The organism is Micromonospora sp. NPDC023869, from assembly GCF_055559695.1.
This window is the reverse complement of the sequence record NZ_JBVHKD010000007.1, coordinates 1-57,671: the sequence shown is the minus strand read 5'-3', so window position 1 is coordinate 57,671 and position 57,671 is coordinate 1. Positions and strand designations below refer to the sequence as shown.

Annotated in this window: 43 protein-coding genes and 2 tRNA genes (1 of these 45 running past the window's edge); 13 read left to right on the top strand and 32 right to left on the bottom strand. The window is 71.9% G+C overall.

The window, feature by feature from the left end:
• Together ACZ31C_RS19975 and ACZ31C_RS19970 are read left to right on the top strand one after the other, a co-directional pair.
• A protein-coding gene (locus ACZ31C_RS19975; RefSeq protein ID WP_465796580.1) for a dihydrofolate reductase family protein crosses the window boundary here: on the top strand, nt 1-225 show its 3' end. It extends 471 nt beyond the left edge of the window; only the last 225 of its 696 coding nucleotides appear in the window; its start codon lies beyond the left edge, outside the window; the stop codon is at nt 223-225.
• A gap of 99 nt (nt 226-324) precedes the next feature.
• Nucleotides 325-2,391: a DUF4153 domain-containing protein gene (locus ACZ31C_RS19970; protein WP_465796579.1), complete on the top strand. Its 2,067-nt coding sequence runs from the start codon at nt 325-327 to the stop codon at nt 2,389-2,391.
• Between the two features lie 70 nt (nt 2,392-2,461).
• On the opposite strand, the gene ACZ31C_RS19965 is transcribed toward ACZ31C_RS19970, so the two are convergent.
• Nucleotides 2,462-3,268, bottom strand: a complete 807-nt coding sequence (locus tag ACZ31C_RS19965) for a hypothetical protein (RefSeq protein WP_465796578.1) — start codon at nt 3,266-3,268, stop codon at nt 2,462-2,464.
• Between the two features lie 274 nt (nt 3,269-3,542).
• Here ACZ31C_RS19965 and ACZ31C_RS19960 point away from each other — a divergent pair, with 274 nt between their 5' ends.
• Nucleotides 3,543-5,612 carry a GmrSD restriction endonuclease domain-containing protein gene (locus ACZ31C_RS19960; protein ID WP_465796577.1) on the top strand — a complete coding sequence of 690 codons (2,070 nt, stop codon included), beginning with the start codon at nt 3,543-3,545 and terminating at the stop codon, nt 5,610-5,612.
• A gap of 133 nt (nt 5,613-5,745) precedes the next feature.
• Here ACZ31C_RS19960 and ACZ31C_RS19955 read toward each other — a convergent pair.
• The 4 genes from ACZ31C_RS19955 to ACZ31C_RS19940 all read right to left on the bottom strand — a co-directional run bounded on the left by ACZ31C_RS19955 (nt 5,746) and on the right by ACZ31C_RS19940 (nt 8,828).
• Nucleotides 5,746-5,822: transfer RNA gene (locus ACZ31C_RS19955), tRNA-Ile, on the bottom strand.
• 59 nt (nt 5,823-5,881) lie between these two features.
• On the bottom strand, nt 5,882-7,576 hold the full coding sequence (locus tag ACZ31C_RS19950; RefSeq protein WP_465796576.1) for a M16 family metallopeptidase: 1,695 nt from the start codon (nt 7,574-7,576) through the stop codon (nt 5,882-5,884).
• Nucleotides 7,573-8,523: a hypothetical protein gene (locus ACZ31C_RS19945; protein WP_465796575.1), complete on the bottom strand. Its 951-nt coding sequence runs from the start codon at nt 8,521-8,523 to the stop codon at nt 7,573-7,575. Before ACZ31C_RS19945 ends, ACZ31C_RS19950 begins: the two co-directional genes overlap by 4 nt.
• A 232-nt stretch (nt 8,524-8,755) precedes the next feature.
• Nucleotides 8,756-8,828, bottom strand: a tRNA-Asn gene (locus ACZ31C_RS19940).
• Between the two features lie 273 nt (nt 8,829-9,101).
• Here ACZ31C_RS19940 and ACZ31C_RS19935 point away from each other — a divergent pair.
• Together ACZ31C_RS19935 and ACZ31C_RS19930 are read left to right on the top strand one after the other, a co-directional pair.
• Nucleotides 9,102-9,473 (top strand): hypothetical protein, encoded by a 372-nt coding sequence (locus ACZ31C_RS19935; protein ID WP_396750480.1) that lies wholly within the window; start codon nt 9,102-9,104, stop codon nt 9,471-9,473.
• Between the two features lie 493 nt (nt 9,474-9,966).
• Entirely contained in the window at nt 9,967-11,145 is a 1,179-nt protein-coding gene (locus ACZ31C_RS19930) for an ROK family transcriptional regulator (RefSeq protein WP_465796574.1), read from the top strand.
• A 73-nt stretch (nt 11,146-11,218) separates the two neighbouring features.
• Here ACZ31C_RS19930 and ACZ31C_RS19925 read toward each other — a convergent pair whose 3' ends face one another.
• From ACZ31C_RS19925 to ACZ31C_RS19845, 17 genes are all read right to left on the bottom strand, one after another.
• Nucleotides 11,219-12,226 (bottom strand): sugar phosphate isomerase/epimerase family protein, encoded by a 1,008-nt coding sequence (locus tag ACZ31C_RS19925; RefSeq protein ID WP_350698333.1) that lies wholly within the window; start codon nt 12,224-12,226, stop codon nt 11,219-11,221.
• 299 nt (nt 12,227-12,525) lie between these two features.
• Complete coding sequence (locus ACZ31C_RS19920) at nt 12,526-14,241, bottom strand: ThuA domain-containing protein (protein ID WP_465796573.1); 1,716 nt, start codon at nt 14,239-14,241, stop codon at nt 12,526-12,528.
• A gap of 79 nt (nt 14,242-14,320) precedes the next feature.
• A complete protein-coding gene (locus ACZ31C_RS19915) occupies nt 14,321-17,188 on the bottom strand; it encodes a PQQ-dependent sugar dehydrogenase (RefSeq protein ID WP_465796572.1) in 2,868 nt (955 codons plus the stop codon).
• Nucleotides 17,189-17,426: 238 nt separating this feature from the next.
• Complete coding sequence (locus tag ACZ31C_RS19910; protein WP_396750490.1) at nt 17,427-18,494, bottom strand: polyprenyl synthetase family protein; 1,068 nt, start codon at nt 18,492-18,494, stop codon at nt 17,427-17,429.
• Nucleotides 18,491-19,879: an alkaline phosphatase family protein gene (locus tag ACZ31C_RS19905; protein ID WP_465796571.1), complete on the bottom strand. Its 1,389-nt coding sequence runs from the start codon at nt 19,877-19,879 to the stop codon at nt 18,491-18,493. The genes ACZ31C_RS19910 and ACZ31C_RS19905 overlap by 4 nt, the downstream gene beginning before the upstream one ends.
• A 19-nt stretch (nt 19,880-19,898) precedes the next feature.
• A complete protein-coding gene (gene eboE, locus ACZ31C_RS19900) occupies nt 19,899-21,131 on the bottom strand; it encodes a metabolite traffic protein EboE (protein WP_465796570.1) in 1,233 nt (410 codons plus the stop codon).
• Nucleotides 21,131-21,979 carry a TatD family hydrolase gene (locus ACZ31C_RS19895; RefSeq protein ID WP_465796569.1) on the bottom strand — a complete coding sequence of 283 codons (849 nt, stop codon included), beginning with the start codon at nt 21,977-21,979 and terminating at the stop codon, nt 21,131-21,133. Before ACZ31C_RS19895 ends, eboE begins: the two co-directional genes overlap by 1 nt.
• The gene (locus ACZ31C_RS19890; RefSeq protein WP_465796568.1) at nt 21,979-22,593 is read right to left on the bottom strand and encodes an EboA domain-containing protein; all 615 of its coding nucleotides are present in this window, start codon (nt 22,591-22,593) and stop codon (nt 21,979-21,981) included. Before ACZ31C_RS19890 ends, ACZ31C_RS19895 begins: the two co-directional genes overlap by 1 nt.
• A gap of 257 nt (nt 22,594-22,850) precedes the next feature.
• Complete coding sequence (locus ACZ31C_RS19885; protein ID WP_465796567.1) at nt 22,851-24,074, bottom strand: sugar phosphate isomerase/epimerase family protein; 1,224 nt, start codon at nt 24,072-24,074, stop codon at nt 22,851-22,853.
• Nucleotides 24,071-24,949 carry an SCO3242 family prenyltransferase gene (locus tag ACZ31C_RS19880; protein WP_465796566.1) on the bottom strand — a complete coding sequence of 293 codons (879 nt, stop codon included), beginning with the start codon at nt 24,947-24,949 and terminating at the stop codon, nt 24,071-24,073. The genes ACZ31C_RS19885 and ACZ31C_RS19880 overlap by 4 nt, the downstream gene beginning before the upstream one ends.
• Nucleotides 24,933-26,093, bottom strand: a complete 1,161-nt coding sequence (locus tag ACZ31C_RS19875) for an inositol-3-phosphate synthase (RefSeq protein ID WP_465796565.1) — start codon at nt 26,091-26,093, stop codon at nt 24,933-24,935. Before ACZ31C_RS19875 ends, ACZ31C_RS19880 begins: the two co-directional genes overlap by 17 nt.
• Nucleotides 26,094-26,562: 469 nt before the next feature.
• Nucleotides 26,563-27,735, bottom strand: coding sequence for a Gfo/Idh/MocA family protein (locus ACZ31C_RS19870; RefSeq protein WP_465796767.1), 1,173 nt, complete (start codon nt 27,733-27,735; stop codon nt 26,563-26,565).
• Between the two features lie 54 nt (nt 27,736-27,789).
• Nucleotides 27,790-28,845 carry a substrate-binding domain-containing protein gene (locus ACZ31C_RS19865; protein ID WP_465796564.1) on the bottom strand — a complete coding sequence of 352 codons (1,056 nt, stop codon included), beginning with the start codon at nt 28,843-28,845 and terminating at the stop codon, nt 27,790-27,792.
• Between the two features lie 102 nt (nt 28,846-28,947).
• Entirely contained in the window at nt 28,948-30,063 is a 1,116-nt protein-coding gene (locus ACZ31C_RS19860; RefSeq protein WP_465796563.1) for an ABC transporter permease, read from the bottom strand.
• Nucleotides 30,060-31,640 carry a sugar ABC transporter ATP-binding protein gene (locus tag ACZ31C_RS19855; RefSeq protein WP_465796562.1) on the bottom strand — a complete coding sequence of 527 codons (1,581 nt, stop codon included), beginning with the start codon at nt 31,638-31,640 and terminating at the stop codon, nt 30,060-30,062. Before ACZ31C_RS19855 ends, ACZ31C_RS19860 begins: the two co-directional genes overlap by 4 nt.
• Nucleotides 31,637-32,815, bottom strand: coding sequence for an ROK family protein (locus ACZ31C_RS19850; protein ID WP_449954721.1), 1,179 nt, complete (start codon nt 32,813-32,815; stop codon nt 31,637-31,639). Before ACZ31C_RS19850 ends, ACZ31C_RS19855 begins: the two co-directional genes overlap by 4 nt.
• A 319-nt stretch (nt 32,816-33,134) precedes the next feature.
• On the bottom strand, nt 33,135-34,190 hold the full coding sequence (locus ACZ31C_RS19845; protein WP_465796561.1) for a YihY/virulence factor BrkB family protein: 1,056 nt from the start codon (nt 34,188-34,190) through the stop codon (nt 33,135-33,137).
• Nucleotides 34,191-34,860: 670 nt separating this feature from the next.
• Between ACZ31C_RS19845 and ACZ31C_RS19840 the strand changes: the two genes are divergently transcribed.
• The 5 genes from ACZ31C_RS19840 to ACZ31C_RS19820 all read left to right on the top strand — a co-directional run bounded on the left by ACZ31C_RS19840 (nt 34,861) and on the right by ACZ31C_RS19820 (nt 42,138).
• A complete protein-coding gene (locus ACZ31C_RS19840) occupies nt 34,861-37,083 on the top strand; it encodes a TRAP transporter permease (protein WP_465796560.1) in 2,223 nt (740 codons plus the stop codon).
• Nucleotides 37,084-37,100: 17 nt separating this feature from the next.
• A complete protein-coding gene (locus ACZ31C_RS19835; RefSeq protein ID WP_465796559.1) occupies nt 37,101-38,120 on the top strand; it encodes a TAXI family TRAP transporter solute-binding subunit in 1,020 nt (339 codons plus the stop codon).
• Nucleotides 38,121-38,258: 138 nt separating this feature from the next.
• Nucleotides 38,259-40,691, top strand: coding sequence for a sensor histidine kinase (locus ACZ31C_RS19830; protein ID WP_465796558.1), 2,433 nt, complete (start codon nt 38,259-38,261; stop codon nt 40,689-40,691).
• Complete coding sequence (locus ACZ31C_RS19825) at nt 40,688-41,107, top strand: roadblock/LC7 domain-containing protein (RefSeq protein ID WP_117231037.1); 420 nt, start codon at nt 40,688-40,690, stop codon at nt 41,105-41,107. The genes ACZ31C_RS19830 and ACZ31C_RS19825 overlap by 4 nt, the downstream gene beginning before the upstream one ends.
• Before the next feature lie 83 nt (nt 41,108-41,190).
• The gene (locus ACZ31C_RS19820; RefSeq protein ID WP_465796557.1) at nt 41,191-42,138 is read left to right on the top strand and encodes a TAXI family TRAP transporter solute-binding subunit; all 948 of its coding nucleotides are present in this window, start codon (nt 41,191-41,193) and stop codon (nt 42,136-42,138) included.
• A gap of 113 nt (nt 42,139-42,251) precedes the next feature.
• Here the strand turns inward: ACZ31C_RS19820 and ACZ31C_RS19815 are convergent, their stop codons facing one another.
• From ACZ31C_RS19815 to ACZ31C_RS19805, 3 genes are all read right to left on the bottom strand, one after another.
• Entirely contained in the window at nt 42,252-42,443 is a 192-nt protein-coding gene (locus ACZ31C_RS19815; RefSeq protein ID WP_465796556.1) for a DUF397 domain-containing protein, read from the bottom strand.
• 134 nt (nt 42,444-42,577) lie between these two features.
• Entirely contained in the window at nt 42,578-42,769 is a 192-nt protein-coding gene (locus ACZ31C_RS19810) for a DUF397 domain-containing protein (RefSeq protein ID WP_465796555.1), read from the bottom strand.
• A complete protein-coding gene (locus ACZ31C_RS19805; protein ID WP_465796554.1) occupies nt 42,760-43,563 on the bottom strand; it encodes a helix-turn-helix domain-containing protein in 804 nt (267 codons plus the stop codon). Before ACZ31C_RS19805 ends, ACZ31C_RS19810 begins: the two co-directional genes overlap by 10 nt.
• Before the next feature lie 573 nt (nt 43,564-44,136).
• On the opposite strand from ACZ31C_RS19805, the gene ACZ31C_RS19800 reads away from it, so the two are divergent.
• Entirely contained in the window at nt 44,137-44,409 is a 273-nt protein-coding gene (locus ACZ31C_RS19800; RefSeq protein ID WP_465796553.1) for a flavin reductase, read from the top strand.
• A gap of 266 nt (nt 44,410-44,675) precedes the next feature.
• Here the strand turns inward: ACZ31C_RS19800 and ACZ31C_RS19795 are convergent, their stop codons facing one another.
• The 6 genes from ACZ31C_RS19795 to ACZ31C_RS19770 form a co-directional block, all read right to left on the bottom strand.
• Entirely contained in the window at nt 44,676-45,212 is a 537-nt protein-coding gene (locus ACZ31C_RS19795) for a hypothetical protein (RefSeq protein WP_396753063.1), read from the bottom strand.
• A 2-nt stretch (nt 45,213-45,214) separates the two neighbouring features.
• Nucleotides 45,215-47,074: a DNA primase gene (dnaG, locus tag ACZ31C_RS19790; protein WP_465796552.1), complete on the bottom strand. Its 1,860-nt coding sequence runs from the start codon at nt 47,072-47,074 to the stop codon at nt 45,215-45,217.
• Between the two features lie 112 nt (nt 47,075-47,186).
• Nucleotides 47,187-48,827, bottom strand: a complete 1,641-nt coding sequence (locus ACZ31C_RS19785; RefSeq protein ID WP_465796551.1) for a BCCT family transporter — start codon at nt 48,825-48,827, stop codon at nt 47,187-47,189.
• A gap of 200 nt (nt 48,828-49,027) precedes the next feature.
• Nucleotides 49,028-49,873: a siderophore-interacting protein gene (locus ACZ31C_RS19780; RefSeq protein ID WP_465796550.1), complete on the bottom strand. Its 846-nt coding sequence runs from the start codon at nt 49,871-49,873 to the stop codon at nt 49,028-49,030.
• A gap of 168 nt (nt 49,874-50,041) precedes the next feature.
• Complete coding sequence (locus tag ACZ31C_RS19775; RefSeq protein WP_465796549.1) at nt 50,042-51,283, bottom strand: deoxyguanosinetriphosphate triphosphohydrolase; 1,242 nt, start codon at nt 51,281-51,283, stop codon at nt 50,042-50,044.
• Nucleotides 51,280-51,633: a VOC family protein gene (locus ACZ31C_RS19770; RefSeq protein WP_449954688.1), complete on the bottom strand. Its 354-nt coding sequence runs from the start codon at nt 51,631-51,633 to the stop codon at nt 51,280-51,282. The genes ACZ31C_RS19775 and ACZ31C_RS19770 overlap by 4 nt, the downstream gene beginning before the upstream one ends.
• Nucleotides 51,634-51,924: 291 nt before the next feature.
• Here ACZ31C_RS19770 and ACZ31C_RS19765 point away from each other — a divergent pair, with 291 nt between their 5' ends.
• Entirely contained in the window at nt 51,925-52,425 is a 501-nt protein-coding gene (locus ACZ31C_RS19765; protein ID WP_465796548.1) for a roadblock/LC7 domain-containing protein, read from the top strand.
• Between the two features lie 60 nt (nt 52,426-52,485).
• On the opposite strand, the gene ppdK is transcribed toward ACZ31C_RS19765, so the two are convergent.
• Nucleotides 52,486-55,275 carry a pyruvate, phosphate dikinase gene (gene ppdK / locus ACZ31C_RS19760; protein WP_465796547.1) on the bottom strand — a complete coding sequence of 930 codons (2,790 nt, stop codon included), beginning with the start codon at nt 55,273-55,275 and terminating at the stop codon, nt 52,486-52,488.
• Between the two features lie 308 nt (nt 55,276-55,583).
• On the opposite strand from ppdK, the gene ACZ31C_RS19755 reads away from it, so the two are divergent.
• Nucleotides 55,584-57,374 carry a beta-N-acetylhexosaminidase gene (locus tag ACZ31C_RS19755; RefSeq protein ID WP_465796546.1) on the top strand — a complete coding sequence of 597 codons (1,791 nt, stop codon included), beginning with the start codon at nt 55,584-55,586 and terminating at the stop codon, nt 57,372-57,374.
• The last annotated feature ends 297 nt before the right edge of the window (nt 57,375-57,671 follow it).

The following is a 57,671-nucleotide window of genomic DNA, read 5'->3' as shown; positions in this document are numbered from 1 at the left end:
GCCGGTCTGCTGGACGAGTTGGAACTGCACGTGGTGCCGGTGGTGCTCGGCGACGGCCTGCGCCTGTTCGACCCCGACCTGGGCCTGGACGACTTCGAGGCGATCGAGATGTCCCCCACCCGGGTGGTGCCCACCCCCGAGGTCACCCACATCCGGTACGCCGTACGCGGCCGTGCTCCGCTGGTCCTGGACGACCGGGGCCGGGGCACCGGCACGCCCGAATGAGCGTGACCCACCGGGTCGCCGCATCCCGGGCAGAGGGGGCAACGCGCAGAGGTGTACCGCCCTTAGAGTGACGGCAATTCGTCCATCGAGGAGGGCGCGGTGTCCGAGCCGCCACCCGCCGAGCGTTTCCCGACCGAGGAACCCGGCGACATCCCTGTGCCACCCGACGCCGGTCCCACCGGGACGCCGCCCCGGCTGCTGGTCCTGCCGCCCACCGACGGGTTGTCGCCCATCGTCTGGCCCGGTGCCGCCGACCAGCCCGCCTGGGCCATCCCGGTGACCGTGCCGCCGGGCACCCGGGGGTACGCGATATTCCTCCCGCTGGTGGCGGCCGACGACGACCCGGCCGCCACCGCCCCGGGCACCTCGACGGTGGCCGCTTCGGCGACCCCGCCCCCGGCCGCCGCGACGGTCTCCACCCCGGTCGGCTCCACTCCCCCGCCCGGGACTCCCCCGGACTCCCCGGCTCCGGCGGTGACCGCGCCCGCCCAACGGAGGGCGGAGGCGGCATCACCACCAGCACAACGGATTCCGGAGACGGTAGCGGCGGGCCAGCGGGTTCCCGGTGCGGCACCAGCGGCGGCGCTGCCCGGCGTTCCCGTGCCGCCCGCGCCCGGCTACCGGATGCCCGGCTCGCCGTACGACTTCCGGTCCCGGCCACTGCAACCGTCGTTCCTGGACCGGGCGTGGCCCGGCCCGGCCCCGGCCCGGGATCGGGCCACCCCGCTGGCGGTCCTGGCCGGGGCACTGGGGGTGGCCGCGTTCGTGCCGTTGGGGCGTACCGGCGTCGGTTGGTTCCTCGGTTGGCTGGTGCTGACCGCCGGGGTGCTGGTCGCCGTCCGCCGACACACCGCCGACCTGCCCAGGGCCGAGCGGTGGGTCCGGGCCGGCTGGGCCGGTGCCGCCCTGGCGCTGCTCGCGGTGCTGGCCTTCCGCAACGCCTGGTGGCTGGTGACGTTCTGCGTGCTCGCGGCGCTGTGCTGCGCGGCCCTGGCGATCGTCGGCGGACGGCGGATGCGCTCGATCCTGTTCAGCCTGGGAGCCGCCCCGCTCGCCGCGCTGCGCGGACTACCGTGGGTGCGCGCCCACGTCCGAGCGCCCGGCGGCGACGGCACCACCCGCCGCGTCGTCGGTTCGGTCACCGCCACCGTGGCCGTCCTGGTCGTCTTCGGCGCGCTGCTCTCCTCCGCCGACGCCGCCTTCTCCCAGGCGCTCGGCGTCCTCATTCCCGAGGTCAGCGGCGGTGGGGTGGTCCGGTGGCTGTTCCTGGCCGCCGTCGGTGGCCTGATCGCGGTGGCCGCGCTCTACACGCTCGCGGCGCCGCCGGACCTGTCCCTGGTGGACCGGCCCACCGCCCGGCGGCTCAGCCTGGTCGAGTGGGCCCCGCCGATCGCCGCCCTGACCGCTCTCTTCGGCGGCTTCGTGCTGGTGCAGTTCACCGTCCTGTTCGGCGGGCAACGGCACGTGCTGTCGACCACCGGCCTCAGCTACGCCGAGTACGCCCGCAGCGGCTTCTGGCAGTTGGTCGCGGTGACCGTGCTGACGTTGGCGGTCCTCGGCGGGGTGACCCGCTGGGCCCGCCGGGACACCCCGCGCGACCGGCTGCTGCTGCGCATCCTGCTCGGCCTGCTCAGCGCGTTGAGCGTGGTGATCGTGGTGTCGGCACTGTCGCGGATGTGGACCTACCAGAAGGTCTACAGCTTCACCGGCGAGCGCGTCTTCGTGATGGCGTTCGAGCTGCTGCTCGGAGCAGTCTTCCTGATGGTCCTGGTGGCCGGCGTCCGGTGGCGCGGCGGCTGGATCCCCCGGCTCACCACGGCGCTCGCGGTGGTGATGCTGCTGGGGCTGGCGGCGCTCAACCCCGAGGACTACGTGGCCCGCCGCAACATCGACCGCTACCAGCAGACCGGCCGGATCGACGCCTGGTATCTGCGGGCGCTCTCGGCCGACGCCACGCCCGCGCTGGCCGCCCTGCCCGACCCGGTACGCCGGTGCACCCTGAGCTGGATCGCCGACGACCTGGCCGAGCCGGACCCGTGGTACGCCTGGAACCGGGGTCGCGACCGGGCACGGGCGGTACTCGACCGGTTGGGTCCCGAGTCGATCGGCAACCAGCGGGATTGCCGCCGCGCCGACCAGTTCGACCTGCCGAAGACCCGCCGCTGACCCCGTCGACCGGGCCGGGCCGAGTCGGCCCGGCCCGGTCGAGGCGATGTCAATGGCGGGACGGCCGGTGTCACCAGGGCTCGGGGATGTTCACCGCCAAGCAGCGCTGGGTGCCGGCGGTGGGCTGGTAGCAGGCGGACGCCTCCAGGTTGTAGCTGTGGTCGAACCGGTGGAACGAGGCCGTACCGCCGTTGACGCAGGTGCTGCCGCTGACCGTCGTACCGCCGGTGACCTTGCCGGAGGCGCAGCCCGCCGTGCCGGCGGTCTTCTCCACGGTGCTCAGCGAGGAGCGCAGGTCACCGGACTGGTGGGCGCCGTAGCCCACCGAGCTGACGCCGTCGCGGGTGATCGCGTACTGGAAGGCGGTCGAGGTGTAATACGACCAGCTCGCGCCGGTGCCGACCGTCCGCAGCCCGGAGTCCGAGGCCGAGGCCGGGATGAACAGATGGAACCCCTTGTCGTACGTGGTGGTGCCGTCGATCATCCGATAGACGACCACCAGCAGACCCTGGCTGTAGGTGCCGGTGTTGTAGGTCAGGTAGGTGCCGTTGCCGCAGGCCGTGCGGTCGGCGATGTAGCCGACGCCGGCGGCGTAGAGCAGCACCCGGGCACAACGCCCGTCCGCCGCGATGTCCTCGATGGTGCCGACGGTGGACGAGATGCCGGCGTTGTCGGTGGCGTACCCGGTCAGGCGCACCCCGGGCAGCGTGCCGGAATACTGGTAGGCGGTGGGATGGTAGTAGTTCCACGACGCCGACCAGCCGGTGCCCGAGGGCAGCGCGAGAGCCGGCGCGGCCGGCAGCAGGGCGGCGGTGAGCGTGGCGACCAGGGCGGCGGCCAGTGTGGCGATCGACCGCAGTCGGGCGTGCGTCCGCATCGTTTCTCCGTTCAGACGCGAGTCGTGCGAGGGGTAGATATCGACGATGATGACGGCATCGTCGGCCGCCCAGACGCGCTCTGTCCCGACCCGGACAGCCGCCCGGTCCTCAATTGAGACGAGTACCTCCAATGAGCTGGTCCCCTATGCAGCGCTATACGGGAGGGCTCAGGACCGCACTCTGCTCCCCATCAGTCGCTTTCGCGACACAATGCTGTCCGGCTAATGGGATCTTGAGAAGATCGCGTCTTCGCACGATGACTGGGGAGACGCGGTGAAGGCTGGCGAGACGACGCTAAAAGGGCTGCTGCAGGGTGAGCGACAGTACCTCGTGCCCCTCTATCAGCGCCGCTACAGCTGGAAGCGCAGGCACCTGGAGCAGCTTTGGACTGACCTGCTCGGTCTCGTGGACGCCGACTTGCCCGTGACGCACTTTCTCGGCTCGGTGGTACTCGCACCCAACCCCGCCAACACGCCTGCCAGCGTGCAGAGCTGGCTGGTGGTGGACGGCCAGCAGCGGCTGACGTCTCTCAGCATCCTGCTGTGCGCGATCCGGGACCACGTCCGGGAGACCGATCCGGAGGCGGCCACCCGGATCGACGACCTATACCTGCTCAACAAATGGGCCAAGGGCCTGTCGAAATACACCCTGCTCCCCACGCAAGCCGACCGTGAAGCGTGGATCTCACTGGTGGAACACAAAGCGGATGCCGGAGGAGACGACGCCGTCGGCGTCGCCTACCGCTACTTCCTCGGTGCGCTTGCCTCTGGTGACGACGGCCAGCCCTTCGATCTGGAGCGGCTGGAGCAGGCCATCGTGGCACGCCTCAGCATCGTAGAGATCGCAGCGCACGCCGACGACAACGTCTACCGCATCTTCGAGTCACTCAACCACACCGGTCGGCGGCTCACGCAGGCCGATCTACTGCGCAACTACCTGTTCATGCGGTTACCCAGTCGTGATGAACACGTCTACCAGCACCAGTGGGTGCCGCTCCAGGAGTTGCTCAACGACGATGAGCTCACCCAGCTGGTATGGCTGGACCTGGTGCTGCGCGGCGACGACCGAGCCACGCAGGAGTCGACCTACCAGGCGCAGCAGCAGCGACTGGCGAAAGTCGCCGACGAGGCTGGCATCGAGCAATGGGTGGAGGAGCTGCACCGCCGAGCCCGCCTTTACGCACGCATCCTGCGGCCAGAGCTTGAGAAGGACCCGGTGCTTCGCCACGCCCTGGACCGGCTCAAACGCTGGGGTGCCGCCGTCGTCGAGCCGATCGCGTTGCTCGTCCTGGTGGCACACGAACACGGCCGGCTGACCGTCGCGGAGGCAGCCGCATCGTTGCGGGTCGTGGAGAGCTACCTGGTTCGGCGCATGATCGCCGGTATTCCGACCAACAACACGAACCGGTTGCTGATGTCCATCGTTAAGGAACTCGGCGACGCGGCACCGACCGCGGCGGAGATCACTCGGTTGCTGTCAGGGCCGCGGCGGCGCTTTCCCACTAACCAGCTCATCCGAGAGGCAGTCCTGGCCAACCCGTTCTACTGGAACGGCCGCGGCCCGCAGCGGACATACGTGCTGCGATGCATCGAAGAGGCGTACGAGCACGGCGAGCCGCTCGATTTCGCCAAGTCGAAGTTGACCATCGAACATGTTCTACCACAGTCCGCCACGCCTGAGTGGCTGGAGATGCTCGCGGCGGATGCGCCTGGCGAATCGCCCGAGGAGTTGCACGGCTCGCTGGTGCACACCCTGGGGAATCTTAGCCTCACCGCGTACAACGGCAAGCTGGCGAACGACTCGTTCGGAGTGAAGAAGAAGATCCTCGCCGATAGTGGGCTGGCGATGAACCGGGCGATCGCAGACGCGGGACAGTGGGCGCGCTCAGAGATCCACCAGCGGGGTCGCGAGATGGCAGACAAGATTGTTGAAATCTGGCCCGGCCCCGATCACAGCGCCGTAGTCGAGCCGGCTAAGCCCCAATGGGCTTTGATGACCAGCGTGCTGGCCTCCATCCCAGCGGGGCGCTGGACGAGCTACAGCGACGTGGCCGCGGTGATCGGCTCGCACCAGGTTCCAGTTGGCACGCGCCTGGCGACAGTATCGGTGCCCAACGCCCACCGAGTGCTGAAACTGAACGGTACTGTCTCAGCCGATTTCCGTTGGCCGGACCCGCAACGTACAGACAATCCAAGATCGGTACTCGAATCGGAAGGCGTGGTCTTCGACGCACAGGGGCGAGCAGCGAAGTCACTACGTATGACCGCGAGTGACCTCGCGAAAGCAATCGGAATCGGGCTCGACAGCGACGGCTCGACGAGTCCCTCCGACGACACAGAGTGATCGGGACGCAAGAGCCGCGCCTGCAAGCGCTGAGTTTCCGGGTCGGCTGCTGTCACCACTGGCGAGCATGAATGGCTGGACCTTGACGCGATGGGACTGGGTCGTCGGCAGCAGGACCGACCAAGGTGTTTCGTGGTGGGGCGGACGGGACTCGAACCCGTGACCGAGGGATTATGAGTCCCCTGCTCTAACCGGCTGAGCTACCGCCCCGGCACCGCGCGGATCTTATCCCGCCCAGTCGATCACCGGCCAGCGTCGGCGGCCGCTTCTCACCGGCGTCGCCCCTTCGACAACAGCACGATGGGCAACGCGAGGATAACAGTGAGCAGCCAGCCCACGACGACCGCACCCCACAGCCAACCGTCGCCCTCTTCGCTGGGTTCCATGAACATGCCGATGGTGAGCAACAGGGTCAGCCCGCCGATTCCGGCGGTGGCCAGGGCACTGAGCACCATGAGCAGGGTCTCCCACCAGGCGCGCCGGGGGCGGGCCAGGTGGTCGCGGTAGTCGCGTACGGCGCGGGGTTGTGGGATCTGCTGGGGGTCGCGGGGCGGCATGGCGACCTGGCGGTCGGCGGGTACGGCGGTGTCGAGCACGGCCAGTCCGGGCGGGCGCAGTTCGAACAGGGTCGGCTCGACGTGCAGCACGATCGCGTCGTGACCGATGAGTTGGCGGGCGCCGTCGGGCCAGGCGAGCATGGCGGCGCAGTCGGCGTACCGGACGGTCAGCGGGCCGCCGTCACCGAGGTAGCTGATGCCGTCGGGGCCGACGCGGAGTTGGCCGTCGTCGTCGCGGGAGCGGTGGGCGGTGCCGGCGGGGATCGCCTCGGAGGTGGTGGGGGCGGCGACGAAACCGGCCCAGTCGGCACGGGTGCCCTCGGGCACCATCAGCAGGGCCGAGGCGTGTACCTCCTGGGCGACCTGGTGCAGGTCGGCCACGGTGACTGCGGTCAGCGCGGCGCGGTGCTCGTCGAGGCTGAGGTTGGGCTCGCCGGTGAGCAGGTTGAACGCGTACCCGGTCAGTCTGGCGGCATCGGCCTCGGCGGTGGCCAGCAGGTCGATGCGCTTGGCCACGGCGGCGTCGAGGTCGGTCTGTTCGATCCGGCCGACCCGCAGCTTGGCCAGCACGTCGACGAAGCCACCGAGGACGGCGTCCTGTTTCTCCGCCAGCGCGTCGGCGAGGGCGCGCAGGATGGCGTGGCCGTCGCCGCGCGGCTCGTAGCCGCCCGCGATCGTGTAGGAGAGGCCGGCGTCCTGGCGCAGCGCGCGGAACAGTTCGCGTTCCAGCACGTCGGCGAAGAGACCGGCGGCGGGCCCGCGCCGCACCACCGCGTCGAGCACCACGGCCTGGTTGCCGCGCACGAAGTACGCCGGGGTGGCGGGCAGCGCCGACGACGCGGCCGGTACGGGCTGCCGGGTGCCGCTGGGCAGCGTGAGCGTCAGCCCGTCGGGGACCCGGTCACCGGCGATCCAGAGCACCGCGTTCTCGCGGGTGAACCAGCGCGCCGCCCACTGGCGCAGGTCGTCGGCGGTGAGCGCGGCGAGTCCCCACTCGGGGTAGCTGCTCAGCCCGAAGTCACGGGCGCCGTGCCGCCACAGCGGGATGTCGTCGATCGCGGCGCTGCCCCGGCTGCTCCACTCGGTCCGCAGGATGTCCTTCTCCACCTCCAGCCGCCCGGTGGGCAGGTCGGTGAGGTGGGCGCAGACGGCGGTGAGGAAGGTGGCGATGTCCTGCTCGGAGCCCTGCATGTGGAAGGTGGTGAAGACCGGTCCGGTAGCGCCGTTGAAGTGGTAGTCGGCGCGGCCGAGCGGGGCGAGGGCGAGGTGTTCGAGCAGGTGGGTGATGCCGTGCCGGGCCAGGGTCTCGTCGGCGGTGCCGACCCGGAAGGTCAGCCCGGCCCGCATCGGCCCGCCGGTGGGCGCGAGCAGCGTGGGGACCCCGTCGGTGTCCAGGTGCGCGATCACGGGCGGCCGGCCTTCGCGTACGCCTTCGCGCGCAGCCGCTGGAACTCGGTCGCCCCGTCGCCGAGGTAGCCGAACATCGACTCGTCGCCGAAGCCGCCGAGGGCGGCGAACTCGCGCGCCGCCGGGTGCCACTCCTGCATCAGGCAGAACGCGAGGGCGAAGGTGCTGCGTACCCACACCCAACCCCAGCCGTCGCGGTAGTCGGGGTGCCAGATGGAGCGTTCCGCCGCCGCGCGGATCCCGGCGGCCACCGCCGGGTCGCGCAGGAACTCGCTCGCGGCGGAGACCCGGTCATGGTCCAGGGCCTGTTCCAGGTACGCCTCGACGACGAGTACCGCATTGGCGGCGCCGGGTGGCGCGGCCTCGGCGCACTCGTGGGCGAACGCGTGCGTCCTCTCCCAGGTGCCGCTCCACTTGGGGCAGAACTGCTGGAGCAGCGACGCCTGCGCGGGCAGGTGGTGTGGATGGTGGGCGGCCAACCGGTCGTACCGACGGCGGGCCTCGGCCTGCCCCACCTGTAGTCCCCGGCCGCTGGTGACCCGCTGGGTCCAGGCTGCCGCATCCTGTGGGTGGCGGGCGGTGACCTCAATCAGGATCTGCTCGGCCCGGCGCAGGTGGTCGAAGAAGTCGGCGAACTGCTTCCGGCTGACATGCTGGGCCCGGAGGGCGGTGCGGATGCGCCAACCGGCCCGGATCAGGTACGCGCCGAGCATCGCACCCGCCACCGGATCCTCGGGATGCTCGGCGAGCACCCCGCGCAGCACCGGCTCCGCGTCGGGGGCACCGCCGATCTCGCCGACCAGGACGGTCCGGCCGTGCGCGTCCTGGGCGTCGACGAGCGCGCGCAGGGTCGACCAGTCGCCGGCAGCCAGGGCGTGACGACCGGCCGCGAACTGCGGATATGCCGCAGCGACGTCGAAGGTCACCGGCGGGAGGGGTGCGGGCACAGCGAGGATAATAGGTGATCATCTTCGGCTCCGGTGTCCCCGTTTTCGCTGCCCGACGCCGCCGTGCGGGCAGGTCCGGGTCAGCCGGTCTCGGGGTGGGCTCAGGGTGGGCCGGGCTCAGGCGGGGCGGACTCAGGCGGGGCGGGCTCGGGCGGGGCTGGCTCAGGTGGTCCGGGCCCGGATACGACGAACGCCCACCGGGTGCCGGTGGGCGTCGGGACGAGAAGGAAAGCTCCCCCGTTTGGACTCGAACCAAAAACCTGCCGGTTAACAGCCGGCTGCTCTGCCAATTGAGCTACGGGGGACCGTACCGCCGCTCGGTGCGGATCTCTCCGCGCCGCGCGACCGGCACAAGAGTACAGGATTCCGGGGGGTCGTGGGCTAGGGGGTTACCCTTCCGCCGGACAGGTCGCTAACCGGACGCAGGCGGATAAATCGTCATCGCGGCCCAAGGAGGTATGAGCGGAGAGGAGGATGGGTAGATAACTGCCGACGACATGACGTAGGCGCGAGTTTGATCGACCGCCGCCCGGACTTCGGGCACGGAAGACAGTGCGCCAGGTACGAAAGGAGCCGCCATGCGCGGAAAGATCATGTTCCTTGGCGGGCTGGCTGCGGGGTTCGTCCTGGGCGCCCGTGCCGGCCGTGAGAAGTACGAGGAGCTGATGGTCCAGGGCCGCAAGGTCCTCGACCACCCGACGGTCCAGGAGGCGGCCGGGGTCGCGCAGGCCCAGGCCAACCGCCTCTACCAGGAGGGCAAGGACAAGCTCGAGCACTCCAAGCTGGGCGAGAAGCTGCACAGCAACGGCAAGCACGGGCTGACCCCGGCGGACGACACCTACGCCGGCACTCCGGCGACGGCGGGTAGCAAGAGCTCGTCGAGCGCGACCAGCTCGACGTCGGCCACCCCGCGCAGCAAGTCGACCGGCACCAACGGCAGCACGCTCTAGAGCCGTACGCGATCGGGCCCGGCCGCCATCTCGGCGGCCGGGCCCGTCGCTGTGTGCGCTGCCCGCCGGTCGACGCCTGCGTCACGCGGCTCGTGTTCCCGCTCGGCGGTCGACGGAGGCTTCGCGCGCAACGTCCGGCCGTCCTCGGCTGAGCCGAGGGTGGGTAGATTTGTTGTCGCTCTGGCGACAACAAATCTACCCACCACACGATCCGCCCGTCTCCACAGCACCTCCCCGCCGCGCGCCGCCCCCTCGCGTGCCCCTCGTCGTGCCCGGACGGATGCCGGTCGCGCATGATCGGGCGTCACGAGCCAGGACAGGAATGGCGGTCGAAGGCCGAAAGCCAAGGCGGGGCGGGGCTGGGCGGGACAGAGTTGGGCGCGGGGCGAAACAGAGCTGGGCGGGTACGGGACAGAGCGGGCGGGCCGGGGGCGGTTCCGGCCACAGTGCCGAAACACCGTCGTGGAAGACTCCGGAACCGGAGGTGGTGGGGATGGCCCTTCTCCGGCCGGAGAACGCGCAGCAGGCGCGACTGGTCCGGCTGCTGCGCGACGAGGGCCCTCGTTCCCGGGTCGAGCTGGGTGATCTGCTCGGCCTGTCGCGTACCTCTCTCACCACCGAGCTGGATCGCCTCGTCGCCCGTGGCCTGGTCGAGACCGCCGGTCCGGCCGCCTCCCGGGGCGGACGGCGCTCGTCCCTGCTGCGGCTCGCCGCCGGAGTACGGTTCGTCGGCGTGCTCGTCGGGGCCGACCGGATCAGCGTGGCAGTCACCGACGGCGAGTTGAACGTGCTGGCCGAGACCAGCGAGCCGGCCGACGTCCGTCGGGGCCCCGAGCCGGTGATCGGGCGGTGCGTCGAACTCGTCGGCAAGCTCCGCGCCGAGTCGGGGGGTGGCGAACCCACCGGTGTCGGTGTCGCGCTGCCCGGGCCGGTCGACAACGGCGCCTCCATCGCACCGACCGCGCTGCCCGGCTGGCAACGCTTCCCGGTCCGGGACGCCTTCGCGGCCGAGTTGGGCTGCCCGGCGCTGGTCGACAACGACGCGAACGTGCTGGCGCTGGGCGAGCAGCACGCCGGCATCGGGCGCACCTTCGACGACTTCCTCTATCTCAAGCTGGGCACGGCGATCGGCTGCGGGCTGGTGCTCGGCGGCACCCTGTACCGGGGTTCGACCAGCAGCGCCGGCGACATCGCCCACCTGCCGCTGTCCGAGGACGGGCCGACCTGCGCCTGCGGGGAGGTGGGTTGCCTGGAGGCGTACTGCGGCGACGCCGGACTGACCCGGGCCGCGACGGCTGCGGCACGGACCGGTCGCTGCGCGCCGCTGGCCGCGCGGCTGGCCGAGGCCGGCACGTTGACCGTGTCGGACGTCGCCGCCGCCGCGCTCGCCGGGGACCCGACGGCCCAGGCTCTGGTACGCGACGCCGCGCGCCGCCTCGGCCAGGTGCTCGTCGGCCTGGTCAGCTTCTTCAACCCGGGCATCGTGGTGATCGGTGGCGCGCCGGAGGGGCTCGGGCACATCTTGCTCGCCGAGGTACGCGGCGTGGTCTACCGCCGGTCGGCGCCGACGGCCACCGGCACCATGCCGGTGGTCCTGTCCGACCTGGCCGACCGGGCCGGCCTGGTGGGCGCGGCCCGGCTGGCCAGCGAACACGTCTTCGCCGTCGACTGACCGGGATGTGTCGACCGGGGGCCGGACAGTCGGCCCCCGGTCGGCGGGATCGGTTGCTGCTGAGTCGGCGGGATCAGTCCTTGCTGCTGAACGCGGCGTCGAAGGCGGCGGACGGGGCGTCGAAGGCGAGGCGCCGGACGAACTGGAGCGCCTCGGGCGCACCGACCAGCCGGTCCATCCCGGCGTCCTCCCACTCGATCGAGATCGGCCCGTCGTAGCCGATCGCGTTCAGGGCACGGAAACAGTCCTCCCACGGCACGTCGCCGTGCCCGGTGGAGACGAAGTCCCAGCCGCGCCGCAGGTCCGCCCAGGGCAGGTGCGAGGCCAGCCGACCGCGCCGACCGTCGCCGGTGCGTACCTTGGCGTCCTTGCAGTCGACGTGGTAGATCCGGTCGGCGAAGTCGAAGATGAAGTTGACCGGGTCGAGCTCCTGCCAGACGAAGTGCGACGGGTCCCAGTTCAGCCCGAAGGCCGTCCGGTGCCCGATCGCCTCCAGCGTGCGCTTGGTGGTGTAGTAGTCGTACGCGATCTCGCTCGGGTGCACCTCGTGGGCGAAGCGGACCCCGACCTCGTCGAACACGTCCAGGATCGGGTTCCACCGGTCGGCGAAGTCCTGGTAGCCGCGCTCGATCATCGACGGCGGCACGGGCGGGAACATCGCCAGGGTGTGCCAGATCGACGAGCCGGTGAAGCCGACGACGGTGTTGACGCCGAGCTTCGCCGCCGCGCGGGCGGTGTCCTTGATCTCCTCGGCGGCCCGCTGGCGTACGCCTTCGGGTTCGCCGTCGCCCCAGATCCTGGCCGGCAGGATGCCCTGGTGCCGCTCGTCGATCGGGTGGTCGCAGACCGCCTGGCCGACGAGGTGATTGGAGATCGTGAAGACCTGGAGGTTGTGCTTGGCCAGCGTCTCCCGTTTGCGGTCGACGTACGAGTCGTCGGCCAGCGCCTTGTCGACCTCGAAGTGGTCGCCCCAGCAGGCGATCTCCAGCCCGTCGTAGCCCCACTCGGCGGCGAGCCGGCACACCTCGTCGAACGGAAGGTCGGCCCACTGGCCGGTGAACAGCGTGATCGGTCGCGCCATAGTTCTTCTCCCCTGTGCGTGTGGTGGGGATTCCGTACCTGCGTGACCGGGGCGAGGGCGGCCGGACGTGGCGGCCTGCGAGGGCGTGGACCGGTGGGCGCGGTGGCACCTGGGACCGACGGGTTGCGCCTCCCGTCGGTGCACCGGCCACCTCGCGGTCGCCGCCTTCACTCTAGGCGCGCCCCGCGCAGTAGCGGAAGGCGTAACGCGCGTGCGAAAGGTGTAGCGCGCTTGCGGCGGATGTAAGGAAGGGTCCCCTGCTAACGCCTCGTGCATAGCAGGGGACCCCTCCTAACCCGTCAGGGCAGGATCCAGCGCTGGTTGGCGTTGGTGTGACAGGTCCAGAGGTGGACCGCCTGGCCGTCGGCCGAGCTGTTGTTCGACACGTCCAGACACTTACCCGACTGCGGGTTGCGCAGCGTGCCGTTGGACTGTGCGGACCAGTTCTGGGCGCCGGAGCCGTTGCACGTCCAGAGCTGGATCTTCGTGCCGTCGGCCGAGGCGCCGCCGTTGACGTCCAGGCACTTGCCCAGCGCGCGGATGGTGGAGTTCGGGGTGACCGTCCAGGTCTGCGCCGTACTGCCGTTGCAGGTCCAGATCTGGATCTGCGTACCGTCGGCGGTCGCCGCGTTCCGCACGTCCAGGCACTTGCCCGCCAGACCGGTGATCCGTCCGGTGCCGGTGGGCGGCGGGTTCGTACCGCCCAACTCCTTGATCCGGATGTTGCGGAAGAACGCGTCGTCACCCGTACCGTGGTTCTGGATGCCGATGTGGCCGGCGAGCGACCGGACCGGGTCGGTGTTGGTGAAGTCGTTGATCTTCGACCCGTTCAGGAAGACCTGGAGGCGCTCCCCCTCCACCAGCAGCTCGTAGGTGTTCCACTCCCCCGCCGGGTTCAGCGCGGCGTCGCGGGCGGCGAGGTCGGCGGACTTGAATCCGTAGACCGCGCCGGTGGTCCGGTCGGCGGCGTCGGTGGGGTCGATCTGCACCTCGTAGCCGTTGTTGATGGCCGAGTTCGGGTCGCTCGACGGCGGGAAGCCGATGAAGACGCCCGAGTTGTCGTCCCCGGCGAGCCGCCAGTCCAGCTTGAGTGAGTAGTTCGTGAACTGCTTCGCGCTGTACCAGTACAGGCCCATCCCGCCGACCGAGGTCAGCGTGGCGTCCGAGTTGGTGAAGCTGCCCGGCCCGGCCTGGGACCAGCCGGTGGTCGAGCCGTTGTAGAGGGCGGTGTAGCCGGTCTCCGGGCGGCAGTCGGCCTTGGTGCGGGCGGCCGCGTACCGGATGCCGCCGAGCAGGTGCGCCCGGAACGCCGGCTCGGCGTACGAGGCCTGGGTGTGGCCGCCGCCGGTGTAGAAGGACCGTCCGGAGTTGACCGTCTTGCACCAGGCGATCGGGTGGTCGGCACCCATCACCCCACCCGAGTACGTCGACTCGTCCAGGGTGGCCAACACCCGCGCGCCGGAGCGGGCGTTGGTCTGGAAGTCGTACCACTCGTCGGTGCGTACCCAGTTCTGCGGCAGGTGGGCGGTGGCCGCGTGGGCGCGGTTCTCGACGCGTACGGTGGCCTGCTGGATCGCCGGGTGCGAGCGGAAGTACGCGCCGACCAGGTTGCCGTAGAAGGACCAGCCGTACTCGGTGTCGGCGGCGGCGTGCACGCCGACGAATCCGCCGCCTGCGTTGATGTACGACTCGAAGGCGGTCTGCTGGGTCGCGTTGAGCACGTCGCCGGTGGTGTTGAGGAAGACGACCGCCTCGTACTGGGCGAGGTTGCCGGTGGTGAACGCGGCGGCGTCCTCGGTGGCGGTGACGGTGAAGCTGTTCGCCGCGCCCAGGTCGCGGATGGCCTGGGTGCCGACCGCGATGGAGTCGTGCCGGAAACCAGCGGTCTTGGAGAAGACCAGCACGTCGTACGGGGCGTCGGCGGCGCTGGCCGGGGTGGCCGGTGCGGTGCAGGCGAGGACGGCGAGGACGGCGGTGGCCAGGCCGGCGGCGGGTCTTCTGAGGAGTCTGCGCATGTCGCTCTCCCTACGGTTCGTGGTGTGAGGAGGGGACCCCTGCTATACACGAGGCGTTAGCAGGGGACCCCTCCTTCTGTCAGGGCAGGACCCAGCGCTGGTTGGCGTTGGTGTGACAGGTCCAGAGGTGGACCGCCTGGCCGTCGGCCGAGCTGTTGTTCGACACGTCCAGGCACTTACCGGACTGCGGGTTGCGCAGCGTGCCGTTCGACTGCGCGGACCAGTTCTGGGCGGCCGAGCCGTTGCACGTCCAGAGCTGGATCTTCGTGCCGTCGGCCGAGGCACCGCCGTTGACGTCCAGGCACTTGCCCAACGCCCGGATCGTCGAGTTCGGCGTCACCGACCAGATCTGCGCCGCGCTGCCGTTGCAGGTCCAGAGCTGGATCTGCGTACCGTCGGCCGTGGCCGCGTCCCGTACGTCCAGGCACTTGCCCGCCAGACCCGTGATCGGGCCGGTGCCGCCGGTGTTCCCGCTGCCCGTGGTGAAGGTGAACGAGTCCAGGTCGTACAGCGATCCGGTGCCGGTGCCGGCGAACGTGAGGTAGAGCGTGGTGGTGCCGCTCGGCGGGTTGGTGATCGCGCCGCTCACCGTCGTGAACGTCTCCCAACCGCCGGTCACCGGGACGGTGGCCGAGCCGAGCACGGTGCCGGTGGCCGAGCCGACGCGTACCTGGAGGGTGCCGCCGGAGCCGGCCGAGGAGACCCGGGCGCTGAACGACGTCACATTGTTGATCCGGTACGGCTCGAACGCGATCCAGTCGCCGTTGTTGATGTTGCCGACCGTCTTGCCGCCCTCGGCCGGGGCCTTGTCGAAGACCGCGATGCCCGACGAGGTCTTGTAGTGCTCGGCCTGTCGGCTGCGCGGCTGGAGGATGTGCTGGGTGTGGGTGGTGAGCCCGCCGGTGTCGGTGTACTCGGCGTCGAAGATCGCGAAGATGTTCGCCGCGTAGTCGTGTTCACCGTCGACCGGGATGGTGATGGAGCCGGAGCAGCCGGTCTGCGAGGTGATCTGGTGGCCGTGGCTGTCGTGGCCCAGCACGTAGGTCATCCGGACCTTGGTGCAGTCGATCGTGCCGTCCTCCGGGTCGGTGACGGTGATGCTGAACGGCACGGTGTCGCCGAAGGAGAAGAGTGAGCCGTTGACCGGGCCGTTGATGGTGACCGTGGGCGCGGTGTTGCCGACCCGGATCTGCACGCTGGCGTTGCCGGTGGCGCCCTGCGGGTCGCGGACGGTCAGCGTGGCGTTGTACGTGCCGTTGGCGGTGTACGTCTTGCTCGGGTTGGCGGCCGTCGACGTGGTGCCGTCACCGAACGCCCACGAGTAGGTCAACGCCCCACCCTCCGGGTCCGACGACCCGGCCGAGGAGAAGTTCACGGTCAACGGGGCGACCCCGGAGGTCCGGTTCGCCGACGCCACCGCCGTCGGGGCGCGGTTGCCGCCGCCCACGTAGTCGTAGCGGTAGAGCGCCGAGTTGGCGTCGCCGTTGAAGTACCCGGTGCCGTAGTCCAGCACGTAGAGCGCGCCGTCCGGCCCGAAGGCCATGTCCATGACCTGCTTGCCGTTCCACGGGAAGGAGGCGTCGATGGCGCCCACCGAGCCGTCGCTGTTGATGTGGATCGGCTTGATCCAGCCACGCCCGAACTCGCCGGCGAAGAACTGGCCGTCGAAGCTCTGCGGCCACTTGGTGGTCGACGTGGACGCGGCGTTGTAGCGGTAGACCGGGCCGCCGGCGGGTGACTCGGAGCCGCTGCCGAATTCCGGCGGGCTGCCGGCGTCTCCGGCGTACCGGATCCAGGCGGGTTTGGCGGCCGGCAGGGTGGTCAGGCCGGTGTTACGGAACGAGTTGTTGGTCGCCCCGCCGGTGCAGTTGTACTTCGGGCCGGCGGTGCCGTTGGCGAAGTTCCACTCGGCGTACGTCTCGTTGGTGGTGTTGGTGCCGGTGCAGTACGGCCAGCCGTAGAAGCCGGGCGCGGTGATCCGGTTGAACTCGACCTGCCCGCTGGGGCCCCGGCTGCTGGTGGAGCCGGCGTCCGGCCCGTAGTCGCCGACGTAGACGATGCCGGTGGCCTTGTCGACGCTCATCCGGAACGGGTTGCGCAGGCCCATCGCGTAGATCTCGGGGCGGGTGCCGGCCGTACCGGGGGCGAACATGTTGCCGGCCGGGATGGCGTACGTCCCGTCGGCGTTCACCTTGATGCGCAGGATCTTGCCGCGCAGGTCGTTGGTGTTGGCCGCGCTGCGCTGCGCGTCGTACGCCGGGTTGCGGTTGGTCCGTTCGTCGATCGGTGAGTATCCGGCGGAGTCGAACGGGTTGGTGTCGTCGCCGGTGGAGAGGTACAGGTTGCCGGCGGCGTCGAAGTCGATGTCGCCGCCGACGTGGCAGCAGATGCCCCGGTCGGCGGGGACGTCCAGCACGTCGACCTTGCTGGACTGGTTGAGCGTGAAGTCGGCGTTGAGGGTGAACCGGGACAGCCGGTTGACGCCGCGCCAGGCGGAGAAGTCGCTGGCGGTCGCCGGGGCGTCGCCGGACGGGGTGGACAGCGGCGGGGCGTAGTAGAGGAAGACGTGCCGGTTGCTGGCGAAGTTGGGGTCGACGCCGACGCCCTGCAACCCTTCCTCGTCATGGGTGTAGACCGGGACGGTGCCGATCACGGTGGTGGTGCCGGCCGCGTCGGTGCGGCGCAGCGTGCCGTTGCGGGCGGTGTGCAGGACCGAGCGGTCGGGCAGTACCGCGAGGGTCATCGGCTCGCCGACCTCGGCCACGCCCTTGGCGAGGGTGACCTGCTGGAAGTCGGTGGCGACGATGGGGTGGGCCTGGGCGGGGGTGGGGCCGCCGAGGGCGGCCGGCCCGGCACCGAGGGCCACTGTGCCGGCGGTGACGGCCAGCAGCAGCGCCGAGGCGCCGGTGAGCCACCGTGCGGGGTGGCGGTGGTGGTGGGTGGACATGCGAGTCCTGTCCCTTCCTGACGAGTGACTGCCAGGGCGGGGCGCGCGCCGTCGCGCCGGATGCCGTAGCGGGAGGGGTGCGGTGGTGCTGTCGTGGGTTCCCGCGCCGCCGGTTCACCTCGACGAAACAATCCGGTGCTGGCGATGACACTAAACGACATTGGTCGATGTGTCTATATCTTCCGCCGAGTCGGCACTGACTTTCGTCACTTCGATCAAAAGTTGCCGGGGTGGCGGGTCAGTGCCGACGGTCGATCGCCTGTCTGGCCAGCGCGCTCAGCGCCGCGCGGCTCTCCGGCGTCACCGGGACGTGCGCCAGCACGGCCAGCGCCGCTTCGGCGCGTCGCCGGATCATCCGCTCGATCTCGTCCCGGGCACCGGTGCTCTCGATGATCTTGCGCAGCTCGGCGGCACCGTCACCGTCCAGGTCCGGGTTGCCGAACAGCTCACGCAACCGGGTGCTCTGCGACCGGTCGGCGGCGGCGCGGGCGAGGGCCATCATCACCGTCGGCTTGCCCTCGCGCAGGTCGTCCAGCACGGACTTGCCGGTGACCGCCGGGTCGCCGAACACCCCGAGCACGTCGTCGCGGAGCTGGAAGGCGTCCCCCAACGGGTCGCCGAACTCGACCAGCGCGGTGACCAGTTCGGGTGGCGCGCCGGCCAGGGTGGCGCCGATCTGCAAGGGCCGGGTCACCGTGTAGCGGGCCGCCTTCATCCGGATCACCGTGAGCGCGCTGGCCACCGACCCGTCGCCGACTCCGGACACCAGGTCGAGGTACTCCCCCGCGATCACCTCGGTCCGCATCAACGCGAAGACGCCGTACCCCCGGTGCACCGCCTCGGCGGTCAGCCCGCACTCGTGGAACATCTGGTCCGACCAGGCCGCGCAGAGGTCGCCGCAGAGCAGGGCGGTGTTGCGCCCGTACGCCTCGGGGTCGCCCCGCCACGACGAGCGGGCGTGCAGGTCGGCGAAGATCCGGTGCACCGAGGGCTCACCCCGGCGGCGGTCGCTGCCGTCCAGGATGTCGTCGTGGATCAGCGCGAACGCGTGGAACAGCTCCAACGCCGCGGCGGCGGTCACGATCGGGGTGCCGTCCGGGCCACCGGCGCCCCGCCAGCCCCAGTAGCAGAACAGCGGACGCAGCCGCTTCCCGCCGGCCAGCACGAACCGGTGCAGCGTGGTGAAGACACCCCGGGGCGCGCCGTCCGGCCAGTCCGGGTCCTGCCGGTCGAGGAACGCGGTCAGCTCGGCGTCGAACCTGGCTCGTAACGCGCCCGCGTCGGCGGACGGCACCGTGACGGTCACCGCACCGGGAGCCCGGCCAGGTGCAGCAGCAGCCCCTTCACCTCCGTGGCAGCGATCCGGTCCCGCGCCGCCGACCCGTCCGAGCAGAGCAGCACCGGCCCGTCGGCGGGGTCGGCGGGCAGCCGGCCGTGCGAACCACGCACCGCGGCGGCCCCGGCGTCCAGGCCGACCACGCTCATCAGGTACCGCATGCCGAGCTTCTTGCGCGCCAGGGCCACCGCGGCCCGTCGCTTCGCCGCACCGGGGGCGGCCGGGTCGAAAAACAGCTCCGCCGGGTCGTACCCGGGTTTGCGGTGGATCTCGACCAGTCGGGCGAAGTCCGGCGCGCGGGCGTCGTCGTGCCAGTAGTAGTAGGTGAACCAGGCGTCCGGCTCGGCAACCAGCACCAGTTCACCGGCGCGCGGATGATCCAGCCCGTACGCCGCCTTGCCGTCGGCGTCGAGCACCTCGGCCACTCCCGGCAGCCCGGCGCAGAGCTTCGCCACCGCCGGCACGTCCGCCGGGTCCCGCACGTACACGTGGGCCACCTGGTGGTCGGCGACCGCGAAGGCCCGCGACGTCCACGGGTCCAGGTACTCCATCCCGGCCTGCGTGTAGACCCGCAACAGCCCGTCGGCCCGCAACAGCCGGTTGACGTCGACCGGCCGGGACACGTCGGTGATGCCGTACTCCGAGAGCACCACCACGGTCGCCTCGCGGTCGCGCGCGGCGTCCAGCAGCGGCCCGAGTACGCCGTCCAACTCGGCCGCCGCCGCGGCGGCCCGGGGCGAGGAGGGGCCGAAGCGTTGCAGGTCGTAGTCGAGATGCGGGACGTAGACCAGGGTCAGGTCCGGTGCCTCTTCCTCGACGATCTGCTGGGCGGCCCGGCAGATCCACCGCGACGACGGCAGCCCGGCGCCCGGCCCCCAGTAGGTGAACAGCGGGAACGTGCCCAGCCGCGCGGTGAGTCGGTCGTGCAGCTCGGGCGGGTCGGTGTAGCAGTCCGGTTCCTTGCGGCCGTCGGCGTAGTAGACCGGCCGGGGCGTGACCGTCCAGTTCACGTCCGCGCCCATCGCGTACCACCAGCAGACGTTCGCCACGGTGTAGCCGGGCTCGGCCCGCCGGGCCGCCTGCCACAGCTTCTCCCCGCCGACCAGCGCGTGGTGCTGCCGCCACAGCAGCACCTCACCGAGGTCCCGGAAGTACCACCCGTTGCCGACGATCCCGTGCTCGGTGGGAAGCGCCCCGGTGAGGAACGTCGACTGTGCCGAGCAGGTCACCGCCGGCAGCACCGTACCCAGCTCGGCCTGGAAACCGGCGTCGGCGACCGCCCGCAGCCGGGGCATGTGCGCCAGCAGCCGGGGGGTCAGTCCCACCACGTCCAGCACCACCAGGGGTCGGCTCACGACGGTCCTCCAGGGTCGGTCACGGCGTCACCACCGCTTCGGTCGGGGTCAGCCCGAGGGTGACCAGTTCGTCGCGGGTGAAGGCCAGTTCGGCGGCGATCCCGGCGGCCAGCTCCGCGTCGGTGCGCGGGCGCCGCCGGACCGGCAGCACCCCCCAGGTGTACGTCTCGACGTCGAGGTGGTCGCAGCCCGCGTCGTCGCCGCCGAGCAGGACGGCCAGCGCGTCGCGCAGCACCGGCAGCGTCGAGCCCAGCGGCGGCTCGGGCGGGGCGTGCAGCGGCACGTGGTAGTGCACCCGCCACGGGCCGGGTAGTGCCGCGTCGAGCGCCGCGTCCAGGTCGTCGGCCGCCCAGGCCGGGTCGGCGGGGTCGCCCGCCGCCGACGACGAGGCCGGGCCGCTCGACCGGCCGTCGGTGGCGGTGGCGCAGCTCGCGGCACGGGTCTGGTGCAGGAAGCGCGGCTCGACCCAGCGGCGCAGCGCATCGGCGTCGCCGACCGGGTCGGCCGCCTCCAGCGCGGCGGAGACCTGCACCTTCACCACCGGCAGCCCGGCGGCGGCCAACCGGTCGAGGGCGGCGACCGGCTCCTCCCAGGCACAGGCGAGGTGGGCGAGGTCCAGGCAGATACCGAGCCGCTCGGTGTCCATGCCGGACAGCGCGGTGGCCGCCTGCGCGCTGCTCTCCACGACACAGCCGGGCTCCGGCTCGAAGCCGACGCGCACCGTCCGGCCGGTCTCCCGCTCCACTGCGGCGAGCCCGGCGGCGAGCTGGTCCAGCCGCTGCCGGGCCGCGTCCGCACGGGCGGTGTCCCACGGGGTACGCCAGGCCAGCGGCAGGGTCGAGACGGAGCCCCGCACGGCATCGTCGGGCAGCAGGTCGGCCAGCACCCGGGCCAGGTCCAGGGTGTACCGGAGCCGCCGCGCGTCGGTCCAGTCCGGCAGGTACACCGCTCCCTTGACCACGGGTGCCTGGAAGGCCGCGTACGGGAAACCGTTGAGGGTGACCACCTCCAGCCCGCGTACGGTCAGCTCGGTGCGCAACCGGCGACGGGCGTCCGGGTCGGCGGCCAGTTCGGCGGCGACCGGGGCGGCCAGCCACAGCCCGAGGCCGAGCAGGTCGCTGCCGAGCGTCTCCCGGACCGGCACCGCGTAGCGGTCGAGCTGGGCGACGATGCCAGCGAGGTCCTCGGCGGCGTGCACGTTGGTGCAGTACCCGAGGTGCACGGTGCGCCCGCCGGGATGACGTAGCCGCATCAGCCACCGCCACGCAGGATCGAGTTGCCGGCGAAGGTCGGCTCGGCGTCGGCGTCGGTCAGGTCGAGCCGCCCCGACTGGCCGTAGAACTCCACCGGGTTGCGCCACAGCACCAGGTCCACGTCGTCGTCGGTGAACCCGGCCGCCAGCATCGCCTCGCCGGTGGCCCGGGTCAGCAGCGGATCCGAGCGCCCCCAGTCGGCGGCCGAGTTGACCAGCACCCGCTCGGTCCCGTACGCCTTGAGCAGCTCGACCATCCGGGGCGGCGACATCTTGGTGTCGGGATAGATGGAGAACCCGAGCCAGCAGTCGCTGTCCCGCACGGCACGTACGGTCACCTCGTTGAGGTGGTCGACCACCACCCGCCCGGCCCCGATCCCCGACTCGGTGACCACCGCGAGGGTGCGCTCGACGCCCCGGGCCTTGTCCCGGTGCGGGGTGTGCACCAGCGCCGGCAGCCCGTGCTCCACCGCCAGCGCGAGCTGGACGGCGAACACCTCGTCCTCCTCCGGCGTCATCGAGTCGTACCCGATCTCGCCGACCGCCACCACGCCGTCCTTCTCCAGGTAGCGCGGCAGCACGTCGAGCACCGCCCGGCAGCGCGGGTCGTTGGCCTCCTTCGGGTTCAGCGCGATCGTGGCGTGGTGGCGTACGCCGAACTGCCCGGCCCGGAACGGCTCCCAACCGACCAGCGAGTCGAAGTAGTCGGTGAACGAGCCGACGCTGGTCCGTGGCTGGCCGAGCCAGAACGCCGGCTCGACCACCGCCCGGACCCCTGCGGCGGCCATCCGCTCGTAGTCGTCGGTGGTGCGGGACGTCATGTGGATGTGCGGGTCGAAGATCCGCATCACACCTCCCTGTGGTGGGTGGTCAGCCGGTCCAGCAACGCGACGGCGTCGGCGGGCATCTCCCGCCCGGCGGCCCGCCGCTCGTCGGCCAGCCCGCCGAGCATCTGCGCCAGTTCCCCGTCGGCGCGGGCGTCGAGGTCGGCCACCACGGCCAGCGGTACGCCGGTGAAGACGCACTTGAGCACCGCCTGCCGCCAGGCCGGCTGGTCGAGGTGACGGGAGTACGGGCCGAGGGCGGCGGCGACCAGCCGGGTGTCGTTGGTGCGGATCGCGTCGTGCAGCAGCGGTACCCCGGCCGTACCGATCGGCAGCAGCGGCAACGCCTTGAGCACCGCCCGCTTCTCGGCCGCGTCCCCGGTTCGGTACAACGTCTCGACGTGCCCGGCGAGCCCGGCGTGTGCGGTCGGCAGGGCGGTCAGCAACAGCGCCCGGGCCGCCTCGTCGGCGGTCCAGCCGGGCAGGTCGGGCAGCTCGGCCCGACCACAGTGCCGACCGGCGGCGGGAAAGAGCCGCGCGATCGCGGCCGGCTCGGCCGCGACGCGCCGCAGCGCCATCGCCAGCCACTCCGGGTCGGGTACGCCCCGCAGGGCCGCCCGCAGTTCGTCCGGTGTCATCGCCGTCCGCACCCCTTCCGCTACCGCCGTCCGCGCCCGTGCTCCGCTGCCGTCCGCTTCACGTGCCCTGCCATCCGGCCTCTCCGGTGCCCTGCCGTCCGGCACTTCCGGTGCCCCTGCCGATCGGCCTTTCCGGTGCCCCTGCCGATCGGCGCTTGCGGTGCCCTGCCGTTCGGCGCTTGCGGTGCCCTGCCGTTCGGCGCTTGCGGTGCTCTCGCGCCGCCCGCGCTACTGCCTCGCGGCCCCTTTGCTCTGCTTCACCCCACGCAACGGTCGCTGTCCGGATATCGGACGCCGGGCGTTGCGTCCGTTGAAGCAGAGCAAAGGGCGCCCACCGGGGTGTGCTCGGTCGCTGCCGCTGCCGCTGCCGCTGCCGCTGCCGCTGCTGCCGCTGGCGCTGCCGCTGCTGCCGCTGGCGCTGGCGCTGGCGCTGGCGCCATCCCGGCCACACCCACGGTCGGCGGCGCCCCCACAGCCACAGTCGGCGGCAGGACAGCCGCAGCCGCGCTCGGCGGCAGGACAGCCACCTCCGCCACGGCCGCGCGCGGCGGGACCGCGGTCGCCTCGCCCGCACCGGCGGTCGACGCGGCGGCAGTCGACGCGGCGGCAGTCGACGCGGCGGCAGTCGACGCGGCGGTGTGCAGGAAGTGCAGGGAGCGGGCGGCGATGCTGGGAGCGGCGTGCGAGTGGCGGGGCAGCTCGACCGCGACCAGGCCCCGGTAGCCGACCTCGCGCAGGGCGGCCAGCACCGGCGGGAAGTCGATCTCGCCGGTACCGAACTCCAGGTGTTCGTGCACGCCTCGCCGCATGTCGTCGATCTGCACGTTGACCAGGTGGGTGGCGACCGCGCGGACGCAGTCGGGCACCGGTATCGGCTCCAGGCAGCGACAGTGTCCGATGTCGAGGGTGATGCCCAGCCGGGGCGGGGCGCCGAGGGCCGCGTGCAGGCGACGCCAGTCGGCGATGTCCTCGACCAGCATGCCCGGCTCGGGCTCGAAGCCGAGGGTCACCCCGGCCGCGTCGGCCGCCTCGACCACCGGCGCGCAGCCGGCGACCAGGCGGTCCCAGGCGAGGGCCGGTGGGACCGACTCGGGTCGGACACCGGCCCAGAACGAGACCGCCTCGGCGTCGAGGTCCGCGCCGATCGCCACCGCGCGGCGCAGGAACTCGATCCGCAGCGCGGGGTCGTCGTGCAGCAGCGTCGGTGCGTGCTTGTGCCAGGGGTCGAGCAGGTACCGCGCCCCGGTCTCGATCACCAGCCCCAGACCGAGGTCGGCCAGTCGGCGGCCGACGGCGTCGACCCGGCGGGCCAGCCCCGGCGCGAACGGGTCGAGGTGATCGTGGTCGAGGGTGAGCGCGACGCCGGTGTAGCCGAGGTCGGCGATGACCGCCAGCGCGTCGTCCAGCCGGTGGTTGGCGAAGCCGTTGGTGCCGTACCCGAAACGCAGCCCGCCCGGGTGCTCGGAGGCGGCGGCGGTCATGTCGGTGAGACCTTCCGGGCCAGCCGCCGCCCCAGCGGCGCGGCGGCGGCGACCGCCAGCCCGAGTAGGCCGGCACCGGCCCGCGCGGTCAACGCGCCCTGCAACGCGGGCAGCCCGGTGATCCCGGCGCCGACCGCCGCGCGGACCCGGCCGGCGCTCGGGTCGGCGGCCACCCGGGCCTGGGCGGTGCCGTAACGGGCGGCGTACCAACCGGCGAGGACTCCGGGCAGTGCCACCGCCACCCGGCCCGCGGCCGTCGGTCCACCCCGGCGGGACGGCAGCGCGGCGCTCGCCGCGACCAGCGCGGTGCCGGCGAGGGTACGTCTCGGCAGCGCCCGGTCGGCGCCGGTGACCTCGCGGCGGGACAGGGCGGTGACGGTCCAGGTGTGCGCAGCGACGGTCAGCGCCGCCGGCAACGCCCGGGCCGGTCGGCCACCGGCGGCGCCGAGCAGGACGTCAAGTCCCCGGCAGGTGGCCATTACCGCAGGCCCGGCGGCGGTGTTCTTGGCGGCCAGGTCGTACGCCCAGACGGCGGCGGCCAACGGCACCGCGACGGCGGTGGCGCGACGGCCCCCGCCCAGCGCGGCGAGCCCGACGCCGGCCACGGTCAGGCCGGCGGCCAGGCCGACCGCGAGTCCGGGCTGGACCCGGCCGCTGGGGATCGGGCGTTCGGGGCGCTCGACCGCGTCCAGCCGCCGGTCCGCCCAGTCGTTGGCGGCCATCCCGGCCCAGTAGAGCAGCACCGACGCGGTGGCCAGCACGGGCGTACCCGGGCCGAGCGCACCGGCTGCCGCGGCACCGGCCACCACGTCCCCGGGCACCGAGAGCGCGGCCGGGGCCCGGACCAGCTCGGCGAGGTCAGCCACGCGAGGCATCGCGACCTCCGGCGTGCAGGCGACGGGTGAACGCGGCGAGCCGGGTCCACTGGTCGCCGAGCGAGTGGGTGGCGGTGCCGAGCGGGTCCTTGAAGAAGAAGGCGAGATCGGTCAGCGGCCCGCTGACCCCGGCGGCGTGCGCCGCGGCGGTGAGCCGGGCCAGGTCGAGCACGAGCGGGGCGGCCAGCGCCGAGTCGCAGCCCTGCCAGGTGAACTCCAGGCGCATCCCGGTGCCCAGGAAGCCGGCGAAGGTGATCAGGTCCCAGGCGGTCTTGAAATCGCCCAGTTCCTCGACGTACTCGATGCGGGTGTCGCCCTGCGGCAGGTAGCCGAGCGTCTCGCCGAGCACCCGCTGCTTGCTGCGGACCTTGGCGGCGTTGGCGGCCGGTTCGGAGAGGGTCGCACCGTCACCGCCGCCGAGCAGGTTGAGCCCGGACCAGGACCGGACGGTGAGGTGGCGCATCGCGAACATCGGGGCGAGCACCGACTTGAGCAGCGTCTCCCCGGTCTTGCCGTCGTGTCCCGCGTACGGCACCCGGTGCGTGTCGGCAAGCGTGGTCAACGCCGGCAACCGGAGCCCGGTCGACGGGGTGAAGTCGACGTACGGGCAGCCCGCCGTCACCGCCGCGTACGCGTACAGGGAGCTGGGCGGCAGCACCTCGTCGGGGCCGGCGAGGGCGGCTCGCAGCGCGTCCGGGTCGGCGTGGCCGGGGTGCGGTCGGGGCGTCGGCTCGGTGGCCGCGACGTTGACCACCACCACCCGGTCCAGCCCGTGCCACTCGCGGAAGTCGACGAGGTCGCGGACGGTGGCGGCGGCCCGGTCGGCCTGGCTGCCGCCGATCGGCGCGGGGCGCAGGTCGCGTTCCACGGCGGCCAGTTCCTCGGTCAACGCGGCGACCAGGCGGGCCGGCAGCACGCCGGCGGTGGCGAGCGCCTCGGCGCGTTTGGCGAGCGGTGTGGTGACCACGTCGTGGCCGCCGAACATCAGCTCGGCGAAGGTCGGCAGGGCCGGGCCGCGCAGCTCGGGCAGCTCGGTGACGCACCCGGTGGGCCCGGTCAGACCGGCCCGCAGGGCGAGCGCCCCGACGATGCTGGTGGTCGCGACCGAGCCGCGCGCCCCCACCAGCCAGACACCCGTACGCATGGCGCTCCTTCGGATCACTTCGGGCGGATGCGCCCCGTCCGCCGCGCCGCCCGATGAAGCTCACCGGCTGGCGTCGAGGTCGGCGGCGACGACGCCAGCCGGCATTCGGGCGGTGCGGACGGACGGGGCTAGCAGGCAGGGGCGGTCGGCGTCGCGCCCCTGCCTCCCCCGCAACCGGTCGGCCACCGGCGTCGGTGACCGGGCCGGAGGACTCGTGGCGAACAGGTCCGCCCAGAGGCGGGGAAGATCGGGTGGTGCGTACCCGGCGGGATCTCCTGGCCGGCGGCGACGTTGCCGTCGGTGGCGGACCTCCGGTGCGGCCGGGGAATCCCGGTCCGGCCGCACCGGAGGCACCGCTTTCCTCGTGCCCCCGGGCCGGGTGGCCGGTGGCACGACCTCCGGTACCGACCCCGTTCCGGCCGCGGGGCGCAACCGCGGCCGGCCCTCGCCGGTCGGTACCGGAGGTGGTTCAGGCGGCGACCGTCGCCAGCGTCGGCTCCACCTCGGTCCAGGCGGACCCCAGTTCGGCCGAGCGGACCACCGCGTCCAACACCAGTTGCACCTGCAACGCCTCGACGAACGAGGGCGACGGGTCGACGCCGGTCGCCACCGCCTCGATGAAGTCGCGCATCTGGTGGGTGAAGGAGTGCTCGTACCCGATGATGTGCCCCGGCGGCCACCAGGCCGACAGGTACGGGTGCTCGCTCTCGGTCACCAGGATCCGGCTGAAGCCCTGCTCGGCCGTGGGGCGCGTGGCGTCGTAGAACTCCAGCTCGTTGAGGCGTTCCAGGTCGAAGACCACCGAGCCGAGCGACCCGTTGATCTCCACCCGGAGGGCGTTCTTGCGACCGGTGGCGAACCGGGTCGCCTCGTACGTGGCCAGCGCGCCGCCGTCGAGTCGGGCCACGAAGATCGCGGCGTCGTCGACGGTCACCGGTCCGGTGGCGGCGGCACCGTCGGCCTGCGCCGCCAGCCCGCTCGACCCGGACGGCAACGGCCGCTCCTTGACGAACGTCTCGGTGACCGCGCTGACCCCGGCGATCCGCTGGCCGGTGACGTGCTGGGTCAGGTCGATGATGTGCGCACCGATGTCACCCAGCGCGCCGGAGCCCGCCTGGTCCTTCTGCAACCGCCAGACCAGCGGGAACTGCGGGTCCACGATCCAGTCCTGCAGGTAGCTGGCCCGGACGTGCCGGATCTCGCCCAGCCGTCCGTCGGCGACGAGCTGACGCATCAGCGCCACCGCGGGTACCCGCCGATAGTTGAACCCGCACATCGAACGGGCCCCGCCGGCTCGGGCGGTGGCCGCCGCGGCGGCCATCTCCTGCGCCTCGGCGACGGTGTTGGCCAGCGGCTTCTCGCACAGCACGTGCTTGCCGGCGGCCAACGCCGCGAGGGCGATCTCGGCGTGGCTGTCCCCCGGTGTGCAGATGTCGACCACGTCGATGTCCGGGCGGGTCACCAGCTCCCGCCAGTCCGTGGTGTGCTCCTCCCAGCCGAGCCGGTCGGCGGCGTCGGCCACCTTTCCCGGATCGCGGCCGCAGACGGCCACCATCCGGGCCCGCGCCGGCAGGTCGAACACTCGATTCACGGTCCGCCAGGCCTGCGAGTGCGCGGCGCCCATGAACGCGTAGCCGACCATGCCGACCCGCAGTTGGTTGTCAGTCGTGGACAAGGTGGGTCTCCCCCCGTGGTGTCAGAACCCGAGCTTGAGGTAGTCGCTCGCGTTCTCCTTCGTGATCGTCTCGGAGGCGAGGACGATCTCCTTGGGCACCTGGAGCTCGACCAGATCCGACATGCCCCGGTTCTGGCCGATCAGCCGGGCCAGCGAGATGGCCGACGAGGCCATCGACGGGCTGTAGGTCACGGTGGCCTTGAGCACCGTGTTGTCGGCCTGGATGTCCTCCATCGCCTTCTTCGAGCCGGCGCCGCCGACCATGAAGAACTCGCTGCGGTTGGCCTGGCTGATCGCGGCCAGCACGCCGATGCCCTGGTCGTCGTCGTGGTTCCAGATCGCGTCGATCTTCGGCAGTGCCTGGAGCAACTGGCTCGTCTCCTGTTGGCCGGAGTCGACGGTGAACCGGGCCGCCCGCCGGTTGGCCACCCGCAGGCCGTGCTGGGCCAGGGTGTCGTTGAAGCCCTTCGTCCGCTCCTGGGTCAGCTCCAACTCGTCCATCCCGGCGATCTCGGCGATCACCGGGTTGCTCACGCCCTTGGCCTTGAGCTGCTCGTAGATGAAGGTCGCGGCCGAGACGCCCATGCCGTAGTTGTCGCCCTTGATCTGCAACCGGTACGCCTTGGCGTCCGGGAAGGCCCGGTCCAGGTTGACCACCGGAATGCCGGCCGCCATCGCCTCCAGACCGAACGAGTTCAGCTCCTTGCCGTCGTGCGGCAGCAGCACGATCACGTCGGGCTTCTGCGAGATCAGGGTGGACAGCGCCGCCCGCTGGGCCGCCGCGTCCGCACCGGCCTCGACCGTCTTGAACTCCACGTCGGAGTACGCGCCGGCCTGCGCCCGGGCGTTGTTCGTGATCGCGGCGATCCAGCCGTGGTCGGCGGCCGGAGCGGAGAAACCGATCGTGACCCGCTCACCGGGCTCGGCGTTGCCGCCGCCCTCGGCCGCCTTGGTCTGTGCCTCGGTGGGCGTCCCCTGCTCGTTGCTGGTGCAGGCGGAGAGCAGGACGCCGGCACCGACGGCCGCCCCGCCGAAGAGCATCCGGCGCCGCGACATGTCGCGACTGTGCTGGGTCATGACGACCTCCTGATGTCAGGTGGTGGAGGGAAATTGGGTGTGCGCTACCCGGCCACCGTCGTTCGCTCGGGTGGCCCGGTGTGGTGCGGTATGCGAGAGAAGTCAGCCGGTGGTGAGCCGGTTGTTGCGGCGGAAGAACTGGCTGAGGGTGCCGAACTGCACCTGCTGGATCAGGACGGCGGCGACGATGATGCCGCCCTTGACCATGTTCTGCGCCTCGGTGGAGAGGCCGTTGATCGCGAACAGGTTGGTGATGGTGGCGAAGATGATCACACCGAGCAGGGAGCCGACGATGGTGCCCCGCCCGCCGCTGAGCAGCGTGCCACCGATGATCACGGCAGCGATCGCGTCCAGCTCGTAGAGGTTGGCCATCGCCGCCTGGGCCGAGGTGGCCTGGGCGGTGAGCATGATCGCGGCGATGCCGCAGCAGAGGCCGGAGAGCGCATAGAGCAGCAGGGTGTGCAGCCGGACGTTGATGCCGGCCAGCCGGGCCGCCTCCGGGTTGCCGCCGACGGCGACCGTACGCCGACCGAAGGTGGTGCGGTTGAGCAGCACCCACCCGGCGGCGCCCACCGCGGCGAGGATGTAGACCAGCAGCGGGATGCCGAACAGGTCGTTGCTGGCGATGCCGTTGATCACGCCGTTCTGCGAGATCTGCGTCTGCTTGTCGGAGATCTCGGCGGCCAGTCCCCGGGCGGCCACCAGCATGGCCAGCGTGGCGATGAACGGCACCAGCCGCCCGTACGCGATGAGCGTCCCGTTGACCAGGCCGACCGCCACTCCGACCACGATCGCGGTGAAGATCATGCCGCCGGCACCGAAGCTCTGGGTGGCGACCGTGGTGCACCAGACTCCGGCGAGCGCGACGATCGCGCCGACGGAGAGGTCGATGCCGCCTCCGATGATCACGAAGGTCATCCCGACGGTGACCACGCCGACCACCGAGGCGAGCTTGAGGATGCTGAGCATGTTGGCCCAGACCCAGTCGGGGTTGGAGTAGAGGTCGGAGCGGGTGGCCGCACCGATCACGAAGAGCGCCAGCAGCACCCCGATCAGGGCCAGGTTCCGCTTGGCGCCCTCGCCGCCCTCACCGCTCCAGAAGGACAGCCCGCGCCGGGACCCGCCGGACGGGTCGTGCTTGGTCACCCCGGTCGGTGCCGGGTCCACCGGCGGCGACTGCGCCGGCAACTGTGTGGTAGCGGGCCCTCGCTCGCTCATGCCGGTGCGCCTTCCATCAGAGACCCCGCCATCACGAGGTCGAGCACGGTGTCTTCGTCGAGTTCGCCTGCCGGGGCCGTCCGCACGACCCGGCCCTCCCGCATCACCAGCACCCGGTCGGACAGACCGAGCACCTCGGGTACCTCGCTGGAGACCAGCAGCACCCCGACGCCCTCGGCGGCGAGCTGCCGGATCACCTGGTACAGCTCGGCGCGGGCGCCCACGTCCACGCCCCGGGTGGGTTCGTCGAGCAGCAGCAGTCTGGTGTCGCCGAGCAGCCAGCGCCCGACCACCACCTTCTGTTGGTTGCCGCCGGAGAGGGTGCGCACCGCCCGGCGTACGTCGCGCGGGCGCATCTCCAGGTTCTCCGCGATCCGGTCCGCCTCGGCGCGTTCCTTCCCGACGTCGGTGAACCCGAGTCGGGCGTACCGGCTGAAGGTGGCCAGCGTGACGTTGCGGTAGATCGGTTCGCCGAGCAGCAGCGCCTGGCTCTTGCGTTCCTCCGGGGCCATGCCCATGCCGGCCCGGACCGCCGCGCCGACGCTGCCCGGTCGCAGGGCCCGGCCGGACATCCGCACCGAGCCGGCCTCGGCCCGGCGCGCGCCGTAGATGGTCTCCAGCAGCTCGGACCGGCCGGAGCCGACCAGCCCGGCGATGCCGACGATCTCACCGGCCCGCACGGAGAGCGAGACGTCGGCGAACTCCCCGGCGCGGGTCAACCCGTCGACCTGGAGCAGTTCCTCACCGACGCCCGTGTCGGCGGGACGGTCCGGGAAGACGTACTCGATGGTCCGGCCGGTCATCCGGGAGACCAGGTCCCCGGTCGGGGTGTCCCGGGCCGCCAGGTTCGCGGCCGTGGTCCGGCCGTCCTTGAGGACGGTCACCCGGTCGCCGATCTCGCGGATCTCCTCCAGCCGGTGCGAGATGTAGATGACCGCGATGCCCTGCGCGGTCAGCTCGCGGATGATCCGGAAGAGGTTCTCCACCTCGTCGTGGGCCAGCACCGCGCTCGGTTCGTCCATGATGATCAGCCGGGCCTCGTGGGAGAGCGCACGGGCCATGCTGACCACCTGCTTGCCGGCCGCGGGCAGCGCCCGCACCATCCGGCCCGGCGGGATCTCCGCGTGCCCGAGCCGGCCGAGGATCTGCCGGGTACGCCGGGCCATCTGCCCCCGCCGGACGAAGCCGAGCCGGCGCGGCTCGTGCCCCAGGAAGGCGTTCTCCGCCACCGACAGGTCCTCGACCAGATCGAGTTCCTGATAGATGGTGGCGATCCCGGCGCGCATGGCGGCCTGCGGATTGGCGAACGTGACCGGCTCCCCGCGCCATTCGACCAGCCCCGAATCCGGTCGATGTACTCCGGCGAGCACCTTGATCAACGTCGACTTGCCGGCGCCGTTCTGGCCGAGCAGGCAGTGCACCTCGCCGGCCCGCACCTCCAGCTGCACGCCGTCCAACGCGCGTACGCCCGGGAAGGTCTTGACCACGTCGGTCAGGCGCAGGACCACTTCGCCGGCGACGGTGTCGTCCGGGGCCTCGACCAGCGGCGCGTCGCTCACGTCACCCTGACTGTTCATGCCGCCTCCTGGAAGGCCAGGTCACTGGCGAGCACCGCAGCTCCCGCGACACCGGCACGCGGCCCCAGCTCGGAGAGCACGACCGGCAGGTTGCCGGTGGCCAGCGGCAGGGAGCGCCGGTAGACGACGCTGCGGATCTCGGCGAGCAGTACGTGGCCCAGGTGGGCCAGTCCACCGCCGATGACGATCATCGACGGGTTGGTGAAGCTCACCAGTCCGGCCAGGACGCTGCCGACGCGTCGACCGCCCTCGCGGATGAGCTGGATGCAGGCCACGTCTCCTTCGACGGCTCCGGCGGCGACGTCCTGGGCGGTCACCGACCCCTGCACGCGCAGCCGTTCGGCCAGCGCGGGCGAGGCACCGGTACGCGCTGCCGCAGTGGCGTCCTTGGCCAGCGCGGCACCGCTGAACAGCGCCTCCAGGCAGCCGGCGTTGCCGCACGAGCAGACCGGTCCGTGTCCGTCCACCTGGATGTGGCCGATGTCCCCGGCGCAGCCGTCGGTGCCCCGGTAGACCTCGCCGCTCAGATAGATCCCGCACCCGATGCCGGTGCCGATCTTGACGAAGAGGAAGTCGTCGACCGAGTGCGCCACCCCACCGTGCCGCTCACCGATCGCCATGATGTTCACGTCGTTGTCGACCACCGCCGGGCAGCCGTGTTCTCGGGTCAGCAGCTCACGGACGGGAAAGCGGTCCCATCCCGGCATGATCGGTGGGGACACCGGCACCCCGTCGCGGAAACTGACCGGACCGGGCACCCCGATGCCGACCGCGTTCAGCCGGTCGTAGACGCCGTCCACCCGGGCCTTGGCCAGCAGTTCGTTGACGCGGTGCAGGATCACCTTGGGGCCGGAGCGGATGTCGGCCGACTCCGCGTACGCCGCCACGGGCTCCAGGCGACCGTTGAGCACTTCGACATCGATGGAGCTGGCCCCGAGGTCGACGGCTGCGAACCGAAGGTCCGGGCTCAACTCGACCAGGGTGGAGCGGCGACCGCCCCGCGAGGCGGCCATCCCGGCCTCGGCGACGTAGCCGTGTCCGACCAGACGCTCCAGCTCGGCCAGCAGCCGGGGACGGGGTATCTCCAGGCGGTCCGCCAGCTCCGCCCGGGAGACGGCCCCCTGGTCGCGGAGCAACCGCAACAGGCGCACGTGCAGGGGTTCGACGGTCCGCATCGGGACCCCTTTCATCGATGCCGTTCACATCGACGCAACGCCGATGTGTTGTGTCCGACACAGTAGGCGCCTTCCGCGCCGCCTGTCCAGATCTTCGGCCGACATTCCGCCAACTTTTGTCCCAACAGACAAAAGCTTCAAGTGGATCAAGAAAAGGGTTGCTCAGGCGGTTCGCGCCGTGGCAGATGGTGGTCGCCGGCCTGCCGACAGCCACCCGGGTGAGCCGCCGTCCCGGAGCGCGACGACGCGGATCCGACCGGGCACGACAAGCCCGGGCCCGCCCGTCGATCACCGACGGTCGGACCCGGGCTGCCTCCGATCAGCTAGCGGGCGGCGCCTCACCCTCGTCCTTCAGCTTGCGGTCGTCGCGCAGCTCGACGTACGGCTCCCGGTCGACCGGGCGCAGGCCGCCCGCGATCGCCCGGCCGCGTGCCAGCTCGGCGTCGAACTCGGCGCCGAACAGGACCGCGACGTTGCTGAGCCAGAGCCAGACCAAGAAGATGATCACGCCGGCGAGGGCTCCGTAGGTCTTGTTGTACGAGCCGAAGTTGGCCACGTAGAGCGCGAAGACACCGGAGACCAGCAGCCAGATCACCACCGCCAGGACCCCGCCCGGGCTGACCCAACGGAAACCGCCCTGCCGGGCGTTCGGCGACGCCCAGTAGAGGATGGCGAACATCAGGCTGACCAGGATCAGCAGCACCGGCCACTTGGCGTAGTCCCAGACCGTCACCGCCGTGCGGCCGACTCCGATCGCGTCACCGACCTGCTGGGCGAACCGGCCGGTGAACACCACGATCACGGCGCTGGCCAGCAGCAGCACCCCGATCACGGCGGTGACCCCGACCCGGATCGGCAGGGTCTTCCAGATCGGGCGCCCCTCCGGCACGTCGTAGATGACGTTCGAGGCGCGCATGAAGGCGGCGACGTAGCCGGAGGCCGACCAGAAGGCAGCGAGCAGACCGATCACGGCGGCGAGGCCGGCGAGGCCGCCGTTCTGCTGCGCCTGGTCGATGGCCGCGTCGATGATCTGGCGGATGTTCTGCTCCGGCACCGCCTGGTCGACGGTGTCCCGGACACCCTGGGTGGCGGCCGGGCCGAGCAGACCGAGCAACGAGACCAGCACCAACAGGCCGGGGAAGATGGAGAGCACGCCGTAGTAGGTGAGTGCGGCCGCCCAGTCGGTCAGGCCGTCGGAGCTGAACTCCCGTACGGTCCGCCGCGCCGCCGCCACCCACTCGTCCCGGGACAGGCGGGTCGGCCCGTCGGGCGTGTCCCGGTCGGCCGGCGGGTGCTCCGCACCGCTGCCGGGATCCACGGCGGGCCGCCGCACCGCGTCGCGCCCGTCCGGACGGGAAGACTTCTCGGAGGCCATCGCCCCTCCCCTCACCTCGACGTTCTCGCCCGAGACATGCCCCGCCAGCACGCTCGGGTAACCCCACCCACCAGCCCCGGGCGCCGACCGGCGGGTGGGTCGTGCCGCCGACCACATCGCTGCGCCGTCGCCACCCCGCCGCCCCACCGGCCGTCGCGAATCCGGTCCGGGTCCGGGAAATGCGTACGGGAAATGGCGCTTACAGCACCGGAGAGGCGTCACTCATCGGCTGTGCGTTGTCAACTGTGACGCGCCGACCGAATTACGCCAGGCAGCGCGTCGGCACCCGCGCCACCGCCTCCACGACCGCCGCGAGCCACGGGAACGACGCCGCCACCCTCCGTCACCACATGTACGGAGAGTAATTGATTCGCTGGCATTTCGACGCCAACATATGACAGCCGAATGCCTCAAGAAGGATAAAACGGGCGCGGCCACACGGCCCCGCTCCGCGCGCTTGGCAGACTAACGCGCACGTCCCGCGCAGATCGCGAAACCGATTCTGAAACATCCGCAGCGGGGAGTGACTGAAACAAAATGAAAGTCACTCAGGGAAACGATGATCGACAATGTTCCCAACGAAGTGTCAATTCGCGTATCGTCCCCCCTCGTGTCGGCTATCCGATTCACCGATGATTCCGGACCCGAGGGCAATCGCGCCCGTGCCCGCGTGGCGGAGGCCGACCCCGAGGCCGATCCGCGCACCGTCGGGACCGTTCCGGACACCGTCCCCCGGCAACGGTCCGGCCCCGATCGCGCCACCGACCCGAGCGCCCCGCCCGGCGACCGTCCCGCCCCCGGGGACACCGACGCGCCGCCGGAGGTGGACGCGCGGGAACTGGCCAGCCGGTTCGAGGACGAGAAGCCCGGCCGTACGCTGACCGGGCCGATCGCCGTCCTGCTGACCGGCGCGACCCTGGCCGTGGCACTGCTCGCGCTCTGGCAGGTGTTCCGCCCACTGGCCCAGGGCAGCAAGTACTACCTGATCTTCTTCCTGGCCGGCGTACTCCCGCTGGTCTTCCTCGCGTACCCGGCCGACCTGCGCCTGCCCCGACTGCGCCGCAACCGGGATGCGAGCACCGACCGGGACGTCCCGCCCCCGGCGCAGGCCCGCCCGGCACGCACCGGGCCGAGCGGGGTCGACTGGGCACTGGCAGTCGCCGCGCTCGCCGCCTGCCTCTATCCGGTGCTGCCGGTCGCGCTGGCCGGCGGTGGCGGCGGCTACGACGCCTTCCTCGACCGGCAGGGCCTGCTCGTCGGCGCCGACGTGGCGATGGGCACCGTCCTGCTGCTCCTGCTGCTGGAGGCGTGCCGACGCACCACCGGCTGGATCCTGCCCGTGGTGTGCCTGGTCTTCCTCGGCTACGGCTACTACGGCGGACTGCTGCCGCAGACCTGGGCGGTGGCCCACGCCGGGCTGGACTTCGGGCAGATCGTGGACGCCTTCTACAACTCCGACAGCGGGTTCTACGGCACCCCGTTGGACGTGGCCGCCACCTACATCGTGCTGTTCACCATCTACGGTGCGGTGCTCGACCGCTCCGGCGCGGGTCGGTTCTTCGTCGACCTGTCGGCCGCGGCGTTCCGCCGGTCCCGTACCGCCGCCGGCCGTACCGCCGTCGCCTCCGGCTTCCTGCTCGGCACCGTCTCCGGCTCGGGCGCCGCCACCACCGTCAGCATCGGCGCGGTCACCTGGCCGATCCTGCGCCGCGCCGGCTACCCGGCGGAACGGGCCGGCGGCATGCTCGCGGCGGCCGGCGTCGGGGCCATCCTCTCCCCGCCCACGCTCGGCGCGGCGGCGTTCATCATCGCCGAGTACCTGGGCGTCTCCTACCTCCAGGTGCTGGGCTGGGCGATGGTGCCGACGGTGCTCTACTACCTCGGCATCGTGCTCTCGGTGGAGATCGACGCGCGCCGCTCCGGAGTACGCGCGGCGGCCCTGCCGGCCACCTCGGCCTGGCGGCTGCTGGCCCGCTCCGGCTACCACTTCGCCTCGCTCTTCGCGATCGTCGGTCTGCTCGCCGTCGGCGTGTCCGCCACCCGCGCGGTGGTGCTGGCGACCCTGCTCGCCATCGTGCTGTCCTACCTGGACCGGAAGCACCGACTCACCCCACCCCGACTGCTCGACGCGTTCTCCGGCGGCGCGCGCGGCGTGCTCGCGGTCACCGTGGTCTGCGCGGCGGCCGGCATCATCACCGCCACCACCACGAAGACCGGGCTCGGGCCGCAGGCCGCCGCGCTGCTGGTCGACGCCGCCGGTGCGGTCAGCTCCGATCCGGCGGTGGTGCTGGCGCTCACCGCGCTGCTCGCCGCCGTCGCGCTGAGCCTGCTCGGCCTGGCCATCCCGGTCACCGCGTCCTTCGTGATCGGCTGGGTGATCATCGGCCCGGCCCTGCTCGACCTCGGCGTCAGCGCCCCCGCCGCGGCGATGTTCGTCTTCTACTTCGCGGTGCTGTCCGAGGTGTCGCCGCCGACCGCGCTCGCCGCGGTCGCCGCCGCCGCGGTCACCGGCGGCCGGGTGGTGCCGACCATGTGGCACACCCTGCGGTACGCGCTGCCGGCCTACCTCATCCCGCTCGCCTTCGTGGTCACCCCGACCGGGCTCGGCCTGCTCGGCATGGGTGGTCCACAACGGATCCTCGTCGCCGGGACGGTCACCGCGCTCAGCGTCGCGGTGCTGGCCGTGGCGGCGGGCGGCTGGCTGCCCGGGGTCGGCCCGGCGGGCGCACCGGAACGCGTGCTCGGCGCGGTCGCCGGGCTCACGCTGCTCTGGCTGGAACCCGTACCCGTCGCGATCGGTGCCGTACTGGCCGGCGCCATGGCGGTGGGCGTCTTCGTACGACGCGGATCCACCGGCTCCTCCGGTGGGACGCGGGCCGGATCACCGGCATGACCGAGGAAGGAGCAAGAGTGGGACGGATCAACGTGCGGCTCGTGGCGGGAGTGGGAGCACTCGCCCTCGTCGCGGCCGGCACCGCAGGTTGCGGCGGCCGTCAGGGCGCCGCCGCCACGGACGACACCGCGAACGCCGTCACCTGCGAGGTGGCCGAGAACACCCGGGTGGGCATCGCCACCGGCAACGCCACCGGCGTCTACTACGTGGTCGGCAACGCCCTGGCCGGGCAGCTCTCGAACAGCACCGAGGGTCGGCTCACCGGCACGGCGGCCGAGACCGGCGCGTCGGTGCAGAACATCGAACAGCTCGTCGGCGGCCAGTACGACGTGGCGTTCTCGCTCTTCGACACCGCCGTCAACGCGGTGCAGGGCAAGGGCACCTTCACCGCGCCGCAGCCGGTCGAGGCGCTGGCCCGGATCTACGACAACTACACCCAGGTGGTCGTCCGGGCCGACGCGGGGATCAACTCCGTGGCCGACATGAAGGGCAAGAAGATCTCCACCGGCTCCCCCAAGTCCGGCACCGAGGTCATCGCGAACCGCCTGCTGGAGGCCGCCGGACTCGACCCGGCCGCAGACGTCCAGGCGCAGCGTCTGGACCTGACCAAGACGGTCGAGGGCGTAAAGGACGGCAGCCTGGACGGATTCTTCTGGTCCGGCGGCGTACCCACCGGTGGTGTGACGGACCTCTTCACCACGGCCGGGGACAAGGTCAAGTTCGTCGACATCACGCCGTTGTTGCCTAAGATGAGCGAACTGAACCCCGCGTACCAGGCCGGCACGATCGGCAAGGACGTGTACTCCACTGTGGCGGACACCCCGACCATCGTGGTCCCCAACGTGCTGCTCGTCCGCAAGGACCTTGACGCCAACGTGGCCTGCGCGATCACTCGGACGGTGTTCGAGAAGAAGGACGCGCTGGCCCAGGCCAACCCCGCTGCCAAGGGCATCGCTCTGGACACCGCCCGCAAGACCGACCCGGTCGGTCTGCACCGGGGGGCGGACAAGGCGTTGCAGGACCTCGGCGCGAGCTGACCGACCCTGGCCGGGCCGGTGCCTCCCGTGGGCCCGGCCCGGCCACCCCTACCTCGGGAGACCCCCGTGCCGCTGCCCTCACTGGCGCGCGTACGCCGGCACAACCGTCCGTCCGATCACACTGGTCGACTGTGGTCGGTGCGTACGCAGCTTCTCGCACCGATCCTCGTCGCCACCGCCGGACTGCTCGCCCTGGGCGCGATCCAGACCGACAGCGCCCTGTCGACCACCCGCGACGCCGAACGCGCCCGGGTGCTGGCTGGCACCGCCACCGCCACCGTGTCACTGGTGCACGAGGTGGAGCGGGAGCTCGGCGAGACGGCAGCCCTGCGTCAGCGCGGCGGGACCTCCGGCCGGCAACTGGTTGACGCCCAGCGGCAGCGGGTCGACGAGGCCGTGACGCGGTACCGATCGGCCAGCGGGGACGCCCGGCGGGCCGCTCCCGACCTGGGCCGTTCGTTGGACGGCGTGGACGAACACCTCGTCCAACTCGACGAGGCCCGGGTGGCCGCACTGGGCTCCGCGACCGCCGACCCGACCTACGTGGCACTGGTGGAGTCGCTGCTCACGGTCGCCGACGCGCTGCCCGCCCAGGTCCGCGACCCGGAGCTGGCCAACCGGGCCCGCGAGGTGGCCGCAGTCGCCGCCCAGGAGCACCTGGCGTCGCTGGAACGGGACCTGCTGCGCACCGTCTTCGTCCGGGGCGAGTTGGCCGAGGGCGAACTGGTCCGGCTGGGCCGACTGCGGGGCGCGGCGGAACAGCGCCAGGCCGAGTTCTCCCGGATCGCCGGTGCGGACGCCACGGCCACGTACACCCGGTTGATGGAGAGCAGCGACGTCTCCACCGCCCGGCGGATGCGCGACAGCGCGCTGAACGCGGACCGCGAGCCGGCCGCGCTCGGCACCGACGGCGACGCCTGGTTCGTGGCACAGAGCGGCACCATCCGCCGGTACAACCTGCTGGGCCGCGAACTCTCCGACGAACTCGACCGCCGGGCCGCCGCGTTGGCCGCCGACGCCCGCCAGCGGGCGCTGGTCACCGGCGGCTCCACCGGTGCGCTGGCGCTGGCCTCGCTGATCGCCGCCGCGATGCTTGCGGTACGCACCAGCCGCCGGCTGCGGCGACTCCGGGTGGCCGCGTTGACCATGGCGCACCGGGAACTGCCCGAGCGGATCACCGCGATCTCGGCCGGCGACAGCGGTTCCGGTGCCGGTCCGGCCTCCCAGGCCACCGCCGGGATCAGTCGCGGGCGCGACGAGATCGCCCAGGTGGCGGAGGCGTTCGACACGGTCAACCGGGCGGCCCTGCGGCTCGCCGGTGAGCAGGCCGAGCTGCGCATGGACGTGACCCGGATGGTCGAGGCGCTGGCCCGCCGGATCCGTACGCTGATCACCCGGCAATTGCGTCTGCTCGACGAGTTCGAGCAGGAGGAGACCGATCCCGACGCGCTGGCCCGGCTGTTCGCGCTCGACCACCTGGCCGCCCGGATGCGGCGTAACGGCGAGAACCTGCTGGTCCTCGCCGGTGGCGAACCGGGCCGCTCGCACGAGGGCCCGCACCTGCTGGCCGACGTGGTCCGGGGTGCCGCGTCGGAGATCGAGGAGTACGCCCGGGTCGAGATCGACGTACCGGCCGCCGCAGTGCACGGCTCGGCCGTAGGCAACCTCGTCCACCTCCTCGCCGAGCTGTTGGAGAACGCCACCGCCTACTCCCCGCCACACGCACCGGTGCACGTCGACGGTCGACGTACGGTCGACGGGCTCACGTTGCGCGTACACGACCAGGGCATCGGCATCGGCGAAGGCCGGCTGGCCGAGATCAACGAGCGGCTGCGCGCACCGGCCGTCCTGTCCAGCGCGGCGGCCGGCAGCATGGGCCTGCACGTGGTGGCCCACCTGGCCGCACGGCACGGCGTGCAGGTCCGGCTGCACAGCGCCGGTGCCGGCACGGTCGCCCAGGTGGAGGTCCCCGAGGCGATCCTCACCCGGGTCGAGGAGGTCAAGGGACGGCCGTCCGCCGCACCCCGGGCCACGCCGCCGGGTGCCGCCTGGTTCCGGTCGCCCGACGGTACGCCCGGCGGCATCGGGGTGGGGCGGCCCCGGGTGGACGTGGGCACCGCACCGGAGCAGTTCAACGTCCACCGGGCCCCGACGATGACGTTGCCGGTGGTCCACGCCGCCGCCAACGGCTCGTCCGGCTGGTCGGGTGGCGGGATGGGCGCTGGGGCAGGTGCCGGGATGGGCGTCGGAGCAGGCGTCGGGCCCGGCCAGGCACCGCCGAGCTGGCCCGGTGCCGGGGCGGGACAACCGCCGCCGGACTGGTCGGCGCACGCCCCCTCGGACGGTCGACCCACCTGGTCGACAGCCGGCGCGGCTACCGCGAGTGGGCTGCCCCGGCGTACCCGTGGCGGCGGGTTGCAGTCCGAACTGCAGGACACTCCACCCCCATCGGCCGACGCCGACCTGCTCGACCCCGAGGTGGTCCGAGCCCGACTCACCGCCCTGTCGGCCGGGGTGGCCCAGGCGATGCGACGCAACCAGCAGACCAGACACACCGGGAGACCAGAATGATGCCCAACGTCAGCGCCGGCCTGGACTGGCTCCTGGCGAACTTCGCCGAGCAGGTTCCGGACGTGTCGCACGCCCTCGCCGTCTCCGGCGACGGGTTGCGACTGGCCGCCTCGCCCCACCTCTCCACCGACCAGGCGGACCAGCTCGCCGCCGTGATCAGCGGTCTGGCCAGCCTGACCGTCGGCGCGGCGCGGTTGATGTCCGCCGGCCGGGTACGCCAGCAGATCGTCGACATGGACGGCGGAGTGCTGCTGGTGATGGCGGTCGGTGACCGCGCCCTGATCGGGGTGCTCGCCTCCGCCGGATGCGACCTGGGCCAGATCGGCTACGAGACGGCCACCCTGGTCCAGCGGGTCGCCGAGGCCCTCGAACCGGCGACCCGGACCTGGGCGGAACACGGCGGGGTACCGGCGTGACCGGGCCGGATGTTCGCGCTCCCGTGCCTGCCGCCGCAGGTCGCAGGACGGGTGCCGGGGTTCGCGGGCGGGGTCGGCGTCTGGTGGCGGCGGTGCTGGCGGTCGCGCTCGTCGCCGGCTGCGGTGCCGAGGCCACTCCGGAGCCCCGCCCGTGGCACGACGGGCGCATCTTCCTGGCCACCGGGAACACCACCGGCGTCTACTACCAGCTCGGCGGCGGGTACGCCGACATCATCAGCCGACACCTGCCCGGTTACGAGGCCCGCGCCGAACCGACCGGAGCCTCCGGCGAGAACATCACCCGCCTGGTCGAGGGCGACATGGAGATCGCCTTCAGCCTGGCCGACACCGCCGCCGACGCCAGCGCCGGCCGTGGCGCGTTCGACGGCCGACCCCACCCGGTCCGGGCCCTGGCCCGGGTCTACAGCAACTACACCCACGTCATCGTCCGCGCCGACGCCCAGATCACCGACCTCGCGGCGCTGCGCGGCAAGCGGGTCTCCACCGGTTCACCCAAGTCCGGCACCGACGTCATCGCCGCCCGGCTGCTCACCGCCGCCGGGCTGGACCCCGAACGGGACGTACGCCGGGCCCGGCTGTCACTGCCCGAGACGGTCACCCGGATGCGCGCCGGAAGCCTGGACGCGATGTTCTTCTCCGGCGGCCTACCCACCCCCGGCATCGCCGACCTGCTCAGCGGCGCGCCGGACCAGTTCGCCCTGCTGCCGATCGCCGAGCTGGTCGAGCCGCTCAACGCCGAACACGGCTCGGTCTACACCACCGCCGAGCTGCCCAAGGACGCCTACGACACGCCGAGTGGCACCCCCACCGTCACGGTGGCCAACGTGATCCTGGTCAACGCCGACATGCCCGAACAACTGGCGTACGACCTGACCCGACTCCTCTTCACGTACCAGACCGACCTGGCCCTGGCACATCCCGAGGCGCGCAACTTCGACCGTCAGAGCGCTGCCTCCACCGACCCGATCCCCCTGCACCCCGGCGCCGCCCGCTACTACCGGGGCGGCTGACCCCGCCCGCCCTCGCGTGGGGTGGTTCCGATCCGGATAGATCTTGGCGCGAAAGTGCCCTCGGGGAGCGGCGCTCACGTACCAAGATCCTTCCGGGTCCTGCCCGGCGTCCGCTATGGGCGCTCGATGAGCTGGGTGACAAACGCACGCCAGGAATCGGAGCCGAAGACCAGCACCGGCCCGACCGGATCCTTGGAATCACGTATGGCCACCACACCGGACAGGTTGTCGGCCGCCTCAACGCAGTTGCCGCCGTCGGGACCACTGCGGGTGCTCTTGCGCCACCGGGCGTCAGTCAATTCCATCTCTCCGCCACCTCCGTCATCGGGACACCGTCGACCCGTCGTGCCCAATGCCCCGCGCCGAATCTTGGACACTTACCGTTTGGAACTAACGGAAACTGTCCAAGATTGACGCGGACTCCAGGTGTCGAGGGCCGCTACGGGCGCTCGGCGAGTTGGGTGACGAACGCACGCCAGGAGCCGGGACCGAAGACCAACACCGGCCCGGTCGGGTCCTTGGAATCACGTACGCCCACCACACCCGACAGGTTGTCGGCCACCTCCACGCAGGCACCACCCTGCCCGTTGCTACGAGTGCTCTTGCGCCACCGGGCGTCAGTCAATTCCATGTCTCCGCCACTTCCGCGATCAGATCGAGGGACTGCTGTTGCGATAGTGCCTCACCCCGGATCGACTCCCAAACCTCGACCATCTGCCGCAGATAGTCGGCACGGTCCACCACCTGCCCGTGGAGCTGTCCTTCCTGATAGACGACGTCCTCCCCGTGCGGCGGACTGGCGACCACGAACGGGCCGTTGATCCCGGGATAGGCGCCGGCCGAGAGCGGAACGACCTGGATCCGGAGCCGGGGCACGGTCGCGCCGAGCTTCACCAGGTGGCACAGTTGCTCCCGCATCACCTCCGGTCCACCGATCCGCCGACGCAGCACGTACTCGTCGACGACGGCGGTGAACATCGGCGGACGCTCGCGGGTCAGCACGGTCTGCCGGTCCAACCGGGTCGTCACCTGCTGCTCGACCTCGTGCGGCGCGAACAGCCCACCGCCGGTAAGCAACGTGCGGGCATACGCCTCGGTCTGCAACAGCCCCGGCACACACAGCGGCTCGAACCAGCGCAGCGCAGTGGCCTCCGCCTCGATGCCGGGCCAGTCCCGGAACCACGGCACCAGGATCTCCCGGCTGAGTCGGCGTTGGATGCGCTCGAAGCGTCCGTCGGCGGCGAACACGGCGTCGCAGCGGCGGGCGAAGTCCAGGCTCGGCTTCCGCTCGCAGGTCTCCACCTTCGCCACCAGCGCCGCCGAGTAGCTGAGCGACTCCGCCAGCGCGGTCTGCGACATGTCGGCGGCGGCTCTGACCAGCCGTAACTCCTCCGCGAAATGCTCCAGCATGGACGAGCGGTCCACGGACACCCTCCGTACATCGTCGTACCGCTTGGGGACGGCTCGGGACTCGCTCGTCGTCACCGCGCCAAGCCTCCCACCGTAGTCGCGTCCTCACCAGACTGTCACGCAGCGGGACCGCTCACGGGATCGGACGGCGGGCGGAACCAGGCCGGGGCGTCGGCGTACCCGACTCGGCCGGCGCCCCATTCACCTCGACGGAGGCCCACCCATGCGATTCCGATTCTGGCGATGCCCGCCCCCGGCCGCCCCCATCCCGCTCCCCCGACGCGGAGCGCACACCAACCCGCCGCCGACCGGGCTCGCGCAGCCGCCCACCGGGCAACCGTCCACCCCACGCCTTCCGAGCGAGCCACCCACCACCAGGCGGAGTACCAACGAGCGACCCACCACCGGGCAGGCCGTCGCCGAGCGACCCGCCACCGGGCAGGCCACCGCCGGGCGAGCCACCATCGGGCAGGCCACCGCCGAGCGCCCTGTCTGGGCGACCGCGCCGACGGAGATGCTTCCGCTCAACGGCCCGGGCCCGCTGGGGTGGCTCACCCTCGCCGGACGGTGGCGGGCCAACGCCGGGCGGTGGATACCGTCGCTCCCCGGGGACAGGGACCGTTGACGGCCCGCTACCGCCCCCACGTCGCGGCCCGACCGTCCTGGCGGTGCCGGGTGTGCGGTGCCCGTTGGCCGTGCTCACCGGCTCGGCTGGCCCTGCTGGGCGAGTACCGGGAGAACCGTACCGGCCTGCTCGTCTATCTCGGCTCGATGATGTACGACGCCGCCGACGACCTGGCCGGCACCTGCCCACCCGAAGCGCTGGCCGCCCGCTTCCTCACCTGGGCCCGCCCCCGCTGACCACCCCACACTGCCCCACCCACCGCATGCCACCCGGCCCCACGGCACCCGGCCCCACGCCACCCGACCCGTGCCGATCATGGAGTTGTGGCGAGGACAGAAGAGGGTAAAACACATCATTCCGGGTGCCACAACTCCATGATCGGCGTGAGGGCCGCCTGATCAGCGTGAGGGACCGCCCCGGCGGACGGCGAGGACAGCCGCCGGAGCAAGGCGGTGGGGCGGCGAGGCGGGCAGAGCGGGGGTGGACCCGGGAGCGGCGCGGGTCAGAGGTCGGTGGGGGTGGTGGCGGCGCGGGCGGCGGCGACGAGGTGGTCGGTCTCGGCGAGTACGTCCGGGGCGTCGGTGGGGGTGCCGGGGTCGTAGCGGACCATCCAGGTCAGGCCGTCGACGCCGGACACCCGCCGGCCGACGATCCGACCGGCGCCACCGGGAACAGCGTGGTGCTGGGTGTACGCGACCGACTTGGTGACCCGGGCCCGGATCTGGTGCGGCAGCTCACCGGGATCGAGCAGCAGGTAGCGCTCGGCCGGACAGTCGGCGACCACCACGTACCCGTCCCGTTCGGCGACCTGCTCGCCGGGGGTGACGGTCAGCTCCCGGCCGGACCAGACCGCCTTGACGATGTCGTGCCAGCCGATCCGGTGGCCGCGTCCGGGCAGCCAGAGCCCCAGGTTGGTGGCCACCACCACGCCGTCGCCCTCGCCGTTGCCGGCGGCGGACCAGGCCAGCACCCGTTCGTCGCGCTCCAGTGGTGGCCGGTCGGCCTGCGGCAGCTTGCGTCGGCGGCGGAACAGTCCCATTTCTACAGCCCTCCTGCCGCCTGCTCGCGCAGCGCGCGGGCGTGCTGCTCCAGCGACAACAACTCGCCGAAGGTGGCGAAGTACTCGTCCTTGTTGTTGACCGGGTTGATCCGCTGGATCCGCGACTTGAGGTCCCGGATGCGGGCGGTGACCGAGCCCCACTGGAGGCGGGCCATGGTGATCGAGACATACCTCGGGTCGGGCTCGCCGTCGATCCGCAGCGGCTCCACGGCCAGCTCACCGACGAGGGCCTGGGCTGCCAGGTCGCCGCAGGCGTCCCGGACCGACTCGATCCACACCGCGCCACCGGCCGCCGAGGCGGCACCGCCGGCCTCCGTCACCGCCTCCCGGACCACCACGTGCACCGGGTGCCGGTAGTCGCTCGCCTCGACCGCGTCGAACATCGGCCCGGCCAACGCCGGCTCTTGGAGAGCGAGCTTGAGGGCTTCCCGCTCGACCATCGACTGCGGACTGTCCACCGCCGGTTCGGGGCGGGCGGAACGCGTCGGCGTATCCGCCGGACGCCCCGAGGCGGCGGCCAGCACCGCCCGCTGCACCGGCTCGATCTCCATGCCGAGGTCACCGGCGAGCTTGCGGACGTACTCGGGACGCTTTTCCTGGTCTTTGAGCTTGGCCACCAGCGGGGCCGCCCGGCGCATCGCCTCCACCCGGCCGTCCACGGTGTCCAGGTCGAAGCGGTTGAGCATGTGTCGCAGCGCGAAGTCGACGAGCGGCTCGCGGCGGGCCACCAGGTCGCGTACGGCCAGATCGCCCTTTGCCAGGCGCAGCTCGCACGGGTCCATGTTGTCCGGGCTGACCGCGATGAAGGTACGCCCGACGAACCGCTGGTCGTCCTCGAAGGCCCGCAGCGCGGCCTTCTGCCCGGCGGCGTCCCCGTCGAAGGTGAAGATGATCTCGCCGGCCACCGCGTCGGTGTCCAGCAGCAGCCGGCGCAGTACGCCGATGTGGTCGGCGCCGAACGCGGTGCCGCAGGTCGCCACGGCCGTCGGCACGTCGGCGAGGTGGCAGGCCATCACGTCGGTGTACCCCTCGACCACCACCACGCGGCCCTGCTTGGCGATCTCCCGCTTGGCCTGGTCGATGCCGTAGAGCACGTGCGACTTCTTGTAGATCGGCGTCTCGGGGGTGTTCAGGTACTTCGGGCCGTCGTCGTCCTCGAAGAGCTTGCGGGCGCCGAAGCCGATCACGTCGCCGGTCAGGTCGCGGATCGGCCAGAGCAGCCGACGCCGGAACCGGTCGATCAGGCTGCCCGAGCGGGCCGGTCGGGACAGCCCGGCGGTGACCAGCTCGTCGTGGGTGAACCCGCGCTGGCGCAGGTGCTTGGTAAGCGGGTCCCAGCCCTCCGGGGCGAAGCCGCAGCCGTACCGCTCGGCGGCGGCGCGGTCGAATCCCCGCTCGGCCAGGAACTCCCGGGCGGTACGCGCCCCGGCGGTGGTGAGCTGCCCGGTGTAGAACTCCACGGCGGCGGCGTGCGCGGCGACGAGCCGCTGCCGCTGGCCCTGCTGCGGGCGGGCGCGCGGGGCGGACCGGTCGTCCTCGATATAGCGCAGTTGCACGCCGGCCCGTTCGGCCAGTCGCTCCACCGACTCGACGAAGCTGAGGTGCTCGGCGTCCATCAGGAACTTGATCGCGTCGCCGCCCGCGCCGCAGCCGAAGCAGTACCAGACGTTACGGGCGGGCGAGACGTTGAACGAGGGAGACTTCTCGTCGTGGAACGGGCAGAGCCCCTTGAGGTTGCCGCCGCCGGCCGATCGGAGCGTCACCGTGTCGGAGATGACCTCGGCGATCGACGTACGCTCGCGGACCAGCGCGATGTCCTCGTCCCGAATCCGCCCCGCCATGTCGGCCACCTCCTCGGGCTACATCCTGCCCTGCCCCACCGACGGTGTAAGGAAGGGCCCCCTACTAACGCCTGCGGTAGAGCAGGGGTCCCCTCCTAACACCCGCGAAGCGTCAGCGAGGACGACGACGCAGGTAGCGCCGGACCGGCGGCGGGTCCTCCTCGCCGTAGGAGCGGGCGGTGCGGACGGCGGCGGCCAGGCCGGACCGCCGGGGGCGGCTCGGTGGCTTGAGCAGCGGATCGTCGGACATGTCCTTGACCAGCGAGGCGGCCAGCCCGAGCATCACGAGCACGAACGGCAACGCGATCATGATGGTGGCCTGTTGGAGCGCGTCGAGCCCACCGGCGAGCAGCAGCACCGCCGCGACCGCGCCGATCAGCACACCCCAGGAGACCACCAGCACCCGGTGCGGCCGGAGCGCGCCCCGCGAGGTCAGCGAGCCGAGCACCAGCGAGGCCGAGTCGGCGCTGGTGACGAAGTACAGCGCGATGAGCACCATGGCCAGCACGCTGGTCAGCGCCGCCAGGGGCAGCGCGTCGAGCAGCCCGAACAGGGCCTGCTCGGTGCTGGCGGCGACGTCGGCCACCAGGTCACGTCTGCCGGTGGTCTGCGTCCGCAGCGCGCTGCCACCCATGATCGCGAACCAGACGGCGCTGGCGCCGCTGGGCACCAGCAGGACGCCGATCACGAACTGCCGGACCGTGCGGCCCCGGGAGATCCGGGCGATGAAGGTACCGACGAACGGCGCCCAGGAGATCCACCACGCCCAGTAGAAGATGGTCCAGCCGCCGAGCCACGCCGGGTCCGAGAAGGCTCCGGTACGCGTGGACATGACCACCAGGTCGTCCAGGTAGTTGCCGATCGAGGCGGGCAGCACCTCCAGCGTGTAGATGGTCGGACCGACCACGAACACGAAGAGCATCAGCGCCACGGCGAGGAGCACGTTGACGGTGGAGAGCCACTTGATGCCCTTGTGCAGGCCGGTGAAGGCGGAGATCACGAAGGCCAGGGTGAGTGCGCCGATCACCACCAGTTCGACGGCGGTGCTGTCCGGGATGCCGGCCACCAGGTCGAGGCCGGCGGCGACCTGGAGTGCGCCGAGGCCGAGGCTGGTGGCCGAGCCGAAGACGGTGGCGAAGACGGCCAGCAGGTCGATCGTCCGGCCCAGGCCACCGTCGGCCCGGTCGCCGATCAGCGGCCGGAACGCCGCCGAGATGCTGTTCTGCCGGCCCTTGCGGAACGTCGAGTACGCCAACGCCAGCGCCACCACCGCATAGATCGCCCAGGGGTGCAGCGTCCAGTGGAACAGCGTGTACTGCATGGCCGCCCCGGCGGCCGCCTCGGTCTGCGGTTCGACACCGCTGGCCGGTGGCGGGGTGGTGAAGTGCTGGATGGGCTCGGCGACGGCGAAGAAGACCAGGCCGATGCCCATGCCGGCGCTGAACATCATGGCGATCCAGGCGAGCGTGCTGAACTCCGGCTCGTCGTCGTCCTTGCCGAGCCGTAACCGGCCGAACCGGGACACCGCCAGCACCACCGCGAGCACCAGGAACGCGTTGGCGGCGACCACAAAGAACCAGCCGAACGTGCTGGTCACCCAGGCCAGACCGGATTCGCCGAAGCTGGCCAGCGAGTCGCTCGCGAGCACGCCCCAGACCACCACGGCCAGCACTCCGCCGATGCTGAGCCCGAGCACTATCCGGTCGATCTCACCGGACGTCCGATCGGGCCGCTGCGGTACCTCGTCACTCATGGTCACCCCGAACCAATCCTCCGGTTCCCGCGCCACCACGTGCCGCAATCAGCACGAATCACCCTGGCGGGACCAGGGGATCAGCGGCACGCAGTGGCCGCCGACGGGGACGGGAACGTCACGGAGGGTTCGGGCACCTCGAACCCAATTGGATCATGACGTTAACAGGGTTCGAGGGAAAGGGCTCGTCAAGCCCTTGATCAACCGACCGGAGCGGGGACCGGAGCCTGCTCGTCGAGATCGACCTGACGGTTCCAGTCGGACTTGCTGGCCCGCCATCCCTCGTCGTCCAGGCCCCGCCGCCAGTAGCCGGAGATGGAGAGCGCGTCGCGCGGCACACCCCGTTCCACCCGCAACAGCTTGCGCAACTGGCGGACGAAACCCGCCTCGCCGTGCACGAACGCCTGCACCTCACCGGGCGGGAAGTCCAGCCCGCGTACGGCGTCGACCAGCGCCTCGCCCACCGGCCGGGCACCCCGGTGCAGCCAGGTCACCGCGACCGCGCCGGGGCTGGGCAGTGGCTGCTCGTCGAGTGGGCCGTCGACCTCGAGGAAGACGTACGCCGGCACGCCGGCCGGCAGCCGGGCCAGCGACGCGGCGATCGCCGGCATCGCGCTCTCGTCACCGACCAGCAGGTGCCAGTCCACCTCCGGGCTCGGCGCGTACGCCCCGCCGGGGCCGACGAACAGCACCTCGTCGCCGGGGCGCAGCGCGGCGGCCCACGGCCCGCCGAGGCCCTCGTCGCCGTGGTGCACCACGTCCACGGTCATCTCCCCGGTCGCCGCGTCCCAGTTCCGGACCGTGTACGCCCGCAGCCGGGGGCAGTGCTCCCGGGGCAGCTCGCGCCGGATCGCGGCGAGGTCCATCGGGCGCGGGTAGTCGACCCCGTCGACCGGGAACACGATCTTGATGTAGGTGTCGGTGTACTCGCCGAGCGGCAGCCCGACCAGTTCCTCCCCACCCAGCACCAGCCGGATCACGTGCGCGGTGGGCCGCTCGGTGCGCAGCACGCGGGCGGTGGTGACCTTGATCGGGCGCTCCGTCATCTGGTTAGGCTAACCTAACTCGCCCGGGGGTCGTCCACCCCGGTGCCCGATCCCCGCCCCCGACCGCCTCCCGACGGCACGCGACGGGGTGTGACGGGGTGTGATGTTAGGAGGGGTCCCTTCCTATACACCAGGCGTTAGCAGGGGACCCTTCCTTACATCGCTTCCTTACATCTCACCCGTGCCGAGCAGGCGGGTGTGCCAGGAGAGTGCGGCCGGATCGGTCAGCGAGGCCACCTGGTCGACGACCACCCGCAACCGGGCGGCGTCGTCCGACGCGGCCCGCCACGACGGCGCGAACACCGGGTCGAGCAGATCCGGCGCCCGCCGCGCCAGCACGGCCACCAGATCGGTCAGGATCTCCCGTTGCCGCTGGTACCGTGCCGCCGCGCCGGGACGGCGCATCACGTACCGCAGCGCGATGCCCTTGAGCAGCGCACACCGGGCCCGCAACGGCCGGGGTACGACGAGGTCGGCCTCGTACCGGCGGTGCGGCCCGGGCCCGTACCGGTCGGTGGTGGCCGCCACCGCGGTCGCCACGAACCGGCCGGTCAACACGCTGGTGGTGGCCTTGAGCGCGGCCTGCGCCCGGTGACTGCCGTCGTACCCGGCAAGCGGGGCGAACACCGGATCGGCCAGCAGGTCCAGCAGCGCCTGCCCCAGGTAGTCGGGCGACTCGGCCGAGTAGACGGCGGCCACGTCGGCGCAGAGCCCGGCCCGCTCGTCGGCGTCGACCCGTAACGGCTCCAGGGTCAGGTACCCGCCGTGGATGCCGTCCTCGACGTCGTGCACCGAGTACGCCACGTCGTCGGCCCAGTCCATCACCTGCGCCTCCAGGCAGCGCCGCTCGCCGGCCGGGCTCCCCTCCCGCAACCACTGGAAGACCGGCAGGTCGTCGGCGTACACCCCGAACTTGCGCCGGCCGGGTCGGCGGGTCCACGGGTACTTGCCGACGGCGTCCAGCGCGGCGCGGGTCAGGTTCAGTCCGGCGGAGGTGCCGTCGGCGGCGTACACCTTGGCCTCCAGGCGGGTGAGCACGCGCAACGTCTGCGCGTTGCCCTCGAAGCCGCCGCAGTCGGCGGCCACCACGTCCAGCGCCGCCTCGCCGTTGTGGCCGAACGGCGGGTGCCCCAGGTCGTGGGCGAGCCCGGCGGTGTCCACCACGTCCGGGTCGCAGCCCAGCCGCGCGCCCATCTCGCGGGCGATCTGCGCCACCTCCAGCGAGTGGGTCAGCCGGGTACGCAGGAAGTCGTCGGTGCCGGCCGTGTGCACCTGGGTCTTGGTGGCGAGCCGCCGGAAGGCCGCCGAGTGCAGCACCCGGGCCCGGTCCCGCTCGTACGGGGACCGGCCGTGGCCGGCGTCCTTGGCCGGCTCCGCCACCCAGCGCGCCTCGGCGCCGTCAGCGTTCAATCCCCCGCCTGCCGCAGCACGCAGAACTCGTTGCCCTCCGGGTCGGCCAGCACCGTCCAGTCGTCGCCGTCCTGGCCGACGTCCACGTGCCGCGCCCCCATGTCGACCAGCCGTTCCACCTCGGCCTCCCGGTCGGCCGGGCGCAGGTCGAGGTGCAGCCGGTTCTTGCCCTCCTTGACCCCGCTCCCGCGCACGAACAGGAGACCGGGCAGCCGGTCGGCGGACTCCCGGATCTCCACCTCGTGCGGCAGCTCGCGCACCACCTGGTACCCGAGCGCCTCGGCCCACCAGCGGGCCAACCGGCCCGGGTCGCGGGCGTCCACGGTCAGATGCGTCCAGACGCTGGTCATGCCGGCACCGCCGCCCGGCCGTCGGCTCGGCTTCCCAGCAGTGCGGTACGCGGTTCCATCCGGCCACCCTTCGCGACGACGGTCCACGGGCGAGCCCAGGTTACGCCCGGTCGGCCGGTGCGGCCCGGCCACGACGTGCCCCTGTCGTGGTCACATCCCCCGATCAGTCGAGAGTTGCCGACCGATTGCCGACGGTCACGGGATCGCCTAACTTGACGCCGACAGGTAGCGTCGCCACTGCGGAACGTCACTTGTTGAGGCGGAGACACGACCGGTGGGAGAGACACGCTCGTGAACGCGGAAACGATGATGGGCACCGAGTTGCGCGGGTTGCGTCGCCGCCGCCCCGAGATCGCCGGCGTGGTCCTCGCCGGCATGGACGGCCTGCTGATCTCCAGCGACCTGCCCACGACCGATGCCACCCACCTCGCTGCCCTGGCCGCCGCCAGCTTCGGCCTCGGCCACCGGATGGCCACCACCGTCCGACGCGGTGAGTTCCACGAGTCCGTGGTGCACACCGCCGCCGGCTGTGTCGTCACCTACCCCGCCGGCCGCGACGCCCTGCTGACCCTGGTCGCCGAGCCGGGCGCGGATCTGGTCGCGCTGCGCGAGGAGGCCCGGCGCCTCGTCGACCGGACCGGTGCCGCGCTCGCCGCCCGGCACCGCCCGACGTTGCCGACGCAGCGCCCCGATCCGCACGCCCCGCTGGCGGTACGCACCCCGATGGCCACCCTGCCCAGCCGGCGCCCGCACCGCGACCCGTACATCACCTGGCGTCGCCCGCCGATGTGAGCCCGGGACAGTGCTCCCCGATACCGGGCCGGTGGACGCATGTCCACCGACCCGTCCGCGTCACCGGCTGTCCGAGCCCGCCGTGACCACCGCGGCCCGCCCCGCCTCCAGCCGGGCGACCGGCACCCGGAACGGCGAGCAGGAGACGTAGTCCAGCCCGACCGAGTGGAAGAAGTGCACCGAGTCCGGGTCCCCGCCGTGCTCGCCACAGACCCCGAGTTTCAGCCCGGGGCGGGCGGCCCGTCCCTCCTCGGCGGCGATCCGCACCAGTCGGCCGATCCCGTCCGCGTCGATGGACTCGAACGGTGAGATCCCGAAGATGCCCAGCTCCAGGTAGCGCCAGAAGAAGGCACCCTCCACGTCGTCGCGGGAGAACCCCCAGCCCATCTGGGTCAGGTCGTTGGTGCCGAAGGAGAAGAACTCGGCCGCCTCGGCGATCTGCCCGGCGGTCAGCGCCGCCCGGGGCACCTCGATCATCGTTCCGATCAGCACCTCGACGTCGCTGCCGCCGACCACCTCGCCGATGATCCGCTCTGCCTCCGCGCGTACCGTCTCCAGCTCCTGCACGGCCCCGACCAGCGGCACCATGATCTCGGGGCAGGAGCGTACGCCCTGCCGGGTGCACTCCACCGCCGCCTCGGTGATCGCCCGTACCTGCATCGCGAACAGGCCGGGGATCACCAGGCCGAGGCGTACGCCGCGCAGCCCCAGCATCGGGTTCTCCTCGTGCATCCGGCGTACGGCGGCCAGCAGCGCCTCCTCCTTGGCGACGTCCTCGCCGCGCTCCTGGGCCACCGCCACGTCGACGGCGAGCTGTTCCAGCGGAGGCAGGAACTCGTGCAGCGGCGGGTCGATCAGCCGGACGGTGACCGGTTGCCCGTCCATCTCCCGGAAGATCCTGACGAAGTCCGCCCGCTGCAACGGCAGCAGCGCGGCCAGCGCCTGCTCCCGCTCCTCCGCCTCCCGCGCCAGGATGAGCCGTTCGACCAGCTCACGCCGGTCGCCGAGGAACATGTGCTCGGTGCGGCAGAGCCCGATGCCCTCGGCACCGAAACGCCGGGCCCGGGCCGCGTCGGCGGCGGTGTCGGCGTTGGTGCGTACCGCCAGCCGCCGCGCGGCGTCGGCGTGCGACATGATCCGGTGTACGGCCCGGACCAGCGCGTCGTCCGTGGTCTCCGGGTCGAGTTCGCCCTCGAAGTACTGCACCACCTCGGACGGCGTAGCCGGCACCTCGCCCAGGTAGACCTTGCCGGTGGTGCCGTCGATGGAGACCACATCGCCCTCGGTGACCGTCCGCCCGGCCACGGTGAACCGCCGGCCGGGCACGTCGATGTCCAGCTCGTCGGCGCCGGAGACGCAGGTCTTGCCCATCCCCCGGGCCACCACGGCGGCGTGGCTGGTCTTGCCGCCACGCGAGGTGAGGATGCCGCGCGCGGCGATCATGCCGTTCAGGTCGTCCGGGTTGGTCTCCCGACGGACCAGGATCACGTCCTGGCCCTCGCCGGCCAGCTCCACGGCGCGGGCCGAGGTGAAGACGACCTTGCCGACGGCGGCGCCCGGCGAGGCGCCGATGCCGGTGGCGACCGGCTGGAACCCGTGGTCGAGTTGGAAGCGCGGGAACATGAGCTGGGCCAGTTGGGCGCCGTTGACCCGGTGCAGCGCCTCGTCCAGGTCGATCAGGCCCTCGTCGACGAGCTGACCGGCGATGACGAACGCGGCGGCGGCGGTCCGCTTCCCGACCCGGGTCTGCAACATCCAGAGCTTGCCGTGCTCGATGGTGAACTCGATGTCGCACAGGTCCCGGTAGTGCCGCTCCAGCCGGGCCATGTAGTCGAGCAGCTCGTCGTAGGACGTGCGGTCGATCCGTTCCAGCTCCTGCAACGGCACGGTGTTGCGGATGCCGGCGACGACGTCCTCACCCTGGGCGTTGGCCAGGTAGTCGCCGTAGATGCCCTGCGCGCCGCTGGCCGGGTCGCGGGTGAAGGCGACCCCGGTGCCGGAGTCCGGCCCGAGGTTGCCGAAGACCATCGCCACCACGTTGACGGCGGTGCCGAGGTCGGCCGGGATGCGCTCCTGCCGCCGGTAGACCACCGCCCGCTCCGCGTTCCACGAGTCGAAGACCGCCCGGATGGCCAGGTCGAGCTGCTCGCGCGGCTCCTGCGGAAAGTCGCGCCCGGTGTGCTTCCGGAAGATCTTCTTGTACGTGTCGACGAGTCCCCGCAGGTCGTCCGCGTCCAGGTCGAGGTCGTCGGTGGTGTTCCGGGCCCGCTTGGCCTCGTCGAGCGCCTGCTCGAACTCCTCCCCCGGCACCTCGCAGACGGTCTTGCCGAACATCTGGATCAGCCGCCGGTAGGAGTCCCAGGCGAATCTGTCACTGCCGCCGGAGGCGGCCGAATCTGCGCTGCCGCCGGAGGCGGCCGGACCGACGCTGCCGCCGGAGGCGGCCGGACCGGTGGAGGCGCCGGCCTGCCGGGCCAGGCCCACCACCGAGCGGTCGTTGAGCCCGACGTTGAGGACGGTCTCCATCATCCCGGGCATGGAGAACTTCGCCCCGGACCGCACCGAGACCAGCAGCGGGTCGTCCGGGTCGCCGAGCCGCCGGCCCATCCCCTGTTCCAGGGAGTCCAGGTGGCGCGCGATCTGGTCGGCCAACCCGTCGGGCTCCGCCCCGGTGGCGAGGTACGCCTGGCACGCCTCGGTGGTGATGGTGAAGCCGGGCGGAACCGGCAGGCCGAGATTGGTCATCTCGGCCAGATTGGCACCCTTGCCGCCGAGCAGATCCTTGAGGTCCTTGTTGCCCTCGGCGAAGTCGTAGACGTACTTGTGTTCGACCGTTTCCTGCGTCACCAAAGCCTCCCACGCGCCCGGATTGACACTTAACGAGAGTTCAGTTTCCGAATGCCCCGGGATCGACCACTGGTAATCCGGGGGACTTTTCCGATCGGTGGGCGAAGGCTAAGCGAACTTCGCGAGCCTCGGGAGCATTCGGTGACAATGGGCACAGCAATCACGACCGCACGCGTTCGTCACGGTCTTTGGGAACGTTTCCACGTGCACGAATACGCAATGGCCGGCCTCCCCGTACTCTTGACGGCACACAGCGTCACGCTCGCACCATTGCCAGAACCGCCGCGACTACACCCCTCGGAGCCGTCGTCGTGTCCACACCCCCCGCCAGCGCCCCCGTACCGCTCGAGAGCACCGGCCCGGCCGGCGTACCCGCCGCGCGGACCGGCAGCACGACGGACCGCACGCCACCCGCCGCGCCGGAGACCACCGCCGTCGGCGCGGTCGCCGCTCGGGAGGTCGCCGCCGTCGACCCGGTCGGCGGGGCGGCACGCACCACCGGGGAGCTGGCGGAGACGGCCGCGCGGGAGGCGACGGCCCAGCTCGCCCGGCCCGCGCCGGTCCGGCTCGACGACGTGGTGCCGGCCCCGGAACGGGTCACCCCGGACGCCACCGCCGACCACCTGCTCACCGCCGACACGGTGATCCGGGTCAGCGCCGAACCCGCCGCCCTGGCCGTCGCCGAGCAGCTCGCCGCGCTGCTGCGCCCCGCCACCGGGTACCCGCTGCCGGTGACCGACACCGCCGCGCCCACCCCGGCCGGCGGCATCGCCCTCGACCTGACCGGCGATCCCGACCTCGGCGCGGAGGGCTACCGGCTCGACGTCACCCGCGACGGCGTACGACTCACCGCCGGCACCGCCACCGGCCTCCACCACGGAGTCCAGACGCTGCGCCAACTGCTGCCCGCGGACATCGAGAGCCCCACCCCGGTGACCCGACGCTGGGTGCTGCCCGGCGGATCGATCCTCGACCGGCCCCGCTTCCCGCACCGGGGGGCCATGCTCGACGTGGCCCGGCACTTCTTCGGCGTACCCGACGTGCTGCGGGTGGTCGACCACCTGGCCCGGTACAAGCTCAACCGGCTGCACCTGCACCTCACCGACGACCAGGGCTGGCGGATCGCCGTCGACTCCTGGCCCGACCTGAGCACCGTCGGCGGGGCGACCGAGGTCGGCGGCGGGCCGGGCGGGTACTACACCCAGGCCGACTACCGGCGGATCGTGGCGTACGCCGCAGCCCGGCACATCACCGTCATCCCCGAGATCGACCTGCCCGGGCACACCAACGCCGCGCTGGCCGCGTACCCGGAACTCGCCCCGGACCGGACCGCCCCGCCGCCGTACACCGGCACCGAGGTCGGGTTCAGCTACGTCGACCCGGCACACGAGCGGACGTACGACTTCGTCGCCGACGTGCTCGGCGAGATCGCCGCACTCACCCCCGGACGGTGGCTGCACATCGGCGGCGACGAGGCGTTCAAGGTGCCCGCCGACGTCTACGCCGCGTTCGTCGAGCGGGTGCAGCGGATCGTCGCCGGGCTCGGCAAGACGGTCGTCGGATGGCACCAGATCGCCCCGGCCGGGCACGTCGACGGGCGGATCCTGCAGTGGTGGGGCACGAACGGCGACGACCCGCAGACCGCCGACGCGGTCCGTCGGGGCGCCCGCCTGATCCTCTCCCCCGGCAACCACGCATACCTGGACATGAAGTACGCCCCGGACACGCCGATCGGACACGACTGGGCCGGCCTCGTCGACGTACGCCGGGCGTACGAGTGGGATCCCGCCACGCACCTGACGGGCGTACCGACCGAAGCCGTGCTCGGGGTGGAGGCGCCGCTCTGGACCGAATCGGTGACGAACCTCGCCGAGATCGAGTTCATGCTGCTGCCCCGCCTACCCGCCATCGCCGAGCTGGGCTGGTCCCCCCGCCGCTCCCACGACTGGGACGCCTTCCGTCGACGACTGGCCGGGCACGGCCCGCGCTGGACCCGGGCCGGCATCACCTTCCACCGCGCACCCGAGCTCCCCTGGCCGACCGATGCCGACATCCCCACCTCCCGACTTCCGTCGGAGGTGCAAGGAAGGGTCCCCTGCTAACGCCTCGTGCATAGCAGGGGACCCCTCCTAACACCGCGCCGAAGGCGTCGGCGGGTTCGCGCGGAACAGGCGGTGCCGAGGTCTCGGCGACGGGCGCTCCGGGCGCGAGGTGCCGCCCGATTCGACCGTTAGATCCGTCTTATCCGAGAAGTTTCATGCCTGCATGGGCGATTCGTGCCCGCTTGCGGGGTGGTCCCGGCCACCCCGATCGCGGAATCATCGGCCCGGGCCGGGGGTTGTACATGGCATGACCGCGACGCCTCCCCCGGCGCCGCACCCCCCGGGAACCCGGGTCGG

Excerpts from the sequence above, each read along its gene's own strand:
- ACZ31C_RS19965 (WP_465796578.1), bottom strand. The coding sequence starts at position 3,268 with ATGCGGACGCACGCCCGACTGCGGTCGATCGCCACACTGGCCGCCGCC.
- ACZ31C_RS19935 (WP_396750480.1), top strand. The coding sequence starts at position 9,102 with ATGCGCGGAAAGATCATGTTCCTTGGCGGGCTGGCTGCGGGGTTCGTC.
- ACZ31C_RS19930 (WP_465796574.1), top strand. The coding sequence starts at position 9,967 with ATGGCCCTTCTCCGGCCGGAGAACGCGCAGCAGGCGCGACTGGTCCGG.
- ACZ31C_RS19925 (WP_350698333.1), bottom strand. The coding sequence starts at position 12,226 with ATGGCGCGACCGATCACGCTGTTCACCGGCCAGTGGGCCGACCTTCCG.
- ACZ31C_RS19920 (WP_465796573.1), bottom strand. The coding sequence starts at position 14,241 with ATGCGCAGACTCCTCAGAAGACCCGCCGCCGGCCTGGCCACCGCCGTC.
- ACZ31C_RS19915 (WP_465796572.1), bottom strand. The coding sequence starts at position 17,188 with ATGTCCACCCACCACCACCGCCACCCCGCACGGTGGCTCACCGGCGCC.
- eboE (WP_465796570.1), bottom strand. The coding sequence starts at position 21,131 with ATGCGGCTACGTCATCCCGGCGGGCGCACCGTGCACCTCGGGTACTGC.
- ACZ31C_RS19895 (WP_465796569.1), bottom strand. The coding sequence starts at position 21,979 with ATGCGGATCTTCGACCCGCACATCCACATGACGTCCCGCACCACCGAC.
- ACZ31C_RS19890 (WP_465796568.1), bottom strand. The coding sequence starts at position 22,593 with ATGACACCGGACGAACTGCGGGCGGCCCTGCGGGGCGTACCCGACCCG.
- ACZ31C_RS19885 (WP_465796567.1), bottom strand. The coding sequence starts at position 24,074 with ATGACCGCCGCCGCCTCCGAGCACCCGGGCGGGCTGCGTTTCGGGTAC.
- ACZ31C_RS19880 (WP_465796566.1), bottom strand. The coding sequence starts at position 24,949 with ATGCCTCGCGTGGCTGACCTCGCCGAGCTGGTCCGGGCCCCGGCCGCG.
- ACZ31C_RS19875 (WP_465796565.1), bottom strand. The coding sequence starts at position 26,093 with ATGCGTACGGGTGTCTGGCTGGTGGGGGCGCGCGGCTCGGTCGCGACC.
- ACZ31C_RS19870 (WP_465796767.1), bottom strand. The coding sequence starts at position 27,735 with ATGGTCGGCTACGCGTTCATGGGCGCCGCGCACTCGCAGGCCTGGCGG.
- ACZ31C_RS19865 (WP_465796564.1), bottom strand. The coding sequence starts at position 28,845 with ATGACCCAGCACAGTCGCGACATGTCGCGGCGCCGGATGCTCTTCGGC.
- ACZ31C_RS19860 (WP_465796563.1), bottom strand. The coding sequence starts at position 30,063 with ATGAGCGAGCGAGGGCCCGCTACCACACAGTTGCCGGCGCAGTCGCCG.
- ACZ31C_RS19855 (WP_465796562.1), bottom strand. The coding sequence starts at position 31,640 with ATGAACAGTCAGGGTGACGTGAGCGACGCGCCGCTGGTCGAGGCCCCG.
- ACZ31C_RS19850 (WP_449954721.1), bottom strand. The coding sequence starts at position 32,815 with ATGCGGACCGTCGAACCCCTGCACGTGCGCCTGTTGCGGTTGCTCCGC.
- ACZ31C_RS19845 (WP_465796561.1), bottom strand. The coding sequence starts at position 34,190 with ATGGCCTCCGAGAAGTCTTCCCGTCCGGACGGGCGCGACGCGGTGCGG.
- ACZ31C_RS19825 (WP_117231037.1), top strand. The coding sequence starts at position 40,688 with ATGATGCCCAACGTCAGCGCCGGCCTGGACTGGCTCCTGGCGAACTTC.
- ACZ31C_RS19815 (WP_465796556.1), bottom strand. The coding sequence starts at position 42,443 with ATGGAATTGACTGACGCCCGGTGGCGCAAGAGCACCCGCAGTGGTCCC.
- ACZ31C_RS19810 (WP_465796555.1), bottom strand. The coding sequence starts at position 42,769 with ATGGAATTGACTGACGCCCGGTGGCGCAAGAGCACTCGTAGCAACGGG.
- ACZ31C_RS19795 (WP_396753063.1), bottom strand. The coding sequence starts at position 45,212 with ATGGGACTGTTCCGCCGCCGACGCAAGCTGCCGCAGGCCGACCGGCCA.
- dnaG (WP_465796552.1), bottom strand. The coding sequence starts at position 47,074 with ATGGCGGGGCGGATTCGGGACGAGGACATCGCGCTGGTCCGCGAGCGT.
- ACZ31C_RS19785 (WP_465796551.1), bottom strand. The coding sequence starts at position 48,827 with ATGAGTGACGAGGTACCGCAGCGGCCCGATCGGACGTCCGGTGAGATC.
- ACZ31C_RS19780 (WP_465796550.1), bottom strand. The coding sequence starts at position 49,873 with ATGACGGAGCGCCCGATCAAGGTCACCACCGCCCGCGTGCTGCGCACC.
- ACZ31C_RS19770 (WP_449954688.1), bottom strand. The coding sequence starts at position 51,633 with ATGACCAGCGTCTGGACGCATCTGACCGTGGACGCCCGCGACCCGGGC.